Raw genomic sequence first — 57,671 nt, forward strand, 5'->3', positions numbered from 1 at the left:
CGCGCTGCTGGAAGACAACGTCGCCAAGCTCGCCGACTCCAACCGCCACGGCGCCCAGGCGCTGCGCCTGGACGAGGTGGAACTGCTGCTGAGCCAGGGCCAGCAGCGCCTGGACGTGGCCGGCGACACACAGGGCGCCCGCCGTGCCTATGCGCTGGCCAGCGGCGTGCTGGAAGGCGTGGACGATCCGCGCTATCTCAACCTGCGCCAGGTGCTGCTGCAGGAACGCACCGCGCTTGACGCGCTCGGCGAGGGGCCGCAGGCGCGGCTGTCGGCGCAATTGGACGCCTTCGCCGCCAGCCTGGAGGGGTTGCCCACGCAACTGCCCGAGCGCACGCAAGCGCCGCTGTGGCAACGGCTGCTGTCGCCGCTGGTCAAGATCCGCCCCGCCCAGGGCGGCGTGCTGGTCGCGCGTTCGGAGCGGGTCGCCGCGCGCGACGCGTTGCAGTTGGACCTGAGCCTGGCGCGCGCCGCGCTGGAGCGTGGCGATGCGCGCGGCTACCGCGACGCGCTGACCCGCGCCGGCACCTGGCTGCAACGCCTGTGGCCCGATTCGGCGCCGCTGCGCGAACGCCGCGCCGCATTGCAGACCCTGCGCAACGCCGCCCTGCGCCCGGCCGTCCCCGAGCTGGGCACCACCCTGCAGCAGTTGCGCAGCATGCGCGACGCAAGGAGCCAACCATGAAATCCCTCCGTTCCCTGATCGTGTTGCTGGTGGTGATCGCCCTGGGCGTGATCGGCGCGCAGTGGCTGGCGCAGGACAAGCTGGGCGACCTCGGCGAAGTGATCGTGCGCGCCGGCGGCAACGACTACATCTCGCCGCTGCCGCAGGCGGCGCTGCTGCTGGTGATCGCCTTCCTGGTGCTGTTGCTGCTGTGGAACCTGCTCAGCTACCCGTTCCGCGCCTGGGGCCGGCATCGGCGCAAGCAATCGCGCGCGCGCCTGATCGAAGGCCTGAGCGCGCTGCACAACGGTCAGTGGACGCGCGCGGAGAAGCAGCTCGATGCTGCTGCGGAAGATCCCGAAGTCAGCGCCATCGCCCTGGTCGCGGCGGTCCGCGTGGCCGATGCGCGCGCCGACACCGAGGCCGCCAACCGCTACCTGCAACGCCTGGCCGAACGCGACGCCGGCGCGCACGCGCTGCTGCAGGGCGAACGTCACCTGGCCCAGCAACGTCCGGTCGATGCGATCAATGCCTTGGACGTGGCCGCGGCGCAGCCGTTGCCGCCGCGCGGGCTATTGCTGCGTACCGAGGCGCTGACCAGCATCGGCCGTGCCGGCGAGGCCTACGGGCAACTCGGCGCGATCCGCCAGCAGCAGGCCTTGCCGCTGGACGCGATCGCCCCGCTGGAAGCGCGCCTTGCCGCGGCCTCGCTGCACCAGGCGGGCGATGCCAACGCATTGGCCGAACGCTGGGAAAGCCTGCCCAAGTCGCTGCGCAGCGAACCGGCGGTGGTCGAGGCCTATGCGGTGCGCGCCGCCGCGCTGCACTGGGACGACGCGGCGCTGCGCAGCGTGGAACAGGCGCTGGACACGCGCTGGGACGAAAACCTGGCCGCGCTGTACGGGCGCCTGCCGGTGGAAAAATACGATTCGCGCCGCGCCAGCGCGCAGCGCTGGCTGCAGAGCCATCCGCACAGCCCGGGCCTGCTGCTGACCCTGGCGCGCCTGGCGCGTCAGCAGCAGCAATGGCCGCAGTCGGAGGAATTCCTGCACCGCGCGCTGGCGCTGGGCGCCGGCGCCGAGGCCTGGGAGGCGTTCGGCGAGGGCTATGCCGACACCGGCGACATGTTCATGGCACAGCGCTGCTACGCCAACGCGCTGCGCGTGCAACGCGGCGAACTCGCCCAGCCGCTGCCCGCGGCCAGCGCGCCAGTGGTGCCGACCGATCCGGATCCGGGCCTCGCCGAGCGCCGCGACGAACACGGATTGCCGCGCCTGCAGGAATGAGCCCGGCGGCGCCAGGGAGGACGCGCTGGTGACCGCGGCCGGCGTCCCCGTTCAACGATTGCAGCGCCGGCGCTTGGCCGCTCGACCCGACCCGCTCAGCGCCGCAATGCGGCCGGCAGCGCCGGCAGGCGCGCCAGGAATGCAGGCGCCACGCCCTTGTAGCGCGCATAGCGCTCGTCCATGCGCCGCGGCACCAGGATGCGTGCGCCGAGCAGGCCGACCACCAGCATGGCCAGGAACAGCCCCAGGCCCAGCCAGATCCCGGCCTCCTTGCCGACGGCGAACCCCAGCAACGGTCCGACCACGAACGCCGTCGCGGTGAGCAGCACGAAGCGGTTGCGCCGGCGTCGATGCTCCGCGCACATGCCGAGCACGTGGCTGCTGCGTTTGCGCACCCCGAGCGCGACGAGCGCGTAGATCACCACGCTCACCAGGATCAGCGCGTACCAGCCCGGCGCGTGCCAGTAGAACGTGCGCTTCTTCAGTTCGTCCTCGCGCAGCGCCACCCCGCACTTCACGCAGTGCGCCGGGAACGGCGTATCGCGCAGGCACAGCAGTTCGTCGCCGTCGCGCCACAGCGTCTCGCCCGGCAGCGGCGGCGGCATGGTCGTGGTCTGGATGGCGGCGTCGGGCGCCTGGTACGGATTGAAGCTGTCCTGCTGGTTCATGGCATGCGCCCCCCTGCGCGCCGTTCGTCCTGCGTCGTGCAGGCGGATCGGCGCGCAGGGTAGCGCAGCGGCAAACGCTGCTGGCGGACATGGCGGCGATCGCGGCCGCGTCGAGCCACGCTTCCGCCTTTCTGACGGTGCGCCCCGGCACCATCAGCTTGCACGCCTTCGCGGTCCTACGCCGATGGCGCGCGGACCACGCGCCGCGGCTCAGCGCTCGACGATCGCCACCACGCCCATGCCGCCGGCGGTGCAGATCGAGATCAGCGCCCGCCCGCCCCCGCGTTCGACCAGCTGCTTGGCGACCGTGGCGACGATGCGCGCGCCGGTCGCGGCGAACGGATGGCCGGTGGCCAGCGAGGAGCCCAGCGGATTGATCTTGGCCGGATCGATCTGCCCCAGCGGCGCGTCCAGGCCGAGCCGGGTGCGGCAGTAGTCCTCGCTCTCCCAGGCGCGCAGCGTGCACAGCACCTGCGCGGCGAAGGCCTCGTGGATTTCGTAGATATCGAAGTCCTGCAGGCTCAGGTTGTGCCGCTTGAGCATGTCCGGCACGGCGATGGTCGGCGCCATCAGCAGGCCTTCGCCGTGCACGAAGTCCACCGCGGCGACCTGCGCATCGCGCAGGTAGGCCATCGGCACATGGCCGTGCGCCTGCGCCCATTCCTCCGAGGCCAGCAGCACCGCGGCGGCGCCGTCGGTCAGCGGTGTGGAATTGGCCGCGGTCAGGGTGCCGCGGCCGCTGACCTTGTCGAACGCCGGCTTCAGCGTGGCCAGCTTCTCCAGCGAGGTGTCGGCGCGCAGGATGTTGTCGCGCTCCACGCCGCGGAATGGGGCGATCAGGTCGGCGAAGAAGCCGCGCTCGTAGGCCGCGGCCAGCTTGTGGTGCGAGGACACCGCCCAGGCGTCCTGCGAATCGCGCGCGATGTTCCACTGTTTGGCCATGTCCTCGCAGTGGTCGCCCATGCTCTTGCCGGTGCGCGGCTCGGCCACGCCGGGGAACTCGGGCTTGAGTTCGGCGAACTTGAAGCTGCGGGTCAGCGCGCGGATCTTGTCGCCGGTGGTCTTGGCGCGGTTGGCGGCCAGCAGCCGCGCGCGCAGCTTCTTGCCGTACACGATCGGCACTTCCGACGTGGTGTCCGAGCCGCCGCCGATGCCCGACTCGATCTGTCCCAGCGCGATCTTGTTGGCCACGGTGATGATGCTGTCCAGGCTGGTGCCGCAGGCGCGCTGCAGGGTGATGCCCGGCGTCAGCGGCGACAGGCCGGACGACAGCGCGGCCTCGCGGCCCAGGTTCCAGTCGCTGGAGTGCTTGATCACCGCGCCCATCGCCACCTCGCCCAGCTGCTGGCCGTGCAGGCCGTAGCGCTCGACCAGCGCGCCCAGCGTGCGCACCGACATGCCGAGGTTCCCGACATCCGCATACGCCGTGTTCTGGCGGCAAAACGGAATACGGACGCCGCCGAGAATGGCGACGGGGCGGGCTACTGGCATGGGATTACCTCGCGCGAGGGGGTCGGGGGCATGGCCTGCACGTTAGCGCAGGCATAATGAAGCGAGTGTAGCTTTGCGCCCGCGACGGGCCAACCGCCAAGCCATGAGCCAAGCCATTGCCAGCATGAATGCCCGCGGCGTGATCGCCCTGGAACTGTCCGCCGGGCTCGCCCCGGCCCGCGCGGCGCTGCCGCACGCCCTGGCCGCGGAACTGGCCGAGAAGGTCGGCCGCGACCTGGCGCAACTGGTGCCGGCGGTGCGCGAACTGGAATTGAGCCTGGCCGGCGCGCATTTCGACCCCGCCGAGGTGCTGCGCCCCGGCTGGCCGATGCACCGGCGCCTGGACGAGCTGTGCGCGCGCGCCCCCGGCCGTGATGCCGGCCCGCGCCTGCTGGCCTTCGGCGCCGATGCCGACGGCGCCGTGCCGCTGCCGTTCCAGGCCGACACCGCCCTGCTCGGCGGCGCGCTGCGGGTGGTGCCGTTCCTGCTCAGCGGCCCGGCCGAGACGCTGCAACCGGTCGCCGAGGCGCTGGAAGAGGTGTTGCTGGCACAGGGCATGGCGCAGCCGGACACCGCACTGCTGGCGCAGCAGGCGTTCGGCGCGCAGATCGAGCACGCACGCTATCTGACGGTCAACGACCTGGCCGCGATGATGTCGATGCAGTACGACAACCAGGGCCTGGCGCCGCTGTGGCCGCTGATCGAGACCGCGCTGCTGGCGCCGGATGAGGAAGAATGGCTGGCCAGCCCGCCCGAGCCGCTGCTGCGCTACCGCGGCGGCGAAGTGCGCATGGCCCTGTTCGACCCGGCCAGCTGGTGCGCGCACTACGCCCACGACCGCCAGGACTGCGAGCGCCTGCAGCGGGTCTACGAACACTACCTGGCCCGGCAGCGGCAACTGGCCGCGGTGCTGGAAGCGCATGGCATGCCGGTGCTGTACGTGCATTGCGAGGCCGGGCAGGACGCGAGGCAAGCATTGCTGGCGGCGTGAATCGCGCTTGATCGCGGGGGTGGCACGGGTGACGGTGGCTCGCAAGCGAACTTGCGGGGATCCGACCGAGCCGCCCTGCGATCAGCGCGTCGGCGCCGAGGCTGTCCAACGCCGTCTGCGTCCATCGCTTCGTGCGTCGCGACTGAAGTCGCTCCCACAGGTGTTGCGGCTCGGCGCCGAGCGTTCTGTAGATGGGGTTTCAACCCGACCTGCGCCGAAGCCGGCAGCCTCCCGGCAGATCCCGCCTCAAGCCATCGACCCAGATAGGCACCGAAGCCGGCCGACTTCCCGGCTTCGCTCGTCGCGGCTGAAGTCGCTCCCACACAGGAGTTCGTCGCGCTGGCTGGGTGCACTGTGGGAGGGACTTCAGTCCCGACTGCTGCCGAAGCCGGCCAACCTCCCGACTCCGCTCGTCGGGGCTGAAGCCGCTTCCTGCACAAGCGGACGCATTTCCTGCACAGGCAGGCTCTGGCGGCCTGCAGCGGGGCGGTAGAAGCGGTTTCACTCCCGACCGGCGCTCCGAAGTCGGCGGAGTTGCCGACTTCGGAGCCCGTCGCCGCCGGTGGCCCGAAGCCACCGGCGGCGCGCTTGCACAGGCGTACGACGACCTGCCGCTTACTGCGCGGAAGGCGCCGCCGCTGCGCCCGCCGGGGCCGCCGCGCTCGCGTTGCCCTTGATCACGCCGCAGGCCAGGCGGCCGCCGGCGTTGCCGGTGGGCTGGGTCTTGTAGTCGTCCGGGTCGGCATGGACGATCACCGCGTGGTTGAGGATGTCGAAGCCGTCGCCCTTGCCGATGTTGACGTTGTTGGACACCGCCGCGTCGATCGTGGCCTTGCCGTCGGCGTCGGCCTTCAGGTTCGGCATGTCGCCGCCGTGGTGCGGGTCGACGCTGACCTGGCCGTGCGCGGACTTGGCCGGGTTGAAGTGGCCGCCGGCGCTGCTGCCGTCGGGCGCGCTGCAGTCGCCGAACTCGTGGATGTGGAAGCCGTGCTCGCTGTTGGGCTTGAGCCCGGTGATGGTGCCGGTGACGTGCACGACGCCATCGACCGTATCGAACTTGACCTCGCCGGCGACCTGGTTGCCCTGGGTCGGGCTCAGCGCGGCGCCGGCGCCGGCGGCGGCCTGGCCGGGCGTGGCGGCGGGCGCGGGTTCTGCGGCCGCTGCCGGGGTGGCCGCCGGCGTCGCCGCCGCGGGAGCGTCGGCCGCGGCAGGCGCTTCGCGCTTGCAGGCGCCGAGCGCGAGGGTGGTGGCCAGGAACAGGACGGTGGGAAGCGTACGCATGGTGGTTCTCCTTGAGGGGCCGCGGAATGCGGACGTTCGCCGCGGAGCGCGCTCCGGGCGGATGATCGGTTAGCGCAGCACGCGGATCACGCCGCAGGCCACGCGCGCGCCGGCGTTGCCGGCCGGCTGGCTGCGGTAGTCGTCGGCATCGGCATGCGCGACCAGCGCGCGGCCGGCGATGTCGTTGGCCGCGCCGCCGCCCAGCACCACGCCGCGCAGCAGCACATCGACCTGGGCGAGGCCATCGGCATTGGCGCTGAGGTTGTCCATGTCGCCGGCATGGTGCGGACCGCTGCCGGCGCGGCCGTGCGGGCTGCCCAGCGGATTGAAGTGGCCGCCGGCGCTGCTGGCGTCGGCCGCGCTGCAATCGCCGCGTTCGTGCACGTGGAACGCGAACGCGCGGTTCGGCTGCAGGCCGCCAAGGGTGCCGGTGATGCGCACGCCGCCGGGCGCGGCGACCAGCGACAGCTTGCCGCTGACCAGGCTGCCGGAAGCCGGCGCAAGCACCGCCTGCGCCTGCTGCGCGGTGCCGCTGGTGGGCAGCGGCGGCGCTTTCGGCGGCGGCGGCGGCGCTACCGGTGGCGCACTGCTGCAGCCAGCCAGTATCAGCAACGCGCTTCCCACAATGGCATGCAAGCTGTAACGCATCGGCATTGGCTCCTTGTGCAGCGAAAACTAGAGGGAGGGCCGTTCACAGCTCATGAAGGCGGCGCCGGCGCGCAAGTCTAACCGGCGCTGCGCGCCGGTTCGGGATTCGGGATTCGGGATTCGGGATTCGGGATTCGGGATTCGGGATTCGGGAATCGGGAATCGGGAATCGGGAATCGGCAGAGCGTCGCAGCTGTTGGCTTACGGAGTCTGCGGAACGAGCAGAGCAAGCAAGCGTGCTTTTCCGAGTCCCCGGTCCCGAGTCCCGAGTCCCGGCAACTCAGCGCCGGCGCCGGCCCGGACCCAGCTTGCGGGTGACCGTGTTGCGGCCCACGCCCAGGCGCGCGGCGGCTTCGGCACGGCGGCCCTGGGTGAAGCGCAGCGCCACTTCCAGCAGCGCCTTGTCGAAACGGTCGCGCGCTTCCGCGTGCAGGCCCTCGGCGCCGTCGGTCAGGCGCTGCTGCGCCCAGGCCGACAACTGCGCATCCCATTCGCCGCCCTCGCCGCTGCGCTCGCGGCGGCTGCCGCGCAGCAGCGCGCCGTCCACGTCGTGCGCGTCGATGACCTCGGCCGGCGCCAGCGCGGCCAGCCGCCAGCACACGTTCTCCAGTTCGCGCACGTTGCCCGGCCAGGCGTAGCCGCGCAACGCGTCCAGCGCCGCCGGCGACAGCCGTTTGGGCGGGGTGTCGAGCTTGCGCGCGGCCATCGCCAGGAAGTTCTCGGCCAGCTGCGGCACGTCGGCACGGCGCTCGCGCAGCGGCGGCAGCTGCAGCCGCACCACGTCCAGCCGATGCAGCAGGTCGGCGCGGAAGCGGCCCTGTTCGACCAGCGCCTCCAGGTCCTGGTGGGTCGCGGCGATCACCCGCACGTCGACCCGGATCAGTTCGCGGCCGCCGACACGGAAGAATTCGTTCTCGGCCAGCACGCGCAGCAGCCGGGTCTGCAGCGGCAGCGGCATGTCGCCGATCTCGTCCAGGAACAGGGTGCCGCCGTCGGCCTGTTCGAAGCGGCCGATGTGGCGCCGCTGCGCGCCGGTGAAGGCGCCGGCCTCGTGGCCGAACAGTTCGCTTTCCAGCAGTTCGGCCGGGATCGCCGCGGTGTTGAGCGCGACGAACGGCTTGCGCGCGCGCGGCGACTCGGTGTGCAGCGCGTGCGCGACCAGTTCCTTGCCGGTGCCGGTTTCGCCGTTGATCAGCACCGACAGCGGCGCCTGCGCCAGGCGGCCGATGGCGCGGAACAGCGCGCGCATCGCCGGGGTATCGCCGATCAGTTCGGCGCTGCCCTGGCTGGACACCGGCAGCGCGACCTCGGCGACGCCGCCGGCCTCCGGCAGCGCGCGCGCGGCCAGCGCCACCGCGTCGTCCAGGTCGAACGGCTTGGACAGGAATTCGTGCGCGCCGCCGCGGAACGCGCCGGCGGTGCTGGCCACGTCGGTGTAGGCGGACATCACGATCACCGGCAGTTGCGGATGCGCGGCCTTGAGCTTGTCCAGCAGCACCAGGCCGTCGTCGCCGGGCATGCGCACGTCGGTGAACAGCAGGTCCGGCAGCGGACGCTGCGCCAGCGCCTGCAACGCCGAGGCGGCGCTGTCGAAGCCGTCCACGCTGTAGCCGGCGTCGCGCAAGGCGGTGGACAGCACGAAGCGGACCGAGCGGTCGTCGTCGACCACCCAGATGCGTTGCGATCCTTCCAGGGATTCGGTCATCGGAATGCTCCTATTCGGGGTCCGCTGCGGCCTGCGGCAGCAGCAGGGTGAAAACGGTATGCCCGGGGCGGGAGCGGAAAGTCAGCGAACCGGCGTGCTCGCGCGCCACCTGCTGCGCCAGCGCCAGGCCCAGGCCGCTGCCCTCGGCGCGGCCGCTGACCAGCGGCAGGAACAGGTGCTCGGCCAGTTCCTCCGGCACGCCACGGCCGTCGTCGACGATCTCCAGGCGCAGGCCGCGCGCATGCACGCGGTCGCGGATGCGCTGGGCGTGCTCGACGCGGGTGCGCAGGGTCACCTGCGCCGCGCCAGCCTGGATCGCGTTGCGGACCAGGTTCCACACCGCCTGGGTCAGGCGGTCGGCATCGCCGAGGAACTCGGGAATGCTCGGGTCGTAGTCGCGCTGCAGGCGTACCGACCAGCCGCCCTCGTTCTCGGCCAGGCGCAGCACCCGTTCCAGCACCGCGTGGATGTTGAGCATGGCGTGCGGCCGTGCCGGCGCCGGCGACAGCAGCTGGTCGAGCAGGCTGTTGAGGCGCTCGATCTCCGCGCCGATCAGGTCGATCAGCTCGCGCTCGTCCTCGTCGCGATGCTGCGCGCGCCGCGCCAGCAGCTGCGCGGCGCCCTTGAGCCCGGCCAGCGGATTGCGCAGTTCGTGGGCCAGCCCCTTCAGCGCCGCGCCGAGCGCGTTGGGCAGCGCCTGGGCCGGATCCGGGGTGGGGAATTCGTCGACCGGGTGCGCTTCCAGCAGCCAGCCGCCATTGTCCATCCGCGACAGCCAGCCCTCGGCGAAGCGCGGGGTCTCGCCGGGAATGGCCAGCGCCATGCGGTGCAGGCGCAGCACATCGCGCTCGTCGTTGAGCAGGAACCGCGCCAGCGCGTCGCCCTGCACTTCCAGCGAGGCCAGCGGCTGGTCGAGCAGGCGCCGCACGCTGACGCCCAGCCAGCGCGCGAAGGCCGGATTGGCGCCGAGCAGGCGGCCATCGGCATCGGCCCACACCACCGGGGTGCCGAGCGCGTCGAGCGGGGGGGGAGGCGCCGTCATGAGCATTGCACCAATGTAGTGCAAAGGCTGCCGTGCGGCGCTGAACGCCTGGCCAGGCGGGCCATCTGCCGGAACCTGCCGGCACCGCGGGCCGTCGCCGCGGTGCGGCCTGTCGCGGCCATCGCAGCCAGCGGGCACGAGGCGCCGCAGGCGACGAAGAAAGAAATGCGTGGGGGTCGGGCGAGGCTAGCGGCCACGCGGGAATACCTCAGATCGCTAAGAAAACTGCCGTCGTTCCGCCCCATGGAGCGCCGGCGATGGCCACTGACCGCCAGGACCGGTGCATACCGGCCGCAGGCGGGATTGCCGCAGCGGCCCGCGACGCCAGGTCGCGGGCCGGTCTTGCTCAGGACTCGTACGCGGCTTCGCCGTGCGAGGTGATGTCCAGACCCTCGCGCTCGGCTTCTTCCGACACCCGCAGGCCGAACACCAGCTTGGCGACCAGGAAGCCGACCACCGAGACCACGCCGATCCAGACCACGGTCACGCCGACGCCGGTGGCCTGCACCAGCACCTGGTGGCCCATGGTCACGCCTTCGGCATAGCCGGCGCCGCCCAGGGCCTTGTCGGTGAACACGCCGGTCAGGATCGCACCGACGATGCCGCCGACGCCGTGCACGCCGAACACGTCCAGCGTGTCGTCGGCATTGAGCAGCTTCTTCAGCCCGGTCACGCCCCACACGCAGATCACGCCGGCGGCCACGCCGATGGCGATCGCGCCGAACGGGCCGACGGTGCCGGCGGCCGGGGTGATGCCGACCAGGCCGGCGACCATGCCCGAGGCCACGCCCAGCGCCGAGGACTTGCCCTTGACCAGCTTCTCGACCAGCGACCAGGCCAGCACCGCGGCGGCGGTGGCCAGCAGCGTGTTGAGGAAGGCCAGTGCCGCAGTGGCGTTGGCTTCCAGCGCCGAACCGGCGTTGAAGCCGAACCAGCCCACCCACAGCAGCGAGGCGCCGACGAAGGTCAGGGTCACGTTGTGCGGCTTGAGCGCGGTCTGGCCGAAGCCCAGGCGCTTGCCGACGAAGTAGGAACCGACCAGACCGGCGACACCGGCGTTGATGTGCACCACGGTGCCGCCGGCGAAGTCCAGCGCGCCCTTGGTGAACAGGAAGCCCGGGGCCGCCCACACCATGTGCGCCAGCGGCAGGTAGCCGAAGGTGAACCAGATGACGATGAACAGCAGCACCGCGGCGAACTTCACGCGTTCGGCGAAGGCGCCGACGATCAGCGCGCCGGTGATGCCGGCGAAGGTCAGCTGGAAGGCGACGAACACGTATTCCGGCAGCTTGAAGCCCTTGGAGAAGGTATCGGCCAGCGTGGTGGCGTCGACCCCGTGCAGCAACGCCTTGTTGAGCGTGCCGACGAACGGGCCGCCATCGGCGAAGGCCAGGCTGTAGCCGTACAGCACCCACAGGATCGCGATCAGCGAGAACACCACGCCGACCTGGATCAGCACCGACAGCACGTTCTTGGAGCGCACCATGCCGCCGTAGAACAGCGCCAGGCCCGGCACCACCATCAGCAGCACCAGCAATGTGGAGGTCAGCATCCAGGCGACGTCGCCCTTGTCCACCACCGGCGCGGCGACGGCAGGCGCGGCCGCCGCCGGCGGTGCCGGCGGGGTCAGTTGTTCGGTGACCACGTCCGGCGTCGGCGCCGGGGTCACTTCGGCCTGGGCCAAGGCCGTGCCCGGCACGCCCATCGCCATCGCGCTGACCAGCATCAGCATGCATACCGCGTAGAACCGGGCCTTCCACCCGGAGAAAAGACCTGTCTTCATGAGGGGCTCCAGGGTGGGGTTAGAGCGCATCTGCGCCGATCTCGCCGGTGCGGATCCGGATGACCTGTTCGATGGCGGTGACGAAGATCTTGCCGTCGCCGATCTTGCCGGTCCCGGCCGCGGTCTGGATCGCCTCGACCACGGCCTCCAGACGCTCGTCGGTCACCACGGTCTCGATCTTGATCTTGGGCAGGAAATCGACGACGTACTCGGCACCGCGGTACAGCTCGGTGTGTCCCTTCTGCCGGCCGAAGCCCTTGACCTCGGTGACGGTGATGCCGGACACGCCTGCCTGCGACAAGGCCTCGCGGACCTCGTCGAGCTTGAATGGCCGGATGATGGCGGTGATCAGTTTCATGCGCATACCCCGTTGGTGGAAGGAGCCGGCCGCCGAACGCCGGCCGGCGGTTTGCATGTCATCGGCGCCGCGAACGGCGCCATCCTGCTGCGCGGTGCGTCCCGCGGATCACGCCGTGGCGCGGCGCACGGCAGTGCGACGGCAACGGCGACGTGGGAGGGAGCGTGGCCCACGGCACGCAAGCGCTGTCTTTCGTGGTGCATCCCCTGGAAAACCGGCTGGTGCGACTGATTCGGGCGCGGACCACCGGCACGGCTCCCCAGCCGAGTAGGTGGCGGCGATGACGAAGGAGGGAGGGGGAACCTTCGCCATCGCCGCGCGTGGAACTCAGTTGGCGTAGTACAGCTGGTATTCCAGCGGGTGCGTTGCGGCGCGGAACTTGGTCACTTCCTGCATCTTCAGCGCGATGTAGCCGTCGATGAAGTCGTCGCTGAACACGCCGCCGGCCTTGAGGAACTCGCGGTCGGCATCGAGCGCTTCCAGCGCCTGGTCGAGGCTGGAGCACACCTGCGGGATCTTCTTCTCTTCTTCCGGCGGCAGGTCGTACAGATCCTTGTCGCTGGGCGCGCCCGGGTCGATCTGGTTCTTGATGCCGTCCAGGCCGGCCATCATCAGCGCGGCGAAGGTCAGGTAGCCGGACTGCAGCGGATCCGGGAAACGGATCTCGATGCGGCGCGCCTTCGGGTTGGACACCCACGGAATGCGGCACGAGGCCGAGCGGTTGCGCGCCGAGTAGGCCAGCATCACCGGCGCCTCGAAGCCCGGGACCAGGCGCTTGTAGCTGTTGGTGCCGGAGTTGGTGAAGGCGTTGATCGCCTTGGCGTGCTTGAAGATGCCGCCGATGTACCACAGCGCCATCTGCGACAGGCCGCCGTAGCCGTCGCCGGAGAACAGGTTGGTGCCGCCCTTGGCCAGCGACTGGTGCACGTGCATGCCCGAGCCGTTGTCGCCGACGATCGGCTTGGGCATGAAGGTCGCGGTCTTGCCGTTGCGGTAGGCCACGTTCTTGATGATGTACTTCATCATCATCAGCTCGTCGGCCTTCTTCACCAGCGAGTTGAACTTGGTGCCGATCTCGCACTGGCCGGCGGTGGCCACTTCGTGGTGGTGCACCTCGACCTCGATGCCGACCTGCTCCAGGGTCTTGCACATTTCCGCGCGCAGGTCCTGCAGCGAGTCGGTCGGCGGCACCGGGAAGTAGCCGCCCTTGACCGCCGGACGGTAGCCGCTGTTGCCGCCTTCGATCTTGCTGCCGCTGCTCCAGGCCGCTTCTTCCGAATCGATCTTGAAGAAGGTGTGGCCCATCTCGTTGCCGAAACGCACGCCGTCGAAGATGAAGAATTCCGGTTCCGGGCCGAAGAACGCCTGGTCGGCGATGCCGCTGGACTTCAGGTAGGCCTCGGCGCGCTTGGCCACGCCGCGCGGGTCGCGGTCGTAGCTCTGCATGGTGGCCGGATCGAGGATGTCGCAGGTCAGGACCAGGGTCGGATCGGCCATGAACGGATCGATGAACGCGGTGTCGGCGTCGGGCAGCAGGACCATGTCCGACTCGTTGATGCCCTTCCAACCCGAGATCGAGCTGCCGTCGAACATCTTGCCTTCTTCGAACAGCGCCGGCTCGATGATGCTGACGGGGAAGGTCACGTGCTGCTGCACGCCGCGCATATCGACGAACCGCAGGTCGACGAACTCGACCTTGTTGTCCTTGACCAGCTTCTCAATATTTTCCGCAGACATCGATGAAACCTCGGGTTGGTGAATGACTTGCGCAGTAAGAGCAATCGCCGTGCCAACTGTGACCGGTTCACAAGTCCTTGATTTTGGTGAAGGGAGCACGCCAACAGGGCAAAACGGATGCACCAAATTGGTTCTATTGCCATTTCGAGCACCGAAATGGTGCTTCAAGCAATGTTTTATCCTTGCCCGGCTTTCCTCCCCCACGAGCCGAACCCTCCCCATGAGCGACATGTTCTCCGCCCTGCTGCTGGGCATCCTCGAAGGCCTGACCGAATTCCTGCCGGTCTCCAGCACCGGCCACCTGCTGATCGCCGAGCAATGGCTCGGGCGCCGCTCGGACTTCTTCAACATCGTGATCCAGGCCGGCGCGATCCTGGCCACCACCCTGGTGTTCCGGCAGCGGCTGTGGACGCTGGCCACCGGACTCGGCGACCGCGCCAACCGCGACTACGTGCTCAAGCTGGGCACCGCGTTCCTGGTCACCGCGGTGGTCGGCCTGGCGGTGCGCAAGGCCGGCTGGCAACTGCCGGAAACGGTGCAGCCGGTGGCCTGGGCGCTGGTGATCGGCGGCGTGTGGATGCTGGTGGCCGAGCATTTCGCCGCGCGCATGCCCGAGCGCGAGCTGGTGACCTGGAAGGTGGCCATCGCGGTGGGCCTGGCGCAGGTGGTGGCCGGCGTGTTCCCCGGTACCTCGCGCTCGGCCGCGACGATCTTCCTGGCGATGCTGCTGGGCCTGAGCAAGCGCTCGGCCGCAGCCGATTTCGCATTCCTGGTCGGCATCCCGACCATGTTCGCGGCCAGCGGCTATTCGTTCCTGGAGCTGTACAAGAACGGCGCGGTGGGCAGCGAGGACTGGGGCGACGTGGCCATCGCCTTCGCCGCCGCGGTGGTGACCGGCTTCATCGTGGTGAAGTGGCTGCTGGGCTACATCAAGTCGCACCGCTTCACTGCGTTCGCGGTGTACCGCATCGTGCTGGGGGCGGCGCTGTTGCTGTGGCTGCCGGCGGCCTGAGGGCTGGTTGGCTGGCGGCCGTACCCTCACCCCACCCCCTCTCCCGACGGGAGAGGGGCTAGCGGCTGTTCCCTTCTCCCGTCGGGAGAAGGTGCCCCGCAGGGGCGGATGAGGGTACGGGCGCAGCCTCGCGCACCCAACTCCGCGAGTCGCTTTCGCGCCGGACCCTCACCCCAACCCCTCTCCCGGCGGGAGAGGGCTTCAGGCAAGCTTGGGATTCAGGCTGTACGTGCCATGGAGGCTGGCCTCGGCCAGCACATGGCCTTGCATCGCGCGCAGCGCGTCGGCGGCGGTGAAGCGCGCCGGCAGGTCCAGCGTGGCCACGTCCAGCGCGAACAGGCGGAAGAAATAGCGGTGCATGCGCAGGTCGTTGGCCGGCGGGTACGGACCGTCGTAGCCGTAGTAGTCCCCGCCCATCTGCGCATCGCCGGCGAACCAGTCGGTATAGCTGTTCAGGCCCTGCCGCGCGCCAGGCAAACCGGGCGGCTGCCGCTTGCCCCTGGCGACGACGCCGTCGCTGGCGCTGCCTTCGGCGATCTCGCGCACCCCGGCCGGAATCTCAACGGCAGCCCAATGCACGAAATTGGTGCGTGGCTGTTCAACCGGGATCTGCACGTCGTCGCGGCCGACCATCTCGGCCACGGTCGGTACGTCCGGATCGAGGCACAGCAGCGCGAACGCCGCGGTTCCGGCCGGGACGTCGTCCCAGGCCAGGTGCGGATTGCGGTTGGCGGCGAAGCCGTCGGCCTGGCCCATCGCGTAGGTCGCGGCGATCGGCTGGCCGGGCTGGATGCTGTCACTGCGAAGACGCATGCGGGAACTCCAGTGAGGGGAAATCAGCTTTCAGCGTAGCCAAGGCGCACGGCCACCGGCGTGAGCAGCGCGAACGCGGCCGCCAGCGGCGCGGCATAGGCGCGCCAGTGGCCGGACGGCAGCCGCGGCGGACCGATCGTGGGCACGCTCGGGAACGGGATGCCGAAGGCCTGTTGCAGCGCCGCGGCCACGCCGGCCGGATCGGCCTCGATGCCGTCCAGGCGCAGCACGCGGTGCGGATACAGGTCCTGCTCGTGCAGCTCGGCGACCTGGGTCAGCACCGCCGCCAGCCAGTGCGCGCCGGTCTCGGGGGTGGCCAGGCCGAGCGGGGCCGGGGCGCCGTTGGCCAGCCAGTCCAGCAGCATGTCGCGCGGATCGCGCAGCGCGATCAGCAGCCGCCCTTCCGGCAGCTGCGGGCGCAGCGCACGCAGCAGCGCGTTGTCCCACCACAGCAGCCAGTCGACGATGTTGCCGTCGTCGATGCCGCGCGCCGGCAGCTGCGCGCGCCACTCGGCGATCAGCGCCGCGCCGTCGAGTTCGCCGCTGTCGAGCTGGGCGACGCTGCGGTAGCGCTGGAAGCCGTCGGTCGGCGGCTGCGCGCCGAAGCGGTCGCCGCGCAGCACCTGGCTGGCCGCGTCCATCACCGCAACGACCCGCTCCACGCCGCTGCCCGGCGCGCCCCACACGAACAACGGCCGCGCCCGCACCTGCGGATCGATCTCGGCCAGCGCCGGCCATTGCGCCGGGGCCTGGCCCAGCGGCGGCAGCGGCAAGCGGTGCGGCAGCTGTTCCTGCTGGAACGCCAGCCAGGTCGCCAGCGCATCGGCCGGGCGCCCGGCGCTGTCCTGCACCGCCGCCAGCCACGGCCGCAACACGGTCTGCTCGGTCTCGGGCATGCGCTGCATCAGGTCGCGCACGTGGGCGATGGCCGCGTCGTGCTCGCCGCGCTCCAGCAGCGCCTCGACCAGGCGTTCCTCGCCGCTGATGCGGCCCGGTTCCAGCGCCACGATGCGCTGCGCCACGGCCTCGCCCTGGTCGCGCTCGCCGGCCATGTCGTGCACCCGCAGCTGCGCTTCCAGCGCCGGTACGTGGCCCGGCATCGCCGCCTGCCAGCGCGCGATCAGCGCGCGCGCCTCGGCGCCGCCGACCGGCTCCAGCGCCAGCCGCGCCAGCCACAGGTCGTGCGCATCGGTCGTGGTGGCCAGCGCCGCTTCCAGGGTGGCGCGGGCATCGTCGACCGCGCCCAGCCGCTGCCAGGCGATCAGCGCCGCATGCAGGGTGCGGCGATCGGCCGGGGCCACGCCCAGCGCGCGCCGCAGGTGCTCCAGCGCATCGGCCGGGCGCCCGGCCTGCAAGGCGTATTCGCCGGCCAGCCGGCGCATGCCGGCGGTGTCGCTGACCGGATCGGCCAGCACCGCGTCCAGCGCCGCAATCGCATCGTCCAGGCGGCCCTGGCGGTGCGCCAGCTGCGCGACCAGCGCCATCAGCGCGCTGCTGCCGCGGGTCAGCGCGGCGACGCGGCGGAACGCGGTCTCGGCGAACGCCAGGTGCTGCTTGTCCAGGTAGGCGAAGCCCAGCGCGTACAGCAGGCGCGGATCGTCGGGCAGCGCGTTGCTGGCGCGCGACAGCAGCGCCAGCGCGCGATCGGCGTCGCCGCGGCGCAGCGCCAGCATGCCGTCCAGGCCCAGCAGCTGTGGGTGGTCCGGATCCAGCCGCGCGGCGGTGCGGCTGAGCCGCTCCACTTCGTCCAGGTCGCCGCGGCCCAGCGCCAGGTGGGCGCGCATCACGTAGGCCAGGAACTGGTTGGGATCCAGCGCGGCGGTGCGCGCCAGCGCGTCCTCGGCCTGGGCCAGGTCGTTGGCGCTGAGCAGCATGCCGGCGCGCAGCAGGTGCAGGCCGGCGTCTTCCGGCGCCAGCGCGATGGCCTGGTCGATGCCGACCAGTGCGGCGGCGGTGTCGCCGTTCTGCTGCTGCGCCAGCGCCAGCCAGCGGTGCGCCTGCGCGTCGGCGGCGGCGTCGGCCACCCAGGCCTGGGCGATGCGCAGCGCGTCGGCGTTGGCCTGGCGGCGCAGGGCGTCGAGAATTTGCTCTTGCATTGAGGGTCCGGCTCTGGGCAAACCGGCATTGTAGCGGGAGCGTCCCGCCGGCCTGCGCCGGGGCGTGCACCCGTCCCGGAGCAGGCCGCGTTGGCTCTGGCGGACCGTCGGTGGTGCTGCGTGGCGCAGCGCCGGACTGGCGGTCAGGTCAAGCCACGCGGCGCCGACTGGCGCTCTGCCAGGCCCACTGCGCAAGGCCACGCGCGGCGCGGCGCGTTCGGGAATGGGCGATACGCTCCAGGCTCAGGCGGGCACACCGTCGGTCAGGCGCTCGGCCACCCAGCGCTCGGCGAAGCCGTCGCCGCGCGCGTTCTCGATGAAGCCGCAGTGCCCGCCCCAGCGCGCGATCTCCAGCCGCGCCAGGGCCGGCAGGCGCAGGTTGCGGAAGTCGTCCAGCGGGATCACCGGGTCGTCCTCGGCCATCAGGATGTCGGCCGGCACGTGCAGGCCCTGCAGGCGTTCGCCGGCGATCGAATAGCTGTCGAAATAGGCTTCCAGGCTGGCGAAGCCGGCGTGGCGCTGCGCCAGCCAGGCCATCAGCTCGCGCATGTCCAGCGCCAGGGTGGCGTCGTCGTAACCGTGCCGATCGGGGAACAGCTCGCGCTTGCGCAGCAGCGACTCGCGCCACTTGCGGCGGAAATACCAGTCGTAGAACTGCGGGCCGTTCTCGATCCGCTGCATGGTGGTGGCCGGGTCCAGCAGCGGGCACACCGCCGCCACGCGCTGCAGCGGCAGGCCGGCGGCCGGCGCGCGCAGCGCCAGGCGCAATGCGAAGTTGCCGCCCAGCGAATAGCCGGCGGCCAGCAGCGCCGGCGCCGGGAAGCGCCGCCACAGGTCGCTGGCGGCGTTGACCACTTCGTCCAGGCGCTCGGAGTGGAACAGGTCCACGTTGAGGTGGTGGGTGCCGCCGTGGTCGCGGAAGTTGAGCCGGAACACCTGGTAGCCGCGCGCCAGCAGCTGCGCGGCGGTCAGGCGCATGTAGCTGGAGTCGGCGCTGCCTTCCCAGCCGTGCAGCAACAACACCGTGCCGCGCGGCGCGGTGTCGGCCGGCACGCTCAGCCAGCCCTGCAGGCGCACGCCGTCGCCGCCGTCGAGGATGTGCGAGGTGGTGGTCGCGCCGCTGGCGGCGAGCAGCTGTTCGCCGCGGCGCACGCGCAGGGCGCTGGAACCCAGCACCGATTGCAGGTGCGGGTTGCGCAGCCAACGCGGGGGGAGGTAGTCGGCGGCATTCATCATCGGCAGCGAGCTTGCGCCGGGCGATTGGAGCAATAGGTCAAATCGCCCGGGCCGCAGTGTTCCATGGTTCAGCGTTGCGCCATCGCCGCGACGATGCGCGCGCGCGAGATCTCGGCGATGCGCCGGCGCCCTTCCACGTCCTGCAGCCGGATCGGCTCCAGGAAATGCACCTCGGCCACGCGGCCCGGCTCGCCAAGCAGGCGCAGGAAATTGGCGAAGAAGCTCTCGTGCGGGCCGAACGCGATCAGCGTCTGCGCCGAACCGCCGGCGCCATAGCGCACCGCCACCGGCTGCACCGCCACCTCGGCTTCCACCGCGGCCTGGAAGATGCGCGCATGGAACGGGCCGACGTCGTGGCCGCCACGGGTGCGCCCTTCCGGGAACACGCCGACCGAGCGCCCCGAGCGCAACCGCTCCAGCATCGCCTGCAGCACCCCGCCCAGCGATTCGGTGTTGCCGCGCTGGTGGAAGATGGTCTGCCCGCGCGTGGCCAGCCAGCCGACCAGCGGCCAGCCGGCGATCTCGCGCTTGGCGACGAAGCCCATCATGCGCTGGCTGTGCAGCATCACGATGTCGATCCAGCTGACGTGATTGGCCACGAACAGCACCGGATTGCGCAGCGGCGTGCCGACCCGGCGCACGCGCAGGCCGAAGATGCGCAGCAGCCAGGTCGACCACCAGCACACCACGCGGTCGCCGAACGATTCGATGCCGGCGCGGCCGGGCGACAGCGCCATGCAAGCCAGCAGGAACGGCAACGACACGAACACGTGCAACGCCAGCAGCGGAACGCGGTAGCCGTAACGGACCCAGCGCAGCGCCCCACCGTGGTGGTGCGTGGCGGTTGAGGAGAACTCGCTCATTCTGGTCAGGGTACCGCAAGCCGGGAGGGAAGCACCCTATTGTGTCAGCATGAAGACGGTTACGGCTGAGTGCACGCTAATTGCGTGCGATCACCGCCAGGGTCAGCCGCGACACGCACACCGGCTTGCCGGCCGCGTCCTCGATGCGGATCTCCCAGACCTGGGTGGCGCGGCCCACGTGCAGCGGCCGCGCGGTGCCGGTGACCGTGCCGGCGCGGGCCGCGCGCAGGTGGTTGGCGTTGATCTCCAGGCCCACGCAGATCCGGTCCGGCGCCACGCACAGGTTGCCGGCGCTGCTGCCCAGGGTTTCGGCCAGCACCACCGAGGCGCCGCCGTGCAGCAGTCCGTACGGTTGCAGCGTGCGCGCATCGACCGGCATCGTCGCGCGCAGCCAGTCCGGCCCGGCCTCGGTGAAGACGATGCCCAGGTGCGCGATCAGGGTGTCGCGGGCGGCGGCGTTGAGGGCATCGAGATCGACGGGGTCGCGGAAGGTCATTTTGGGTCCGGGATTTGGGATTTGGGATTCGGGATTGGCAAAAGCGCGATTGTCGGCGCGAGGGGCGCCGCTTGGCGAATCCCCAATCCCGAATCCCCAATCCCGGCACTCAAAGAATCGGCACCAGCCCAGAGCCGAACGCCGTCAGCATACGCACCAGCAGCCATTTCGGGCCGACGTTGACCTCGGGGAAGTCGCCGACCGCACTGTAGCAGCGATGGAAGCCGGGATCGCGCCGGGTCAGCGGCGCCGGGCAGTCGGGGCCGGGCTGGAATTCGTAGTTGGTGGCGTAGCGCCATGGCCAGAAATCCAGCACCGGCAACGCCTCGGAGGCCTTGCCCATGCTGTAGTTCAGGCCCGACAGCACCGGCGGCTTGACCCGCGCCGCCACCGTCCACGAATTCTCCGGCTCGATGTCGCGGCCGATGCTGGCCGCCAGCGCCTGCGCGAACACCGGGTCGGCGATGATCACCGCGCCCTCGGTGTTGTAGGTTTCGCTGCGCGGATCGAAGTTGTGGGTGCCGATCACGCCGATCCGCCGGTCCACCACCAGCGACTTGGCGTGCAGGCCCATGCGCGCGCCGTCGCGGGTCACCGGCAGCGGCCGGTTGGCGACGCGGCGGCTGAGGAACGACGGCCGGGTCTCGGTGCGCAGCACGTGGCGATCGACCTGGCTGCCATCCGCGCGACGACTGCCGGAGGGGCCGCCGCTGCCGCTGCCGAGCATCGCGCTGCGGCCGCTGCGCGCATTGCTGCCGGCGGCGCTGCCGCCGATCAGCGGAGTGCGGGCGCGGTCCTGCTCGGCGTCCGGCAGCTGCAGCGGCGACGGCAGCAGGTTGGCGTAGTCCACCGGCGCGTCCAGCGGGAACGGCTTGTACTCGTAGATGTCGAAGCCCATCTCGCGCAGGTTGCGGCGCTTGTACTTGTACGACAAGGCATACACCACCGGGTTGTCGGTACTGGCCAGGCTGTTGGTGGCCACGATCACCTTGGGCGGCTGCGCGCGCTTGCGCAGGTCGCGGAAGATCTCCTGCGCCGGATCCGACAGCACCAGATACGGGGTCTGCAGGATGATTTCCTGCCTGGCATCGGCGATCAGCCTGTCCAGCCTGGGCGCGGTGGAGATCGCCTTGGGGCCATGCTCGCGGCGATGCTTCTGCGGCAGGTCGGCCACGTAGTCCACGTGGCTGACCGGCAGTGCCGGCAGCACGAAGGTGTCCTCGACGAAGGCCGGATCGGCGGCCTCCTCGCTCACCCGCTGCACCCGCTGCGGGCGCAGGAACTGGGCGGGCGGCATCTGCGGCACGCCGTCGCGCAGCAGCAGCTTGCCGACATCGTTGAGCCGCGCCACCGGCACGCTGCGCCGCGCCGCCCAGTAGGCATCGAAGTTGGCGGCCATGCTGCGCGCCACCGGCCCGGCCACCAGCACGTCGCGGTCGCGGAAGTTGTACTCGCTGTCCCAGTCGTAATAGTCGTCCTGGTAGTTGCGCCCGCCGACCACGCCGATCGCGTCGTCCACCACCAGCAGCTTGTTGTGCATGCGCTGGTTGAAGCGGCGGAAACAGCACAGCACGCTGGCGGCGTAGTGCATGTAGTTGGGCTTGGCCAGGCCGAAGGTGGGGTTGTAGATGCGCAGCGAGAAGTTCTGGTGGGCGCCGGCCAGGGCGCCGAGGATCTGCAGGTCGGAGATCGCCGACAGCTGGTCGATCAGCACCCGCACCCGCACGCCGCGCCGCGCCGCGGCCAGCAGCTCGTCCATCACCAGCCGCGCGCTGTCGTCCTTGTCGAAGATGTAGGTCTGCAGGTCGATGCTGCGGCTGGCGCTGCGGATCAGGTTGACCCGCGCCACCAGCGCTTCCTCGCCATGGTCCAGGATGGTGGCGTAGTGCCGCGGGGCGGCGTCGGCGGACGCGGCGAAGGCCTTGCCGGCCAGCGCGCGCAGCGGCGAGGCCAGTGCGCAGTGATCGCTTTGCGTGCAGTCGACGCGGCCGTCGCGCGCTGCCTCGGCGATCGCCACCGCGCGGCCGTGCTGGGCCTGCGACAGGCTCGCGCAACCGCTGCCGAGCAGCAGCGCCGCCAGCACCAGGACCCTCAACCACGCTGTCACCGGGCATCCGCTCCGGTCAGCCGCGCGCGCAGCACGAAGGTGACCCGATCGCTCAAGGCCAGATCCCACTTGTCCATTCCATAACGTCCACGCAAAACCGTACCGCGGCTGATCACGTCGCAATCATAGCCCGGGCGGCTGCATCCCGCCGGCATCATGGTCAGCGTCTCGGTGTGGCCGACCCCGCGAATGCTCAGCGTACCGACCAGCGCGCCGCCGCTGGTCAGCAGCTCCGGCGGGAACGGCTGCGAATCGAAAGAGACGGTCGGAAAGCGTTCGGCGTCGAAGAAATCCTCGCCGCGCATCCAGCCGGTGTAGCGCGGCTTGCCGGGAATCTGCACGTAGGCGGTGAACAGGCGCAGGCGCACCTGGTGGCGGCCGTCGGGCAACATCTCCACGGTGCCCTCGAAGCGCGGGAAGAAGCCCTCGATGCGCTGCCCGAAGCGGGTGCGGATCTCGAAGCCGAAACGCGACTGGGCCGGATCGAAGGCATGCTCCCCCGGCGACAGCGGCGGCGCCTGCGCGCTGCTCCACCCCGGCAACAGGCACAGCGACAGCAGCGCGGTGCACAGCGCCGGGCGCAGGCGCCGGCGCGGTGCGTTCAGGGCCACCAGAACGCAGTCAGTCGGGCGACACCCGGCTCGATCGCCGCGTCCTGCGGCACCGTCAGCACCACCACGCTGGCGGTGGGCATGCCGCGGTAGTCGCCGGTCTGGCCGCTGTGCATCAACGCCGCCAGCTGCTCCAGGCCCGGGTTGTGGCCGACCAGCAGCAGGCGCTCGACGTCGCGATGCTCGTCCATCAGCGCGGCCAGGGTGCCGGAGGTGGCCTCGTAGATCCGCGGCTCCAGGCGCTGCTCGGCATAGCCGGTCAGTTCCAGCACCGCTTCCAGGGTCTCGCGCGCGCGCCGCGCCGGCGAGCACAGCACGCGGTCGGGCACCAGCCGCTGCTCCAGCAGCCAGCGCCCGGCGGCCTCGGCCTCGGCCAGGCCGTGCGGCGACAGCGGCCGGTCGAAATCGGCCTGGCCGGTGTCGGCCGGTTCGGCATGGGCATGGCGCAGCAGGATCACTTCACGCAGGACGATGGTCATCGGTCAGGCCTTCTTGAGCCACTTGAGCAAGGGTTCCCAGTCCTGCTGGTGATCGCGCACCTGAGCGGAACGGTAGTCGAACAGGCTGCGGCCGAGGCCGACCAGCACCACGTAGGCCTGGCTGTCGCGCAGCTGCGCCAGCACCGGATACGGCCAGCCGCCGAGCATCTCCAACGCCTGTTGCGCGGCGTGGGTCCACGGCTTGCTGCGGTTGATCACCAGCCCCACCGGCAGCTTGCGCTGGTGCACCCGCGGCACCTTGGCCAGGGTGTTGAGGAAGCCGACGGTGGCCTCGATGTCCAGCGCCGACGGCATCACCGGCACCACCACCGCGTCGGCCTCGTCCAGGAACTGGGCCAGGTCCTCGGCCATGGCGCCGGCGGCGCCGTCGATGATCACCCGCTGGGTGTCGTCCGGCAGCGCCGCGCGCCAGGCGCGTTTGCGGCTGGCGTCGATCGGCAGCACCGCGCTGTCCAGGCCGGCGCGGCGCTCGGCCCAGCGGGTCGAGGAGCCCTGCGGATCGGCATCGGCCAGCACCGTCCGCTTGCCGGCCAGCGCGTAGTACGCGGCCAGGTGCGTGGCAATCGTGGTCTTGCCCACGCCGCCCTTGGAGCCGGCCACCAGGATCGTCTTCATGCGCGCCTCGCTTCCGGAAGAAGAGGCCGCAGCGTACACCGGCCCCATGTTGGCCGGTAGTCAACGCGTGGCGGGCGGGGCGGCGCGTTGCTATCGTGGCGGCCCCACGGCAACGGATCGCCCATGAGCGAGCTGCAGGACCTGACCGCGCTGATCCGCGCCAACACCCCCCTGATCGTCATCGAGACCCAGGAGGAGGCGCGCATCGTGGCGCTGTTCCGGCAGGCGCTGATGCAGGTCTGGCGCGCGCTGCACCGCTGGTCGATCACCGAGGGCCTGCGCCGCATCGACCTGGACCGCGAGGACGAGCCGAGCGGCCCGCCCGACGCCAGCGCGGTGCTGCAGGCGATCAAGCGGGCCGACCAGCGCGGCATCTACCTGTTGCTGGACGTGGTGCCGTACCTGGGCTACGCCAGCCACCAGCGCCTGCTGCGCGACATCGTCGAGCGCCGCCATTGCCAGCCGCACGTGCTGGTGCTGATCGGCGCCAGGATCGAGCTGCCGGCCGAACTGGAAGCGCTGGCCACGCGCTTCAACCCGCGCCTGCCCGACGCCAACGCGCTGTTGAAGATGGTGCAGGAAGAGGCCGCCGGCTACGCGCGCGAGTTCGGCGGGCGCCGGGTCGAGGTGGACGGCGAGGCGATCAAGCAGATCCTGCGCAACCTGCAGGGGCTGAGCCTGATCGACGCGCGCCGCATCGCCCGCCAGCTGATCTACGCCGACGGCGCGCTCAACGCCGCCGACCTGCCGCAGCTGGCCCGGCTCAAGTTCGAGCTGCTCAACCGCAGCGGCCACCTGCACTACGAATACGACGCCACCCGCTTCGCCGACGTGGCCGGCGCGCGCCGGCTCAAGCGCTGGATCGAGCAGCGCCGCGCGGTGTTCGCCGGCCCCGCCCCGCCCGGGCTGGACCCGCCCAAGGGCGTGCTGCTGCTGGGCGTGCAGGGCTGCGGCAAGTCGATGCTGGCCAAGGCCACCGCCGCCGGCTTCGGCGTGCCGCTGCTGCGCCTGGACGTCGGCTCGCTGTACGACAAGTACCACGGCGAGACCGAGAAGAACCTGCGCGGCGCGCTGGCCGCGGCCGAACAGCTGGCGCCGTGCGTGCTGTGGATCGACGAGATCGAGAAGGGCCTGGCCAGCGGCGGCGAGGACGGCGGCGTGTCGCGGCGCGTGCTCGGCTACCTGCTGACCTGGATGGCCGAGCGCGGCGGCGCAGCCGGTGCCGGCGGCGTGTTCATCGTCGCCACCGCCAACCAGGTGCACGAACTGCCGGCGGAACTGCTGCGCAAGGGCCGCTTCGACGAGATCTTCTTCATCGACCTGCCCGACGCCGACACGCGGGTGGACTTGCTGCGCCTGCACCTGGCGCGGCGCAAGCTGCGCGAGGACGACTTCGCGCTGCCGGCGCTGGCCGCCGCGGCGAACGGCTTTTCCGGCGCCGAGATCGAGCAGGCCATCGTCTCCGGCCTGTATGCGGCGCATGCCGAGAGCCGGCCGCTGGACACCGAGCTGCTGATGCAGGAACTCCGCGGCACGCGGCCGCTGTCGGTGGTGATGGCCGAGCAGGTGCAGGCGCTGCGCGAGTGGGCGCGCGAGCGCACGGTGCCGGCGGATTGAGCGGCCGACGCCGGTTTCGCCCCCCGACGGGGAATGACCGGTAACGCCCTGCCCGGGGTTGAAACCCCTGCCTTTCGACGTCGTTGGCCGGAGCCAATAAAAATCAATTGGCGACAGCTGCGATGCGCGAGCGCAATGCGCTACGCCCTGTTGCGCCCTCCAACACGATCGGCAGGACATCAGCCGCTTACAAAAGCGGGCATCGAAGACGTTGGAAGGCATGGGGTTGAAACCCCTCTACCTACACGCATGCCCCCAGCAGCCATGCCCACGCCGGCAGCGTGGCCAGCGACAGCAGGATGCCGTAACCGACCAACGCCGCCGCCAACCGCGGCGCCAGCCGGTGCGAGATCGCCAGCGCCGCGGCGGTGATCATCGTCGGCATCGCCGATTCGAGCACGTTGGCCTGCAGCGCCTGCCCGCGCAGGCCCAGCGCCCACGACAGCGGCCAGGCCAGCGCCGGCAACAGCAGCAGCTTCAGCAGCAGGCCGGCGGCGAGCGGCTTGAGTTCCTCGCGCGGCAGCCGCAACTGGATCGAGAAGCCCACCGCCAGCATCACCAGCGGCAGCATCGCATCGGCCAGGTGCTGCAGGCCCGAGCCGATCCACGCCGGCGGCTGCGCCGGCATCAGCGTCAGCGCGAACGCCAGCGCCCACAGCGGCGGGAAGCGGGCCATGCGCAGCAGCGTCTGCCGCGGCGACGGCGGGGTCTCGCCGCCGTAGCGGGCCAGCACGTACAGGCCGAAGCTGGACAGCAGCACGAAGGTGCCGAACTGGTCGTAGACCACCGCATACGGCAGCGCCGCCTCGCCGAGCAGCGCGCGCACCATCGGATAGCCGATGAAGCTGGAATTGCTCAGGCCCACGCACAACAGCAGCGCCGCGTGCTCCTCGCGGCGCAGGCGCAGCGGCCGGCGCAGCGCCAGCACCGCCAGCACGGTGACGACGGCCAACAGCCACGGGGTGACCATCAGCCCGAGCAGGGACAGGTTCAACTGCAGGCGCGGCACGTAGATCAGCACCGAGGCCGGCAGGCACAGGTACAGCACCACGCCGTTGAGCACTTCGGTGGTGTTGGCCGGCAACACGCGCAGGCGCGCGAACAGCTTGCCGAGCGCCAACATGGCCAGGATCAGGGCGAACGCGTCGAAAGCCATCGGTACAACGGGAATCTGGTGGGTACGCCGGCATCATCGCATGCACCTGACGGCAGGCCGGTCGATCACATGCACCGTGGCGCGCGGCGTGGCTGCGCTGTTGCACGCAACGTTCCTGCGTCGGGGCTGAACAGTGCACCCGGCCGGCTCGCCGCGTCCCCCCTGTGGGAGCGACTTCAGTCGCGACGAACGGAGCGATGCACCTTCGGTTTCGGACAGGCCCGTGCGGTGGAACGCGGCGCGGCGGCGCTGACCCATGCAGCGTCCCCGCGCCGGGGCCGAAGACCCACCTGCAGCAGCCCAGCCGCGCCATCGCTAGCCGCTGCTGCGGCGACTCAGGCTACAACTCGAGGACAAGCGCAACTCAGGGCCAGGCGGGCGGCTTGGCCTGCCAGGCGGCCTGCACGTCGGCCAGGGTGGCGCGTTCGTCGTCGCGCCAGGCCGGCAGCAGCTTGGCGAAGTCGGCACCGGGTCCCCACTGGTCCGGCCAGGTGCGCACGGCGGCGGCGTACCACTTCACCGCCTCGTCCTTGCGGTCCAGCCGCCACAGCACCAGCGCCAGCGTCGGCGGCACCCAGTCCGGCGCCGCCGGGCGGCCGCGGACCAGGCCGCTCCATTGCGCCAGCGCGCGCGCCGGGTCGCCGGCACGCAACAGATCCCAGCCGTAGTTCCACTCGATCTGGCGGCGCTGCGCGCCGGGCGTCAGCGTGCGCAGCGCCGCCTGGTACAGCTCTTCGCCCAGCTCGCGGCGCCCGCCGGCCATGGCGATCGCCGCCAGCTGCGCGCGCGCCTCGACCGCGTTCGGATCGCGCTGCACGGTGCTGGCGAGGCGATCGACCAGCGCCTCGCCGGTGCCGCCGATCGCCGCCACCGGGCGCGTGGTGCCGCGGTCCTGATCGAAGTAGAACTCCTTCGGCGCCGGCAGGGTCTGCGCCTGCGCATCGACCGCGGCCGCGCTCACCCAGGCCAGCATCGCGGCCAGTGCGTATTTATGTGCATTCACTGCTGACAACCCCTTGGAGGTGGTCCCCTCCCCCGTCCGCATCCTAACCGCGTCGGCCGCCGGGGGCGAGGGGCGGGCGCACAAAATGCCGCTGATACAATCGGCCGATCGTGTGCGGCCTGCGCCGCGCGCGCGCCAGCCGTCCATTTCCAGGCAAGCCATGAACCGCATCGCCGATCCGCGTCCGCCGTCTTCCCTCGCCGTGCCGGCAACCGCCGTCATCGACGCCGGCTACACCCTGGAGCACAAGTACACCCGCACCGACGGCCGCATCTATCTGTCGGGCGTGCAGGCGCTGGTGCGCCTGCCGCTGATGCAGCAGTTGCGCGACCGTGCCGCCGGGCTGAACACCGGCGGCTTCGTCAGCGGCTACCGCGGCAGCCCGTTGGGCGGCTTCGATCTGGAACTGTGGCGCGCGCGCAAACACCTGGACGCGGCCAACGTGAAGTTCCAGCCCGGCCTCAACGAGGACCTGGGCGCGACCATGGTGTGGGGCACCCAGCAGACCAACCTGTTCCCCGGCGCGCGCGTGGATGGCGTGTACGCGATGTGGTACGGCAAGGGCCCGGGCGTGGACCGCTGCGGCGACGTGTTCAAGCACGGCAATGCCGCCGGCACCTCGCGCCACGGCGGCGTGCTGGCGCTGGCCGCCGACGACCACGCCTGCCGCAGTTCGACCCTGCCGCACGGCTCGGAAGAGGAATTCGTCAGCGCGATGATGCCGGTGCTCAATCCGGCCGGAGTGCAGGACATCCTCGACCTGGGCCTGGTCGGCTGGGCGATGAGCCGCTACACCGGGCGCTGGATCGGCTTCAAGACCATTGCCGAGACGGTGGAGTCGTCGGCCTCGGTGGAAGTGGACCCGTTCGCGCGGCAGATCGTGCTGCCGGAGGATTTCGAACTGCCGCCGGGCGGGCTCAACATCCGCTGGCCGGATCCGCCGCTGGACCAGGAGATGCGCCTGCACCGTTACGCAGTGCGCGCCGCGCAGGCCTTCGCCCGCGCCAACGGCGTGGACCGCACGGTGCTGGATTCGCCGCAGGCGCGGCTGGGCATCGTCACCACCGGCAAGAGCTACCTGGACGTGCTGCAGGCGCTGGAATACCTGGGCCTGGACGAGCGCGCCTGCCGCGACATCGGCATCCGCGTGTACAAGGTGGGCATGACCTGGCCGCTGGAGCCGGTCGGCATCGCCGCGTTCGCGCAGGGCCTGGACGACATCGTGGTGGTGGAGGAGAAGAAGGCCTTCATCGAGCGGCAGATGAAGGAACAGTTCTACAACTGGCCGGCCAGCGCCGGTCCGCGCCCGAGCATCGTCGGCAAGTACGACGAGGCCGGCGAATGGATCCTGCCGTCCACCGGCGAACTGACCCCGGCGACCATCGCCGCGGTGATCGGCAAGCGCATCCAGCGCCTGCTTCAATCGAGCGCGATCAACACCGAGTCGATCGAGCAGCGGCTGCGCTGGATGGAGGCCAAGGAAGCGGAAATGGCCCTGCCGCGCGCCAATTTCCCGCGCGTGCCGCACTACTGCTCCGGCTGCCCGCACAACACCTCCACCGTGGTGCCGGAGGGCTCGCGCGCGCTGGGCGGGATCGGTTGCCACTACATGGTAACGTGGATGGACCGGTCCACCGACACCTTCACCCACATGGGCGGCGAAGGCGTCACCTGGGCCGGGCAGGCGCCGTTCACCGACACCCCGCACGTGTTCCAGAACCTCGGCGACGGCACCTACTTCCACAGCGGCTCGCTGGCGATCCGCCAGTCGATCGCCGCCGGCGTCAACATCACCTACAAGATCCTCTACAACGACGCGGTGGCGATGACCGGCGGGCAGCCGGTGGACGGCACGTTGAGCGTGCCCGACATCGCCCGGCAGATGCGTGCCGAAGGCGTGCACAGCATCGCCCTGGTCAGCGACGACATCGGCAAGTGGACGCGGCGCCGCGAGCAATTCCCCAGCGACGTGGAGTTCCACGACCGCAGCGAGCTGGACGCGGTGCAAAAGCGCCTGCGCGAGGTCAAGGGCACCAGCATCCTGATCTACGACCAGACCTGCGCCACCGAGAAGCGGCGCCGGCGCAAGCGCGGCAAGCTGCCCGATCCGGCCAAGCGCGTGCTGGTCAATTCGCTGGTCTGCGAGGGCTGCGGCGACTGCGGCGAAAAGAGCTTCTGCGTGTCGGTGCTGCCGAAGGAGACCGAGTTCGGGCGCAAGCGCCAGATCGACCAGTCCGGCTGCAACAAGGACTATTCCTGCGTCTCCGGCTTCTGCCCCAGCTTCGTCACCGTGCACGGCGGGCAGCTGCGCAAGGGCGGCAAGGCCGATGCGGCCACGCTGCTGCAGGACCTGCCGGCGCCGGTGTTCCGCAGCGACCTGGCGCAGCCCTGGAACATCCTCATCACCGGCGTCGGCGGCACCGGCGTGGTCACCATCGGCGCGTTGCTGGGCATGGCCGGACACCTGGAAGGCAAGGGCGCCAGCGTGCTCGACCAGACCGGCCTGGCGCAGAAGGGCGGCGCGGTCACCACCCATATCCGCCTGGCGCGCCAGCCCGAGGACCTGCACGCGGTGCGCATCGCCGCCGGCGAGGCCGACCTGGTGCTGGGCTGCGACATGGTCGTGGTCAACGACTACTGGGCACTGTCCAAGGTGCGCGGCGACCGCTCGCAGGTGGTGCTCAACACCTACGAAGCGATGCCCGGCACCTTCACCACGCATCCGGACATGCAGTTCCCCGCCGCCGACATCGTCGCCGGGGTGCGCCTGGCCTTGGGCGGGCGCGACCCCTTGCTGCTCGACGCCACGCAACTGGCCACCGCGCTGCTCGGCGACGCCATCGCCAGCAACCTGTTCATGCTCGGCTACGCCTGGCAGCAGGGGCTGGTGCCGCTGTCGCACGACGCGCTGATGCGTGCGATCGAACTCAACGGCGCGGCCGTGGCGATGAACCAGCAGGCCTTCGCCTGGGGCCGCCTGGCGGCGCTGGACCTGGCCACGGTGCAGCAGGCCGCGGGCATGCCCGGCAGCGTTGCGAGCGAGGCCGAACCCGCTGCGCAGCGGCTGCAACAACTGCCACCGGGCGAGTGGGAAGGCCACGAGGGCGGCGCCAGCGCCGCGCCGCGCAATCCGCACAACGCGCGCCAGGCGCGCGACCTGCCCGCCGCCGCCGATGCCGCCGACAGCGGCCATGCGCCGCTGGACGACACGCGCCTGTCGCGCTCGCTGCACGAACTGGTCGCGCGCCGCCGCGCGTTCCTGGTCGATTACCAGGACAGCGCCTACGCCGCGCGCTACGCCACGCTGGTGGAGCGCGTGCGCGAGGCCGAACAGCGCGTCGCCGCCGGTGCCACCGCTTTGACCGAGGCGGTGGCACGCTACGCGTTCAAGCTGATGGCCTACAAGGACGAATACGAAGTGGCGCGGCTGTACACCAGCGGCGATTTCCAGCGCCAGCTGCAGCAGCAGTTCGACGGCGCCTATTCGCTGCGCTTCCACCTGGCGCCGCCGCTGCTGGCCAGGAAGGACGCGCAGGGCCGCGCGCTGAAGCGCGAGTTCGGGCCGTGGATGCTCACCGCGTTCAAGTGGCTGGCCAAGCTGCGCGTGCTGCGCGGCGGCAAGTTCGACCTCTTCGGCTACAGCGCCGAACGCCGCGGCGAGCGGCAGCTGATCGTCGACTACGAACGCACCGTGGGCGAACTGCTGGAACGCCTGGCGGCGGACAACCTGGCGCTGGCGGTGGAGATCGCCAGCGTGCCGGAACACATCCGCGGCTACGGCCACGTCAAGGAAGCGCACCTGCACGAGGCCAGGCAGCGCGAGGCACGGCTGCTGGCGACCTGGCGCAATCCGAAGGCCTTGCATATCGTGCAGGCGGCTTGAACTGCTGGATCGGTCGCGCGACGCGGCAAAAGTGGTCGGGGCCGAAGTCCCTCCTGCAGGGCATCCGAGCAGTCGCCGCACGCTGCTGCAGGCACGGTTGCAACCGCGCCCATCGGTGTGTTGACCGGCCGACAACGTCATCGACGGCAGATGCGGTCGCGGCGGAAGGCGCTCCTGCAGTGCAGCGGCCGATCATCCGGTTCGCCATAAAAAAACGCTGCCGACATGCAGCCGGCAGCGTTCCATGGGACACAGGGGAGCGTGGATCGCGGGCGTGATTCAGCCGGCGCCCGCGCGATCCGAATGCCCACCTCGCTGCGCTATCAACCCCGCGGATCGGTCGGCGTGCCGCGGCCCGAACCGTAGCGATCCGAATGGAAGGCCTCGCGCACGGCCGCCTTGGCCTGCGCCCAGGTCAGCCGCGAACGGTCCTTGGCGCGTTCCCAGCCGCTTTCCAGATCCGTTTCCAGGCGCTCGTCCCAGTCGCGGTCCTGATAGCGGCTGCGCGCCTGGATGCCATAACGGTAGGCCGGACGGTAGTCGTCGTAGCCGGCGTCGCCATCGCGATAATCCACGCTGTCGAAACGCTCGGCATAGTAATGGTCGCTGTCCTCGTAGGTGCGGTAAGTGCTGTCGGCGCGCTGCCAGGAATCGCGCGCGGCCAGCCGTGCGTCCTCCCACTCCAGGCGCGATTCGCCGCGACGGGTACCCCAGTCGCGCGACAGCTCTGCTTCGGTCTCTTCCCAACTGCGGGTCGGATACTGCTCGCGCGCCTGCAGGCCGAAACCGTAGGCGGCCGCGTAGTCGCGTTCGTAGTCGTAGTCGGACTTCACGTAGTCGCGGTTGCGATATTCTTCGCGCCAGTACTCGGTTTCGCCGGTCGGGTCGATGCGTTCGGCGACGCCCTTGCCCGCGGCGGCACCGACGACGACGCCGACCGCAGCACCGATCAGCGTGCCGAGCGGCCCGAACACGGTACCGGCCAGCGCCCCGGCAGCGACGCCGCCCGCGGTGCCGCCGACGCCGACGCCGACCGGATGCGAGCCCGGCGTGCCGGAGAGGGGATCGCGATTGAGATCGCGCGCTTCGTTGTTGCTCATTGGGAACGCTCCGCAGTGATTGGGATCACCGGCCATCCGCATCGGCCCGTGGTGATGCACAGTGGCGAACGTGCGGTTAATCCCCCGTGCCATCGGGGTGAGCGCGCGATGAGGCCCCATCGCGGGTACCGTCACGCTTTCGCAACGACCGCGGCTGCACGCGCGGCGCGTGCCTCAGCCGCGCCGCCAGACCAGGCAGCGGTTGTTCGTCGGCAGTGCCACGTCCTCCTGCAGCAGCAGTCCTTGCGCCTGCGCCAGCGCGTCGAGCGCTTCGAAGTCGCGGATACCGCTCGCCGCATCGCGCGCCTTCAGCCAGGCATCGAACTCCCGGTTGCTGTCGCTGCTGAACGTGCCGCCATAATTGAACGGGCCGTACACAGCCAGCGTGGCGCTGTCGCTACCGGCCAGCAGCGTGCCGACACCGGCGAAGAACGCCTGCACCGCGGGCCAGCCCATGATGTGCAGCGTATTGGCGGTGAACACCGCATCGTAGCCGGCGACCGGCCATGGCCCGGCCTGCACGTCCAGCGCCAGGGCCGGCGGCGTGTTCGGCAATGCCGCCGCGTCCAGCCATTGCGCGATGCCGGGCAGGTGCTCGGCACGCTCGCTGCACTGCCAGGTCAATTGCGGCAGGGCGGCGGCGAAATGCACCGCATGCTGGCCGGTGCCGCTGCCGATCTCCAGCACATGGCGGCGCTCGGCGAAATGCCGCTGCAGCACCTGCAGGATCGGATCGCGATTGCGGTCGCAGGACGGTGCGTAGGGTCTATCGTTCATCGCTCATCGCTTGGTGGCGACCGCAGCAGGCGCCGCGGCCTGGCGGAGGCGTATCGCGGTCAACTGCGCGAACGCACGAAGATGCGCTTGCTGCCGCCTTCGTTGCCGCGTTCCTCGAGTTCGAACTGCGCCGACAGCCGGCGCAGCAGGTCGCTGAGCTTCTTGTGCCCGTACAGGCGCGGATCGAAATCCGGGCGCACCTTGTTGAGGTAGCTGCCGACGCTGCCGAGTCCGGCCCAGCCCTGGTCGTCGGAGGCTTCCTCGATCGCCTGGCGCAGCAGTTTCAGCGGTGCGGACAGCTTCGCATCGGCGGGCGCAGCGGGCGCCGCCGCGGGCGCGGCCACGGCAGCCACTGTCTCGGGCCTGGCGGTCTGCGCCGCCTGCGCAACCTGTGGCGTCTTGCGCCCCTTGCCCGCCGGCTTGGCGGCCGCGGCCGCCGGCTTGGACGGTTCGGCGCTGGCCGCCTCGCTGCGCAGCACTTCGGTGTAGATGAACTTGTCGCAGGCCTGCACGAACGCGTCCGGCGTCTTGCGCTCGCCGAAGCCGTACACGGTCGGTCCTTCCTCGCGCAGGCGCTGCGCCAGGCGGGTGAAATCGCTGTCGCTGGAGACCAGGCAGAAGCCATCGAAGCGGCCGGTGTACAGCAGGTCCATCGCGTCGATGATCAGCGAGCTGTCGGTGGCGTTCTTGCCGCTGGTGTAGGCGAACTGCTGCACCGGGCTGATCGAGTGCTTCAGCAGCGCCTGCTTCCACTGGGTCATGCGCGTGCTGGTGAAGTCGCCGTAGATGCGCTTGACGCTGGCCACGCCGTACTTGGCCACTTCGGCCAGCAGGCCTTCGATCACCGACGGCTGCGCGTTGTCGGCATCGATCAGCACCGCCAGGCGCGGCTGGTCGTCGTCGGTCTCGGATCTGGAACGGGTTTTCATGGCGGGGACCTGCGTGGAAACGGAAGCGTCGGCGGGAGCGCAGCGCGGTGCCGCTGGCGCGCTCGGCGCCGTGTGCCACTGTGCCACTCCGGCGCAGCGGCGGCCAGTCTTGCCGAATGACGGCGGTCGCTTCGCCGGCGAGCGCAGGCGATCCAGGTCGCCGCGTCACGCGCCGCATCGGACCACGCTGCAGCCGCACTCGCTCGGCGCCGCCGCGCCCGCTGCCGCACGCGCACCGCCTCAGGGCGTTGCGGCAGGCGCCTGCGGCAACGCCAGGTGCTTGCGGAAGAAGCGCGCGATCACCCGCAGGGCCTGCCGGCTTTCGGGCCGCGTGTCGTTCAGAGGGCTGCAGGCGTTCATCGAAGTGATGCGCGAACTGGGGTAGCGCGTATCAGCGCGACGCCGGCAGCGCCTCGTAGGCCTGCCGCACCGCCGCATCGCCATAGCGCCGTTCCAGCCGGCGCACGATGAAGTGGCCGCGCGCCATCGCCTGGAAGTGGGCCATGAACACCGTGTTGAGCAGCGCGCCGCTGGCCGCGCCGACCAGCGGCACCGCCTGCGCGGCCAGCTTCTCGCTGACCGTGATCGAGAACTTCGCCGCGATCCGCGACATCAGCGACACCAGCGCCGGCGCGCCCTTGCTGCCGATGCCGTGCGCGGCGATGTACTGCGCGGCGGCGCTGAGCTGCTGCGCCATCGCCGTGCGCACCGCGAAGTAGCCCGATTCGCTGCCGTCGTCGCGCGCACTGCGGCCGCCGTGCGCCAGCACTTCCAGGCAGGCCAGGGTGGTGGCCGGATCGTCCAGCCGTTCGCCCTCGGCGCGGGCGATGTCGGCGATCGAACGCAGCATCAGCGTGGTAGTCAGCGGCAGTTCCACCAGCAACCCGGGCAGGCCGAAGAAACCGCCGGCGGCGCCGGTCGCGGCCACCGCCACCCCATGCAGGCGCGGCCGCGCCGCGCCCGGTGCCTGGGTGCGCAGGGTCAGCAGCGCCGAGCGCAAGGCGATGCGCAGCGCGCGATGGCTGATCGTGTCGATGCGCGAGGACAGCGCCTTCGGCAGCCGCTTGCTGAGCAGATCCTCGATCGGCGCGCCGACCGTATTGGCGATCTTCGCCGCCAGGCCGGGATGTTCGAGCAGCGCGTGCGCCTGGGCCAGATCGCGGTGGTCGGCGGCATCCATGGCGGGAACGGGGAGATTGGAGGTCATGGCCGAGAGTCTTGGCGTGGGAATGCACAGCATGCACCGGCCGGTGGCGCGATGCTGTCGAGGGCAGATGACGAAACCGGGTATGCGACGGGTCGCAGGCACCTTAGCCCGCGATCTGTTCCAGCGTGCGGTTGCGGGTACGCGGCCCGAAGATGCCGATGATCCCGGCCACCGCCAGCAGGCTGGCGACGATGAAGGCCAGCACGCCGCGGTTGCCGGCGCGCTCCAGCAGCAGTCCGATCAGCAGGCTGCTGCCGGCGGTGGACAGGCGGCTGAAGGAATAGCAGAAGCCGACCGCGCGGGCACGCAGCGCGGTCGGGAACAGTTCGGCCTGGTAGCCGTGGTAGGCGAAGCTCATCCAGGCATTGCAGAACGTGATCGCCGCGCCGCAGGCGATGATCGCCAGCGGCTGGGTCTGCCAGGCGAACAGCGTGCCGAACAGCATCGCGCCGAGCGCCGACCACACCACCTGCCACTTGTTCTCCCAGCGCTGGGCGACGCGCAGCAACAGCAGCGGCGCCAGCGGATAGGCCAGCGAGATCGCGAACGCATAGCCCAGCCCATGCACGCTGTCCGCGCCTTGCGCCGACAACAGCGCCGGCAACCAGTTGCCGAAGCCGAAGAAGCCGATCGCCTGGAACACATGGAACGCCACCAGCATCGCCACGCGGCGCCGGTAGGGCGCCTTCCACAGCGCGCCGAAACGCCCCCGCGTCGCGGCGCAGGCGAGTTGCGGTTCGATCCTCGGCGCATCCAGCGCGCGCCCCAGGTCCGCCGTACACCGCGCTTCCAGATCGCGCAGCACCGCATCGGCCTCGGCGTGCCGACCCTGCGCCGCCAGCCAGCGCGCCGATTCCGGCAAGCGCCGGCGCAGCCACCAGACCGCCACCGCGAACGTGCCGCTGAGCAGCACCACCCAACGCCAGCCGCTGACCCCGAGCGGCGCCTGCGGCACCAAGGCCCAGGCGCTCACCGCCACCGCCGGCACCGCCAGGAACTGCACGAAGAACGCGAACGCGAAAGCCGCTCCGCGCATGTGCCTGGGCATCAGTTCGGACAGATAGGTATCGATGGTGACCAGCTCGATGCCCAGGCCGATACCGACCACGAAGCGCAGGACGATCACGCCCAGCGCCGTGCCCTGCAGCCCCATCGCCACGGTCGCGGCGGTGTACCAGAGCAGCGCGAAGGCGAACACCGGCCGGCGCCCGAAGCGATCGGCGAATGGACTGAGCAGGCTCGCGCCGAGGAACAGGCCCAGGAACGTGGCCGAGGCGAACGCGGCCTGGTCGGCGATGCCGAAGACGCCCGCCGTTCCGGTGGCGAAGATGCCGTCGTGCAACAGGCCCGGGCTGATGTAGGCGGTCTGGAACAGGTCGTAGAGTTCGAAGAAACCGCCCAGCGCCAGCAACGCGACCAGCCGCCACAGCGTGGCCGTCGCCGGCAGGCGATCGATGCGCGCGGCCACCAGCGCGACGGAATCGGAAGCAGCAGCGGCGGGATCGAGCATGGGCATGCACCGGCGACAGGGGTCGCCGACAGCCTCGGCCGTCGGCGCTGCGGCATGCTGCCCGATTGCCCTGCGTCTCCGCTACCGCCAGTGGCAAAGATTGCGGGCGCAGTCCGCCCCGCGTTCAGCGGGACGTCGGCTTGCAGCGCGTGCGTGACGCCAGCGGGCTAACGCAGGAACAGCACGTTCAGATCCTGCTTCGGCACGAAATCCTTGCGCCCGAATTCGAAGGTCAGCGGACCGGTCCGCTTCAACGCGCCATCGAAGCACGGACTGACCAGGTCGGCCGGCCCGCGCTTTTTCAAGGTCAGGTGGAAATCCTGGATCGGCCCCTTCCAGTTGTTGCCGGTCAGCTGGATGTAGCGCAGGTGCTCCATTGCAGGCCTACTCGCCCTCGCGGCGGCGCGCGCTGACCGCGGGCCGGCGTGCCGTCTGCGCATCCCTGCACAAGCGACGTTCGCGCCGATCACATCGGGACGCTGCGCGCCTGATTCCGTGCCGGCTCCTGGGCCTGCAAACGCCGCAAGCGGCCAGCAGCGCGGTGGCCAGCACGAGTACCAGGAGCCTGGAAGTCGCAGCACGCGGGGACGCGCCCGGTGAGCGCGCGCGAACCGATCCATGGTCCTGAGCAGACCGATGTCGCAAGACGAAGAAGCGATCGGAGTATCGCCACGCCATGCGGTGCGATCCTTGCTCCCAGATTTCCGAGGCCGAGCCATGTCAGGCTTCCGGGCTTGGCAAGGCGGACCGGCATCGCCAGGATCGCTGCGCGCCCCGTATTCTTGGCAAAACATTAACCGCAGGCTTGTAAATCTGTCTCGCACATGGAAACGATGCAAGGGGAAGGACGCATGGGAACCAGGGAAAACAAGCGCCGCTGGCTGTTGTGGGTCGTGTTGCTGGCCGCTGCGGCCATCTGCGCCGATGCGAGCGCACAGGAGCAACAGCAGGAGCAGCTGATGCAACAGCAACAGCAGATGCAGCAACAACAGCAACTGCTTCAGCTGCAGCGCCAGCAGCTTCAGCAATTGCAGGAGCAACAGCAGCCGGAAAACGCCGGCGCCTCAAAAGGCTTGTCTGCCGCCTATCGGGACTGCCGCAAGCAGGCCAGCGGCGTCTACGATCAACAGCGCTGCATCGAACGCGAACGCAGGCTGCAGGAACAGCGCATGACCAAGGCTTACGACACCCTGCGCTATCGGCTCGGTGGCCGTGACCGGGCCGCGCTGATGGATGCGCAGTACACCTGGCTGCAATCCGACGCGCAGGCGAGGGATCTGGACAAGGCACTCGGTGGCCACGGCCAGGCGGCAGCGTTGCAGAGCGCGGAGGCCGCGCTGGAGCGGCTCAGCTCACGCGCCGACGAGTTGGAGAAGTACACGCGCACATCCCCCTGAGGCAGAGAACGCGCGTGCAGCCATGCGCCCGGTGCAGAACGTGCCGGAGTCCGGCCCGTGCTCCGTCGGGTTCGAGGAAGAATTCGGCGGCTACGACTTGGGCGGCGGCAATGCGCAGCCGGACGTCAAGAACATGCCGTTCGACTGGGCTTGCGGCTGACGTCGACCAGGCGGGACGGCGCCACCTGCGGTGCGTTCCGCCCGGGAAATAGCCGGCGCCGTCCAGATCCCGCAGCAGACCAGGCCCGCTCGGCCGCCAACCCAACTGTTCGCGTGTCCATGCGCTGGAGGTGGGCATGCCCCGGCCGGCGAAGCGGGCCATCCAGCCGAACTGCGCCGGCGCCGCCTCGGCCGGCACCGACTGCACCGGCAGCTGCAGCTGCCGCCCGATGAGCGCGGCGATCTCGCCGAATGCGATGCCTTCCTCGGCATGGCCGTGATGGCACGTCCCCGCTTCGCCCTGCTCCAGCGCCAGCCGCAACAGCCGCGCCGCATCCGCGCGGTGCACCGCCGGCCAGCGGTTGCTGCCGTCGCCTGCATAGGCCGCCATGCCCGTGTCGCGGGCGATGCCGATCAGCGCGGGCACGAAGCCGTGGCCGCCCGCGCCATGCACCGACGGCGGCAGTCGCAGCACCAACGCCCGCACCCGCTGCGGCAAAGGCCAGCGCCGCGGTCTCGGAGATCGCCCGCGGTGGCGCGCTCGCCGGATCGGCGCGATCGGCCTCGGTACCAAGACGGACCTGCGGCAGCACCGCCGTGCCCGAGGTCGCCAGCAGCGGACGCCCGCTGCCGGCCGACCTGACCGCACAGCCCGCTTTCCCACCTTGCGCGCGAGGGCGCAGCGCGGCCGACCGACCCGTCCAACCTCGCCGAAGAAGGCCTGCTTGCCTGGAGTGGGCCTGTCCGCCTGGTTGCAACGCGCATCCTCCAAGGTGAACCGCTGCAGGCGCCTGTGTTGACAAGCGCAAACGGCCGCCAAATAATAGAACCGTACAGTTTGGTTTTTATACGGCAACTGACGAATCGGAGCTCCACGCGAGCGTCGCGGCCGCCAGCGGCAACGCCCTCCGGCGGCGCTGCGGCATGGAACCTTGCTGCACCTTCTCGTTGTTGCGTCGTTCGTCCCCCAGTGCTTTTGCCACCTTCCATCAGGCATCCCCATGAAGCCGCAGCGTCCACTTCCTTCCGCATCCTCGTCCCCGTTGCGTCCGGGCCAGCAGGCGCTGTTCGACCTTCCGGAGATACCGTCGCCGCGCGTCCGCCCGGTACCCGGCTGGATGAGCCGGCGCCTGCAGACGGTCGTGGCGGTGCTGGCGCGCAGTCGCCCAAGCCGCTGCGACCGGCGCGATTGAACGCGCCGGTGCCGGTGGCGTGGCAGCATTCCTCCGCTGCCTTTTGCACCGTGGACCAAGCCGATCCACCCGTCGCGCGGCGCCAACCATTGCGCGGACACATCACGGCATCACCGCACCGGTGCGAGTAGGTTCATCGGCGGATCGCCATGTGTGGCCCGCCCATGGAGAAATCGAATGAATAAGCTATTCGGAGTTGTCGTCGCTTGTGCCCTGGCCGCCGGCGTTCCTGCCGTTGCAGGCGCCGAGCAGGTCCCGCCCCGGGACCGGCACGACAATGACCCTCGCCACGACGACCCGCGACCGGGCCAACCCAACGACGATCGCCGCGAGCAGGCCAGGCACGACGACCGCCGCAACGATCACGATCGGCCGGACGACAAGCGCTATGGCCGCTGGGATCCCAAATGGGGCCCGCGTCCGGGCAATCCGCCTGCGCACCGGTCGCGGCACGACGATTGGTACCGCCACGTCCGCGCCTGCCAGCAGCGCTACCGCAGCTACGACGCGCGCACCGATACCTTCGTCACGCGCGGCCGCCGTCTGCGCTGCTCGCTGTAAGCCTCTGCTCGCCCTCTGCGCTAAGCGCGCGGAGGGCGATGCTGATTTGACGCTCGGATGAGCGCAGCGCGCACGGCGGCGCAGCCAATCACGCACACGACAGGGTCGGCCGGGCGACTCACTGCCGCGCGGCGCAATCCGGATGCTGCGCGGCGCAGAGTTCCGCGGCGCGACGCAGTTGCGCGTCGTCCAACGGCGGCGGGCGGGCGATGGCCGGCTGGACTTGGTCCGGCGCGCCAGTGAGCGTATGCAACCCCCTGGCCGCCTTGCCGGCCACGTAGTAGATGCCGAGCGCGAGGTAGCCGCCACCCTGGCTGACCTGCTCCACCGAGGGCGGTGGCCGCCAATCCTTGTCGAAGCGGTTGGGTTGGGCGCTGACCGGATTCTTGAAACGGTACAGGTCCAACGGCTGCTCCACGTCCGGCGGCAGCGCGCGCACTTCGTCGAGAGTCTGGATGTTCCGATCGCTCGCGGCGGGCGCGGGGTCGGCCTGCTGGGCATGCACCTGCACGACCGCGCCAAGCAGCGCGGCGGCAACCACGAAACGCGCGGCATTGCACATCGAGATCCATCCTTTCCCATGCATGGCCATGGCAGGTGCCGAGCTTACGGTCGGCGGCTGAACGTCACCATCGCGGCGGCGGCACGGCCGCGCGCGCGCCGCTGGCAGCGCGCGCTTCTGCACGGCGCTCAGGCCGTCTGCATCGGCTGCAGGCACAACCAGATGGCGCACCAGTGCGACAGCGCGCCGCCCAGCACGTGCGCGTGCCAGATGGCGCGGTTGTAGACCATCGACTTGCGCACGTAGAAGCCCACGCCTACCGTGTAGAACATGCCGCCGGCGGCGATGCACCACAGCACGGCGCTGTCCAGGCTGGCCATCAGCGGCTTGATCGCGACGATGCCGGCCCAGCCCAACAGCAGGTAGATCGCCACCCAGAAGCCCTTGCTGATGCCGGGCAGGAACAGTTTGGCGAACACGCCGAACAGCGCCACGCCCCACACCGCCAGGGTCATCGACCAGACCCAGGCGCCGGACAGCGCCAGCACGAACAGCGGCGTGTAGGAGCCGGCGATCATCACGAAGATGCCGGCGTGGTCGAGCTTGCGCAGGATCGGCTGGCGCTGCGGCGGGGCGAAGTTGTAGGCCGCCGAGCAGGCGAACATCACCAGCATCCCCAGCGCGTAGACGCAGGTGGCCAGGAGCAGCTCGTGGTTGGCGTGCGGGCGCCAGATCAGCATGGCGCCGCCGACGATGGACAGCAGCAGGCCGGCGGCGTGCACGACCAGGTCGGCGCGGCGGGCGCCGGCGGTTTTGTAATGTGCGGCAGGAGCGAGAGCGGGCACGGACAAGGCGAGTCTTCGACGCGTCGGGGGACGGCGCCGCTGCGCGAGGGGGGAGCACAGGATACGCGCTGGCCGCGACGATCAGGTCAGCGTTGCCGGCCCGCGCGCGCCGGCGCCGTCCGCCATCGCGACGGCGGACACGCTCCTGCGTGGGCTACGCCGCGATGCGCTCGATCTTGCGCGCCTGCGCGCCCAGCGCGCGCCGCGCCTGTTCCAGGTCGTAGTCGGCCTGCAGGCCGAGCCAGAAGCGCTCGCTGGTGCCGAGCGCGGCGGCCAGCCGGATCGCGCTGTCGGCGCTCACGCTGCGCTTGCCGAGCACGATTTCGTTGATGCGGCGCGGCGGCACGCCGGCGGCGCGCGCCAGTGCGTTCTGGCTGATGCCCAGCGGGGTCAGGAATTCCTCCAGCAGGACTTCGCCGGGGTGGATGTTGGGCAGGGTCTTCATGGCGGCTCGATGGGTCAGTGGTAGTCGACGATTTCCACGTCCAGCGCATCGCCGTCCTTCCATTGGAAGCACACACGCGATTGATCGTTGATCCGGATGCTGTATTGGCCCTTGCGATTGCCCTTCAACGCTTCCAGATGGTCGGCCGGTGGAACACGCAAGTCGTCCAGTATGGCCGCGCTGTTGAGCATGCGTAGCTTGCGCCGAGCCACAGCCTGGATATCGGCCGGCAATCGCCGTGAAGGCGTGCCCTGCCAGATCTTTTCGGCTTCCTTGTCGACGAAGTTCCGGATCACGCAGCAACCATAACGCCATCCGTCATATGCCGCAACCCGTCATGGCGATCACGGATATGTTTCGTCTCGCTGGCTGAATCCGCTCAGCCAGCTGCCCTCGCCCGGTTGGCCGCTGTCTCATACCCTGAGACGCCGTTCCGCTTCCCTGTCCCGCTTTGAGAGCCGTCCCGATGCCCGCCCACGCCCTAGCTCGCCGCACCGAGGACGCCGAGCGCGCCCTGTCCACCACCGGCGGCGCGCCCTCGCGCGACGGCGCGCTGCTGACCGAGCGACTGGAGCGGCGCTACCACGACCGCATCACCGGCAGCTTCATGCTCCCCGGCCGCGCGGGCCGCTACGCGCCGATCCCGGACGACGTGCCGGCGGCGCTGGTCGCGGCGCTGAAGGCGCGCGGCATCGAGCAGTTGTACAGCCACCAGGCCGAGGCCTGGGACGCGGCGCAGCGCGGCGAGCACGTGGCCATCGTCACGCCCACCGCCTCGGGCAAGTCGCTGTGCTACACGCTGCCGGTGGTGGCCGCGGCGATGACCGCGCAGGCCAAGGCCTTGTACCTGTTCCCGACCAAGGCGCTGGCGCAGGACCAGGTGGCCGAGCTGCTGGAACTCAACCGCGCCGGCGAGCTGGGGGTGAAGGCCTTCACCTTCGACGGCGACACCCCGGGCGATGCGCGGCAGGCGATCCGCCTGCACGGCGACATCGTGGTCAGCAACCCGGACATGCTACACCAGGCGATCCTGCCGCACCACACCAAGTGGGCGCAGTTCTTCGAGAACCTGCGCTACGTGGTGATCGACGAGATCCACACCTACCGCGGCGTGTTCGGCAGCCACGTCACCAACGTGCTGCGCCGGCTCAAGCGCATCTGCGCGTTCTATGGGGTGAATCCGCAATTCATCCTGTGCTCGGCCACCATCGGCAACCCGCGCGCGCACGCCGAGGCGCTGATCGAGCAGCGCGTGCATGCGATCACCGAATCGGGCGCGCCGTCCGGCGACAAACACGTGCTGCTGTGGAATCCGCCGGTGGTCAACGCCGACCTGGGCCTGCGCGCGTCGGCGCGCTCGCAGAGCAACCGCATCGCGCGCATCGCGATCAAGTCCGGGCTGAAGACGCTGGTATTCGCGCAGACCCGGCTGATGGTGGAGGTGCTGACCAAGTACCTGAAGGACATCTTCGACCACGACCCGCGCAAGCCGCCGCGCATCCGCGCCTACCGCGGCGGCTACCTGCCTACCGAACGCCGCGAGGCCGAGCGCGCGATGCGTGCCGGCAGCATCGACGGCATCGTCTCCACCTCGGCGCTGGAGCTGGGCGTGGACATCGGCTCGCTGGACGTGGTGGTGCTCAACGGCTACCCCGGCAGCGTGGCCGCGACCTGGCAGCGCTTCGGCCGCGCCGGGCGCCGCCAGCAGCCCTCGCTGGGCGTACTGGTGGCCAGTTCGCAGCCACTGGACCAGTACGTGGTGCGGCACCCGGACTTCTTCGCCGACGCCTCGCCCGAACACGCGCGCATCGCCCCGGACCAGCCGCTGATCCTGTTCGACCACATCCGCTGCGCCGCGTTCGAGTTGACCTTCGTCGCCGGCGAGCCATTCGGCCCGGTGGATCCGGCGGTGTTCCTGGAAGCGCTGGCCGAGAGCGAGGTGGTGCACCAGGAAGGCGACCGCTGGGAATGGATCGCCGACAGCTATCCGGCCAACGCGGTGAGCCTGCGCTCGGTGGCCGACGGCAATTTCGTGGTCGTGGACAAGACCGACGGCAAGCAGCAGATCATTGCCGAGGTGGATTATTCCGCCGCCGCGCTGACCTTGTACGAAGGCGCGATCCACATGGTGCAGAGCACCCCGTACCAGGTGGAGAAGCTGGACTGGGAAGGGCGCAAGGCCTACGTCACCCGCACCCACGTGGACTACTACACCGACAGCATCGACTTCACCAAGCTCAAGGTGCTGGACCGTTTCGACGGCGGCGCGGCCGGGCGCGGCGACAGCCATCACGGCGAGGTGCACGTGGTGCGGCGCGTGGCCGGCTACAAGAAGATCCGCTACTACACCCACGAGAACATCGGCTACGGCCCGGTCACCCTGCCCGACCAGGAGCTGCACACCACCGCGGTGTGGTGGCAGCTGCCGCAGGCCACGCTGCTGAAGGCGTTCGCGGCCAAGCAGGACGCGCTGGACGGCTTCCTCGGCGCGGCCTACGCACTGCACGTGGTGGCGACGGTGGCGGTGATGGCCGACGCGCGCGACCTGCAGAAGGCGGTGGGCGACGGCGACGGCGCCTGGTTCGCGATGGCCGACGCCAAGGGCCGCGGCCAGCTGCGCGGCGGCGACAACGGCGAGCCGGTCGGCGTGGAGCTGCAGCAGTTCGTGCCGACCGTGTACCTGTACGACAACTTCCCCGGCGGCGTGGGCCTGAGCGAACCGCTGTGGCAGCGCCAGGCCGAGCTGGTGCAGCGCGCGCGCGAACTGGTGCAGCGCTGCGACTGCGTGGCCGGCTGCCCGGCCTGCGTCGGCCCGGTGCTGGCCGCGCAGGAGGACAGCGCGACCACGCCGAAGGCGCTGGCGCTGCACGTGCTGCGCCTGTTGCTGGACGGCGCGGCACTGGATGAGGAAACGGCCGCGATCGACAACGAACTGGATGCGCTGCCGGAGTGGAGCGCATGAGGATCGATCACGCGTGCCCGCACGGGCCATGCGCGCTTCTGGAGCGCGCGATGCTGGACGACCGATCGACCGCGCTCGACGCACAGTCCGACGCGCTGCCGGAGTGGAGCGCATGAGCACCGGCTTCGAGCATCTGTACGCACTGCGCTTGCTGCGGGAAGGCGCGGTACCGGATGCCGGATCGACCACCCTCCGCGCCGGTCCCGGCACGTTGCCGGAGCGCAGCGCATGAGCATCAGCCTCGAACGCCTGCGCGCGCTGCGCAGGCAGGCCGGCGATCCGGGCGTGGAGACGCCGCGTGCGCCGGCACCGGGCCTGCGGCCGGCGGGCAATGCGGTCGCTGCAGGCCCTGCCGCGTCGGCGACCGCGCCGGCGCGGGCCGCCACGCCCGCAGGCGGGGCCGCGCTGCTGCGCAAGCCACCGCGCGACACCGCTGCGGCGCCCGTCGCGCCGGCGCCCAGCGCGCCGATGCCCGCACGCGGTGGCGCCACCGCCGTCGCCGTGGCGCCGCCGATCGCGATCGAACCGTTCGGCCAGCGCGGCGCCGACGTCGCCTCGCTGCGGCGCCTGCTCGGCATGCGCGAGCGCGCAGCGGCGCCGGCCACCTCGGCGCGCAAGCCGCAGGCGGCCGACCGCCACCTGCCCGGCGTGGAGATCGCGCCCGGCCTGCATCTGATCGAAGCGTTCCTGCCGCAGCCGATCCCCGCCGCCGCGCTGTCGCTGGCCTTCGCCCGCCGCGAGGACGCGGTGCAGCCCTCGGACCTGCTGTTCTTCGACACCGAGACCACCGGCCTGGCCGGCGGCACCGGCACGCGCGCCTTCATGATCGGCGCGGCCGACTGGTACCTGCATCCCGTCGAGGGCGCCGGCCTGCGGATCCGCCAGCTGCTGATGGCGACGATGGGCGCGGAAAAGGCGATGCTCGAAGCGTTCCGCGCGTGGCTGGCGCCGACCACGGTGCTGTCCAGCTACAACGGCCGCTGCTACGACGCGCCGCTGCTGAAGACCCGCTACCGGCTGGCGCGCTGCGCCGACCCGCTGTCGGCGCTGGAGCATGTGGACCTGCTGCATCCCACCCGGCGCCGTTATCGGGGTACCTGGGAGAACTGCAAGCTGGCCACGATCGAACGCCAGTTGCTGCGCATCGTGCGCGAGGACGACCTGCCCGGCTCCGAAGCGCCGGCCGCATGGCTGAACTACCTGCGCGGCGGCAGCGCGCGCAACCTGCGCCGCGTCGCCGCGCACAACCACCAGGACGTCGTCACGCTGGCGCTGCTGCTGCAACGCCTGGTCGACGCCGAAGCCGAGGACCGCGAAGTGGTGCCGTTCGTGGAAGCGCCGTAACGCAGCGCTTTAGCCCCTCTCCCCTCGGGAGAGGGGTTGGGGTGAGGGTACGGCGCGAAGCGTCTCGCGGAGTTGGGCGCACGAGGCTGCGCGCGGACCCTCATCCGCCCCTTCGGGGCACCTTCTCCCGATGGGAGAAGGGAGCGCAAGCAGCCTTGCTGCAGGGGGATTCCGACCTGAATGTCCCGCACCGCAGTCTCGATCCGCCAGGCCGCAGACTCGCCTTCGAACTCGGCAAGACTCAACAGGCCCATGCACGCATGCGCACCGAGCGGCGACGTCACGCCGCTGGCCAGCTTGCGCACCAGCAGGATCGCGGCCAGGCAGGGAATCTCAGGGCCGTGCAGGGTCGGCGCGGTCAGTTCCCAGCACAGCGCGCGGCCATCGCGGAGCCCGCGCAGCTGCACCGACGTGCCGCCCAGGTCGCTGCCGAAGCGATCGAACCGGCGCCCGGCGCGCGCGAACACCGCCGCCAGCGAGCGCATCGGCAGCGGTACGCCGAGTCGCGCAGGCGTGCGGGCGCGGCCAGGCAGCGCTGCAGGAACGGCAGCGCCGAAATGGCCGTCCACCACCTTGCAAACGGCCATCGTCGCTTGCGCCTCCTGTCGGCGTCCGCGGCGATTATCCGCGGGCGCCGTCTGCGGGGAAGCGCTCAGCCGTCGATCGGCGAGGCCAGCCCTTGCGCGATGGCCTCGCGGATCAGGTGCTCGGCCCGCTGCCGCGCACGCTCGCTGGCATCGGCCTGCTGCTTGCCCAGTTTGGCCTGTTGCAAGCCGAGTTGCGCCTGTTGCCTGGCCAGCTCCTGGATCTTCTTGCCCAGGTCCTGCCGGCGCAGTTGTTCGGTCGCGCGCAGCGCCGCCATGCGATCGATCTGCGCCTGGCTGGCGGCGCCACGGCTGGCGGCGACCGCCGCCTCGGCCTGGCGGGCGGCGCTCTCGGCCATCTGCGAGCTCAGTTCCGCCATGCGTTCGCCCAGGTCGCCCTGGCGCTCGCCGAGATCGCCGAGCTGGTCGCCCAGTTCGGCCTGCGCATCGGCCAGGTCCAGGGTCTGCGCGTGCAGCGCCTCGAAGTGCGCCAGCGCGTCCGGGTCGCGGACCACATAGCGGTGGCCGTCATGGCGGATCCACAGCAGGTCGCCGTTGCCGGCCAGGCGACGCGCTTCGCGCAGGTCGTCCAGCGAGGCGTCCATCAGGTTGTGTCCGTCCTGCACCAGCACGTAGGCATCGCGGTCGTCGTGCTGCCCGAGCGAGAGGCGGCCCTGGGTGACCAGCGCGTCGACCTGATTTGGCGCGGTGGGAGCCGTGGGCGCGACCGGCGGCTGCGGCGCCGTCGGGGGCGTGGGAGCGGGCCGGGCCAGCACGCTCGCCACGATCGAGGACGCGGCCGCCGGGGCCGCGGGTGCCGCAGGCGTGGCCGGTGCAGCCGGCGCGACGGGCGAGATGGGCGATGCAGCAACCGGCGTCGCATCGGCCGGCGCCGGCTTGGCGACCAGGCGCAGCGGCATCACCCCGGCCAGCGCGATCGCGGCAGTGATCAGCCCCGCGCCCAAGCGCGAAAACGATGCGGTGCTCTGCAGCATCAGCAGCCGCCGCTTCAGGCTGACGAAGCTGGGCGAGGCGCTGGCGACGCCGGCGGCCGGCCGCGGCGCCACGCCCAGTTGCACCAGCAGGCGCGCATAGTTGTGCCGGCAGTGCCGGTGCCCGGCGACCACCGCCGCGTCGCAGGCCGCTTCGCGGGCCAATGCGTATTCGCGCACCGCCAGGTGCACCAGCGGATGGAAGAAGAACAGGTGCTGCGCCAGCGCCGGCAGCAGGCCCCACCACAGGTCGCGGCGCTGCAGGTGCACCAGCTCGTGGGTCAATGCCATGTCCAGGTCGTCGGCATGCATCGCCGCCAGGCGCCGCGCCGGCAGCAGCAGCACCGGCCGCCACGGGCCGATCAGCTGCGGCGAATCGATCTGCGCGGACAGCCGCAGCTGCGGCGGCCGGCGCAGGCCGTGCGCTTCGGCGGCCAGGCGCAGGGCGCCGAGCAATGCGGCGTCAGTGCACGGTGTGCTGGTGCGCACCAGGCGCCGGCTGGCGCGGTAGGCATGGCCGCTGCGCAGCGCGCCGAGCAGCACGCCCGCCATCCACAGCGCGACCAGCGCCTGCGCCCAGGACAACGCTGCGGCGGCAGAGGTCGCCCGCTGCATGGCGGCATGCGGCGATGCTGCCGTCGTCGCTGTCGCAGCGCCGGCGGCCTGCAGCGACACGGCCGGCAATGCGGTCGCGGCAACCGCGGGCTGTGCCGGCGCGGCCGGCAACACCGGCAGCTGCAGCGCACCGGCCCAGAGCAGGCCGAGCACGGTCTGCGCGCCGACCAGCCACCACAGCCGGCAGCGCGTGGCCGCCGGCAGTGCCGGCAGCCAGCGGCACAGCGCCCAGATCGCCGCGACCAGCACCGCGGCCTGCACGCTGGTCGCCAGCAGCCGCGACAGCAGGGTCTCGAACAACGTCGTGCCGAAGATCATGTCCATGCCTCAGTCCTCCCGCCGCTGCGATTGCAGTTTGGCCACCAATGCCTCGAGTTCGGCCAGTTCGTCGTCGCTGACCTCGGCGCGCTGCGACATCCACGCCACGAACGGCGACACCGAGCCTTGCAAGGTCTTCTCGACGAAGCTGCCGACGGCGCTGCGCACCACGTCGTCCTGCCCGGCGGTGGCGGCGTAGCGGTACACGCCCTGCACCTGGCGCCGGCGCAGATAGGCCTTGGCGCGCAGCCGCTCCATCATCGTCAGCACGGTGGAGCGGGCCAGCCCGCGGGTCTCGCCGAAGCCGGCAGCGACCTCGCCGACGCTGGCCTCGCCCTGTTCGCCGATGTATTGCAGCAGGGCCAGTTCCTGGTCCCCGATCGATTTGCGTCGCATCCGCCCGCCCCAATGACTACACGTGTCGCCAAACGTACCCATGGCGACACGTGTAGTCAATAGGCCGTCGGTCATTGCCGGCGATGCCGGCGTGGATGCCGCAGCAACGGACAACGCAGACCGGGCGCATCCAGCCCGCCGGCCGTCAGCCCGTCCCAGGCGGCTGACGGAGGCGAGGTACGCGGGCTAGGTCCGATCGGGCCAGGTCCCCGCCGTCGATCGGTTGTCCGCGCTGTCAGCCGGCCTGGCGGCCGATGCGCTTGCCGCTGCGATCGAGCACCGGCTCGCCATCCTCTTTCGCGAAAGCGCTGCTGGCTGCGGGCAGGATGTCCAGCACCACCTCCGATGGCCGGCACAGGCGCACGCCCAGATCCGTGGCGACGAAGGGACGGTTGATCAGGATCGGCTGGGCGAGCATGGCGTCGAGCAGCGCGTCGTCGCTCAACGACGGATCGTCCAGGCCCAGGGCGGCATAGGGCGTGCCCTTCTGGCGCATGGCCTGGCGCACGGACAGGCCGGCGCTGTCGATCAGTTCGATCAGGCGTTCGCGCGCAGGCGGGTGCGCGAGGTAGTCCACGATCTCCGGCTCGATGCCGACATGGCGAATGAGCGCAAGCACGTTGCGCGAGGTCCCGCAGGCCGGGTTGTGGTAGATGACGGCTTTCATGCAATCGCGCTCCGCGTGCGAGGCGCGCGTCGATGGCGGCGCCAGGGGGATGGAGTATTTCTCTGCGCCTGGCGCTGCCGGCTCGACGGCGCCGGCCTGCTGCGCCAGCAGCGCCGCGGCGTTGGTGTCCTTGCGTTCGCTGTAGCGATCGACCAGGTAGTCGCTGCGGTCGCGGGTGAGCAGGGTGAACTTGATCAGCTCCTCGAGCACGTCGACCACCCGGTCGTAATAGGCGGAGGGCTTCATGCGCCCGTTCTCGTCGAACTCCTGCCACGCCTTGGCCACCGAGGACTGGTTGGGGATGGTGAACATGCGCATCCAGCGCCCCAGCACGCGCAGCGCGTTCACCGCATTGAACGACTGCGAACCGCCGCTGACCTGCATCACCGCCAAGGTTCGCCCTTGCGTGGGGCGCACGCTGCCTTGCTGCAGCGGCAGCCAGTCGATCTGGTTCTTGAAGACGGCGGACAGCGTGCCGTGCCGTTCCGGACTGATCCAGACCTGGCCCTCGGACCAGACCGACGCCGCACGCAACGCCTGCACCCTGGGATGCTCGGGCGCGACCGCATCGGCCAGCGGCAGATCGCTGGGGTCGAACACCTGCACCTCGGCGCCGAAGTGCTGCAGCAGACGCTGGCATTCGAAGGCGAGCTTGCGGCTGTACGACTCGGGCCGCAGCGATCCGTAAAGAACGAGAATGCGCGGCTTGTGCCTGCTGCCCTGGAGCGCGAGCCTGTCCAGGGTCGGCACATCGGCCAGATCCAGGTCGAGATGGGGGAGCGAGATGTTCGATTGATCTGCGGTATTCATTCGATTATTCTAGAATCATGGAACATAAGAAGGCAACCAAGGCCCTGTCCGCGCTGGGCCAGGACACCCGGCTGCGCGTGTTCCGCCTGCTGGTGCAAGCCGGCCGTGGCGGCAAGCTGGCCGGCGACATCGTCCAGGAACTGGGCTTGCCCGCTGCCACGCTGTCCTTTCACCTGAAAGAGCTCGGCAACGCCGGGTTGGTCACCGCCGAGCAGCGCGGCCGGACCATCTGCTACCGCGCCGACTTCGCCGCGATGACCGGCCTGCTGGCCTATCTCACCGAGAACTGCTGCGCCGGCGATGCACGTTGCGACGGCGCAGGAGCCTGCTGAGCGCCCGCTTCCTTGTCCAGCTGGTGGCGTGCTCAGCTTGTTGTGGTGCTGGCGCACACGCCCGTCCAGCCTGACGCGCCTCGGCAGCCCGGGACCGCGCTCTTCATGCCGCGCAAACATCCGCCGCGACACGCTCGCGCTATCCGCACGAAGGAACCCGCCCATGATCCGCCATCCGCTCGCCCTCGCCGTTCCTCTTGCCGCCAGCCTGCTGCTCGGCGCCTGCAGCACCACCCAGATCGCCCAGGTACAGCCGATCGACGGCGTCATCTCCGGCCAGTGCCACGTCGACAAGGTGCGCGGCGCCGCCGGCCTGGCCGCCGCGCAGACCACCGTCGAACGCGCCCGCGTCGACAGCGACAGCCTGAAGGTGCAGGTGGTGAACAGCAGCGTCGGCCACAGCGGCGCCACCTCCAGCGGCGTGGACAGCGCGTCGCGCGGCGCCGGCGAGAGCGGCGGCGATCGCCTGACCATCGAGGTCGGGCCGTACAACAACATCACCACGCTGTATTGCGGTTGAGGCCGATGGCACGCTGCGCCGGCTGAGCGGCGCGGACGCAGCCGTTCCGCAGCGTCCGCGTTGCGCGTGATGCAGCGGCACGCGCGCGAGCGGCCGCACCTGCGCTTCGCTCAACCGGCTTTGCGTGGACGCGTCGCTTTTGCGGCTGCCGCGCTGCGGCCGGCCTGGCGCGATGCGGCTGGCGCGGCCGATCTTGAGCCTGCCGCCTTTGCACCCGATTTCCTCGCGCCCGCGGCCTTGGCCGCCTTGCGCGTCGCCGCGCGCGCCTGCGCCAGGTACTTCAGCGTCGCCAGGTCCCACTGCCGCTCGCCGCGCACGCGCTCGCACAGACCGTGCAGTTCGCCGCCGCGCCAGCCGGCGAACACGCAAGGGTCGATGTAGGCCTTGCGGCACACCGCCGGGGTATTGCCCAGCGCGTCGGCCACCTCGCGGATCACCGCGTTCTGCGCCAGCTTCAGCGCGCGCTCGCTGCTGGGTTCGGGCAGGGGCAGCTGCGCCAGCCGCTGCAACGCCGCGCGGGTGCCGCCCCAGGTGCGGAAGTCCTTGGCGGTGAAGCTCTCGCCCATCGCCTCGCGCAGGTAGTCGTTGACCTCGCCCGAGTCCACCGGCTGCAGCTGGCCGTCGTCGTCGCGGTACTGGAACAGCGCCTGCCCGGGCAGTTGCTGGCAACCGCGGATCAGCTTGACCAGGCGCGCGTCGTCGACCTCGATGTCGTGGTCCTGCCCGCCCTTGCCGCGGAACTTCAGCCGCGCGCGGCCGCCCTTGACGAATTCCAGGTGGCGGTTGCGCAGCGTGGTCAGGCCATAGGAGCGGTTGCTGCGCGCGTATTCGGCGTTGCCGACGCGGACCAGGGTCTCGGCCATCAGCGCCACCACCATCGCCAGCACCTTGTCGCGCGGGTAGCCGGGCAGCGCCAGGTCGCGGCGCAGACGCCGGCGCAACCGCGGCAACGCCTGGCCGAAGGCGATGATCCGTTCGAACTTGCCGTCGCCGCGCACCTGCGCCCAGTCGGCGTGGTAGCGGTACTGCTTGCGCCGCCGCGCGTCGCGGCCGGTGGCCTGCACATGGCCGTTGGGCTTGGTGCAGATCCATACCTCGGTGTAGGCCGGCGGGATCGCCAGCTGGCGGATGCGCTGCAGGGTCGGCGCATCGCGCACCGCACGGCCGTCGGGCAGGCGGTAGCCGAAGCCGCTGCCGGCGCGGCGGCGGGCGATGCCGGGTTCGGTGTCGCTGACGTAGACCAGGCCGGCGCTGCTGGCGGCCTGCCTGGCCTGCAGCGCGCGGGCCGCCTCGGTGGCGGCGGTGGTGCGGGACGCATTGGACATCGGGACGCCAGCGGGTGAGGAGCCGGGATTGTCGGCAGCGCGCTGCCTAGGCCGCGTCAATATCGACCGGTTAACGTGTGGCGAACGCGACTTGTCCGATTCTTGTGCGCTTATGCTGGACCGGTCTTCCCTCCACCCACCAGGAGCCCCGATGAGCACTTTCCTTTCTTCTCGTGCGTCCGCGCGTGCCGGCCTGTTCGGCACGGCCTGCCTGGCGCTGGCATTGGGCGCGTGCACCGCGCCGCCGCCGGACGAGCAGGAACAGGTGGCGGCCAAGGCCCAGGCCGCCGCGCAGCAGGCCGCCGCGCCGGATCCGGCCAGCGCCCCGGAGCCGCCGCCGGTGGGCAGCTGCGACGCCTCGCAGGCGCAGGGCCTGGTCGGCCAGGCCGCCGAACAGGCGCTGCTGGACCAGGCGCGCAGCGACACCAACGCCAAGCGCGTGCGCGTGCTCAAGCCGAACCAGGCGGTGACCATGGAGTTCGACGGCGAACGGCTCAATATCGAGGTCGATGCCAAGAACCAGATCACCGGCGTACGCTGCGGCTGAGGCCGCTCCGGCGCCGCCTGCGGGCGGCGCACACGGCGGCGGCGGCAAGGCCGGCGACGCGACGACGGTTGCACCTGCAACGGTGTATTGCGGCACCGCACCAACATGTGCTTTAGTCGATGTTCCGGTGACCTCAAGTTGCGCTCCAGGATAGAGCGGGGGCGAGTGTCGCCGCGTTCCTTCGGATCGCTTTTCAGAGGCAGACATGGCCCCCCGCAACCGCCACGGGCTCTACGCCCCCCAAGACGAGCGCGATGCCTGTGGTTTCGGCATGGTCGCGCAACTCGATGACCAACCCTCGCGGGCCTTGGTGGATACCGCCATTGCCGCGCTGTCGCGGATGACCCACCGTGGCGGCGTCGCCGCCGACGGCCTGACCGGCGACGGCTGCGGCCTGCTGATCCGCAAACCCGATGCGTTCCTGCGCGCGCTGGCGCGCGACGCCGGCATCGCGGTGGGCGCGCGCTTCGCCGCCGGCCAGGTGTTCATGCCGCGCGACGACGCCGATGGCGCCGCGCGCTGCCGCCAGGTGCTGGAAGAGGAACTGGTCCGCGCCGGCGCGCAGCCGCGCGGCTGGCGGGTCACCCCCACCGACGATTCGGTGTGCGGGCAGCTGGCCAAGGACACCTTGCCGCACATCGAGCAGGTGTTCGTCGATGCCGGCGCCGAGCAGGGCGACGATGCGTTCGCCCTGGCCCTGTTCCTGGCGCGCCGCCGCGCCGAGCAGCGCCTGCGCGACATCGCCGACTTCTACGTCACCACGCTCTCGCCCAACGGCATCAGCTACAAGGGCATGGTGCTGCCGGACAAGCTCAGCACCTTCTACCCGGACCTGCAGCGCAGCGACCTGGCCTCCAGCGCGATCGTGTTCCACCAGCGCTTCTCGACCAACACGCTGCCGCGCTGGCCGCTGGCGCACCCGTTCCGACTGCTCGCGCACAACGGCGAGATCAACACCATCGAGGGCAACCGGCACTGGGCGCAGGCGCGCAGCAAGGTGTGGCAGACCCCGCGCTTCGACATCGCCGAATTCGACCCGGTGATCTCGATGCACGGCTCCGATTCGCAGAGCCTGGACAACATGCTCGAGCTGCTGGTCGCCGGCGGCATGGACCTGCTGCAGGCGCTGCGCATCCTGGTGCCGCCGGCGACCCAGTCGTTGGAGTTCAAGGATGCCGACCTGGCCGCGTTCTACGAGTTCTACGGGCTCAACACCGAGCCGTGGGACGGCCCGGCCGGCATCGTCGCCTGCGACGGCCGCTACGCGGCGTGCATGCTCGACCGCAACGGCCTGCGCCCGGCGCGCTGGATGCTGACCTCCGACCGCCATTTCCTGGTCGCCTCCGAAGCCGGCGTGTGGGAGCTGCCGGCCGAGCGCGTGACCCGCAAGGGCAAGCTCGGCCCGGGCGAGATGATGGCCATCGATCTCAAGCGTGGCGACCTGCTCGACTCGGACGCGATCGACCGCATCAACCGCGGCCGCGCCCCGTACAAGCAGTGGCTGCAGCAGGGCGTGACCTACCTGCAGACCGAGCTGATCGACCCGTCGCTGGTCGAGGAGCCGTTCGACGAGCGCACCCTGCGCAGCTACCACAAGCTGTTCCAGCTCAGCACCGAGGAAGTGGAGCAGGTGCTGCGGCCGCTGGCCGAGACCGAGCAGGAAGCCACCGGCTCGATGGGCGACGACACCCCGATGGCGGTGCTCAGCCGTCACACCCGGCCGCTGTACGACTACTTCCGCCAGGCGTTCGCGCAGGTCACCAACCCGCCGATCGATCCGCTGCGGGAAGACTGCGTGATGTCGCTGACCACCCAGCTCGGCAAGGAGACCAACATCTTCCATGCCGGCCCGGAGACGGTGAACCACGTCATCCTCAATTCGCCGGTGCTCAGCCAGCGCAAGCTGCGCCAGCTGCTGAAGATGGAGCAGTACCAGACCCGCAACGCGCAGATCGACCTGTCCTACAGCGTCGAGGAAGGCCTCAAGGCCGGCCTGGAGCGGATCTGCGCGCAGGCCGAGCAGGCGGTGCGCGACGGCAAGGTCATGCTGCTGCTGACCGACCGCTACCCGGTGCCGGAACGGCCGATGGCGCATGCGCTGCTGGCCACCGGCGCGGTGCACCACCATCTGTCGCGCGCCGGCCTGCGCTGCGACGCCAACCTGATCATCGAGACCGGCACCGCGCGCGATCCGCACCACATGGCCTGCCTGCTCGGGTTCGGCGCCACCGCGGTGTATCCGTACCTGGCCTACCAGACCCTGTTCGACCTGGGCCGGCGCGGCATCCTGCTGCTGAAGAAGGGCGGCGAACAGGCGCAGATCGGCCGCAAGTACCGCAAGGGCATCTACAAGGGCCTGTCCAAGATCATCTCCAAGATGGGCATCTGCACCATCGCCAGCTACCGCGGCGCGCAGCTGTTCGAGATCGTCGGGCTGGACCCGGACGTGGTGGAGCTGTGCTTCCCCGACACCGCCTCGCGCATCGGCGGGGTCAACCTGGCGCGGCTGGACACCGAGGCGCGGCAGCTGACCGCGCGCGCCTGGAACGACCTGCTCAAGCCGGAAGTGGGCGGCCTGCTGAAGTACGTGCACGGCGGCGAGTACCACATGTACAACCCGGACGTGGTCATGACCCTGCAGCGCGCCACGCGCAGCGGCGAGCAGGCCGACTGGGCCGCGTACGCCGAGGCGGTGCATGCGCGTCCGCCGTCGGCGCTGCGCGACCTGCTGCAGCTCAAGCGCGCCGAGGTGCCGACCCCGCTCGACGAGGTCGCCCCGGCCGCCGACCTGCTGCGCCGCTTCGATACCGCCGCGATCAGCCTGGGCGCGCTGTCGCCCGAGGCGCACGAGGCGCTGGCGATCGCGATGAACCGCCTCGGCGGGCGCAGCAACTCCGGCGAAGGCGGCGAAGACCCGGCGCGCTACGGCACCGAGAAGCGCTCCAAGATCAAGCAGGTGGCCTCCGGCCGCTTCGGCGTCACCCCCGAGTACCTGGTCAATGCCGAGGTGCTGCAGATCAAGGTCGCGCAGGGCGCCAAGCCCGGCGAAGGCGGCCAGCTGCCCGGGCACAAGGTCAACGAGCTGATCGCGCGGCTGCGCTACGCCAAGCCCGGCATCGGCCTGATCTCGCCGCCGCCTCACCACGACATCTATTCGATCGAGGACCTGGCGCAGCTGATCTACGACCTCAAGCAGGTCAATCCGACCGCGTTGGTGTCGGTGAAGCTGGTCAGCCATGCCGGCGTGGGCACCATCGCCGCCGGCGTGGTCAAGGCCGGCGCCGACCTGATCACCGTGTCCGGCCACGACGGCGGCACCGGCGCCAGCCCGGTCAGCTCGATCCGCTATGCCGGCGTGCCGTGGGAACTGGGCCTGGCCGAGTCGCACCAGGCGCTGGTCGCCAACAATCTGCGCGACCGCACCATCCTGCAGACCGACGGCGGCCTGAAGACCGGCCTGGACGTGATCAAGGCCGCGATCCTGGGCGCCGACAGCTTCGGCTTCGGCACCGGCCCGATGATCGTGCTCGGCTGCAAGTACCTGCGCATCTGCCACCTCAACAACTGCGCCACCGGCGTGGCCACGCAGGACGAGCGCCTGCGCGCCAACCACTTCACCGGCCTGCCCGAGCGGGTGGAGAATTTCTTCAAGCTGCTGTCCGAAGAAGTGCGGCAATGGCTGTCGTACCTGGGCGCACGCTCGCTGGACGAGATCATCGGCCGTACCGAACTGCTGCAGCAACTGAACGTGTCGCCGCGCGAAGGCGTGCGCGTGGACCTGTCGCGGCTGCTCAAGGACGTGCGCTACGACGGCGGCCATTGCGCCGCGCAGCGCCTGTACGAATCGCCGGACAGCCTGGCCACGCAGATGGACGGCCTGCTCGCCGACGCGATCGCCAACAAGACCGGCGGCGACCATCGCTTCCTGATCCACAACACCGACCGCTCGATCGGCGCGCGCCTGTCCGGCGC

Annotated in this window: 49 protein-coding genes and 2 pseudogenes (2 of these 51 running past the window's edge); 14 read left to right on the forward strand and 37 right to left on the reverse strand. The window is 70.6% G+C overall.

Translation table 11 applies throughout. The features are described from left to right. Positions 1-685, forward strand: the 3' portion of a protein-coding gene (locus tag NRY95_21940; GenBank protein UYC16302.1) for a uroporphyrinogen-III C-methyltransferase. It extends 293 nt beyond the left edge of the window; 685 of the gene's 978 nt are visible here — the last part of the coding sequence; the start codon falls outside the window, past its left edge; it ends in the stop codon at positions 683-685. Next, on the forward strand, positions 682-1,950 hold the full coding sequence (locus tag NRY95_21945) for a heme biosynthesis protein HemY (protein UYC16303.1): 1,269 nt from the start codon (positions 682-684) through the stop codon (positions 1,948-1,950). The genes NRY95_21940 and NRY95_21945 overlap by 4 nt, the downstream gene beginning before the upstream one ends. Before the next feature lie 95 nt (positions 1,951-2,045). On the opposite strand, the gene NRY95_21950 is transcribed toward NRY95_21945, so the two are convergent. Together NRY95_21950 and NRY95_21955 are read right to left on the reverse strand one after the other, a co-directional pair. Further along, positions 2,046-2,618 carry a hypothetical protein gene (locus tag NRY95_21950; protein UYC16304.1) on the reverse strand — a complete coding sequence of 191 codons (573 nt, stop codon included), beginning with the start codon at positions 2,616-2,618 and terminating at the stop codon, positions 2,046-2,048. Between the two features lie 210 nt (positions 2,619-2,828). Then, positions 2,829-4,109, reverse strand: coding sequence for an acetyl-CoA C-acetyltransferase (locus NRY95_21955; protein ID UYC16305.1), 1,281 nt, complete (start codon positions 4,107-4,109; stop codon positions 2,829-2,831). Positions 4,110-4,212: 103 nt separating this feature from the next. Here NRY95_21955 and NRY95_21960 point away from each other — a divergent pair, with 103 nt between their 5' ends. After that, positions 4,213-5,100, forward strand: a complete 888-nt coding sequence (locus NRY95_21960) for a hypothetical protein (protein UYC16306.1) — start codon at positions 4,213-4,215, stop codon at positions 5,098-5,100. Positions 5,101-5,715: 615 nt separating this feature from the next. On the opposite strand, the gene NRY95_21965 is transcribed toward NRY95_21960, so the two are convergent. From NRY95_21965 to glnA, 7 genes are all read right to left on the reverse strand, one after another. Beyond that, the gene (locus NRY95_21965; protein ID UYC16307.1) at positions 5,716-6,381 is read right to left on the reverse strand and encodes a superoxide dismutase family protein; all 666 of its coding nucleotides are present in this window, start codon (positions 6,379-6,381) and stop codon (positions 5,716-5,718) included. A gap of 69 nt (positions 6,382-6,450) precedes the next feature. Further along, entirely contained in the window at positions 6,451-7,029 is a 579-nt protein-coding gene (locus NRY95_21970; GenBank protein ID UYC16308.1) for a superoxide dismutase family protein, read from the reverse strand. Between the two features lie 280 nt (positions 7,030-7,309). Continuing rightward, positions 7,310-8,734, reverse strand: coding sequence for a nitrogen regulation protein NR(I) (gene ntrC / locus NRY95_21975; protein UYC16309.1), 1,425 nt, complete (start codon positions 8,732-8,734; stop codon positions 7,310-7,312). 10 nt (positions 8,735-8,744) lie between these two features. Continuing rightward, entirely contained in the window at positions 8,745-9,782 is a 1,038-nt protein-coding gene (locus NRY95_21980; protein UYC16310.1) for an ATP-binding protein, read from the reverse strand. Between the two features lie 340 nt (positions 9,783-10,122). Beyond that, positions 10,123-11,559: an ammonium transporter gene (gene amt / locus NRY95_21985; GenBank protein ID UYC16311.1), complete on the reverse strand. Its 1,437-nt coding sequence runs from the start codon at positions 11,557-11,559 to the stop codon at positions 10,123-10,125. A 19-nt stretch (positions 11,560-11,578) separates the two neighbouring features. Continuing rightward, a complete protein-coding gene (locus NRY95_21990; protein UYC16312.1) occupies positions 11,579-11,917 on the reverse strand; it encodes a P-II family nitrogen regulator in 339 nt (112 codons plus the stop codon). Between the two features lie 327 nt (positions 11,918-12,244). Next, a complete protein-coding gene (glnA, locus tag NRY95_21995) occupies positions 12,245-13,654 on the reverse strand; it encodes a type I glutamate--ammonia ligase (protein UYC16313.1) in 1,410 nt (469 codons plus the stop codon). Between the two features lie 220 nt (positions 13,655-13,874). Between glnA and NRY95_22000 the strand changes: the two genes are divergently transcribed. After that, on the forward strand, positions 13,875-14,666 hold the full coding sequence (locus NRY95_22000; protein UYC16314.1) for an undecaprenyl-diphosphate phosphatase: 792 nt from the start codon (positions 13,875-13,877) through the stop codon (positions 14,664-14,666). Between the two features lie 201 nt (positions 14,667-14,867). On the opposite strand, the gene NRY95_22005 is transcribed toward NRY95_22000, so the two are convergent. From NRY95_22005 to NRY95_22045, 9 genes are all read right to left on the reverse strand, one after another. Further along, entirely contained in the window at positions 14,868-15,479 is a 612-nt protein-coding gene (locus tag NRY95_22005) for a YbhB/YbcL family Raf kinase inhibitor-like protein (protein ID UYC16315.1), read from the reverse strand. A gap of 23 nt (positions 15,480-15,502) precedes the next feature. Beyond that, positions 15,503-17,575, reverse strand: a complete 2,073-nt coding sequence (locus NRY95_22010; protein UYC16316.1) for a tetratricopeptide repeat protein — start codon at positions 17,573-17,575, stop codon at positions 15,503-15,505. 243 nt (positions 17,576-17,818) lie between these two features. Continuing rightward, a complete protein-coding gene (locus NRY95_22015) occupies positions 17,819-18,808 on the reverse strand; it encodes an alpha/beta fold hydrolase (GenBank protein ID UYC16317.1) in 990 nt (329 codons plus the stop codon). Between the two features lie 71 nt (positions 18,809-18,879). Next, entirely contained in the window at positions 18,880-19,674 is a 795-nt protein-coding gene (locus NRY95_22020) for a 1-acyl-sn-glycerol-3-phosphate acyltransferase (GenBank protein ID UYC16318.1), read from the reverse strand. Positions 19,675-19,750: 76 nt separating this feature from the next. Beyond that, a complete protein-coding gene (locus NRY95_22025; GenBank protein UYC16319.1) occupies positions 19,751-20,170 on the reverse strand; it encodes a hotdog fold thioesterase in 420 nt (139 codons plus the stop codon). A 109-nt stretch (positions 20,171-20,279) separates the two neighbouring features. Continuing rightward, the gene (locus tag NRY95_22030) at positions 20,280-22,277 is read right to left on the reverse strand and encodes a phospholipase D family protein (protein UYC16320.1); all 1,998 of its coding nucleotides are present in this window, start codon (positions 22,275-22,277) and stop codon (positions 20,280-20,282) included. Further along, positions 22,274-22,828: a YceI family protein gene (locus NRY95_22035; GenBank protein ID UYC18663.1), complete on the reverse strand. Its 555-nt coding sequence runs from the start codon at positions 22,826-22,828 to the stop codon at positions 22,274-22,276. The genes NRY95_22030 and NRY95_22035 overlap by 4 nt, the downstream gene beginning before the upstream one ends. A gap of 50 nt (positions 22,829-22,878) precedes the next feature. Next, positions 22,879-23,355, reverse strand: a complete 477-nt coding sequence (locus NRY95_22040; GenBank protein UYC18664.1) for a histidine phosphatase family protein — start codon at positions 23,353-23,355, stop codon at positions 22,879-22,881. A 15-nt stretch (positions 23,356-23,370) separates the two neighbouring features. Further along, a complete protein-coding gene (locus tag NRY95_22045; protein ID UYC16321.1) occupies positions 23,371-24,003 on the reverse strand; it encodes a ParA family protein in 633 nt (210 codons plus the stop codon). A gap of 123 nt (positions 24,004-24,126) precedes the next feature. Between NRY95_22045 and NRY95_22050 the strand changes: the two genes are divergently transcribed. Then, positions 24,127-25,620 carry an AAA family ATPase gene (locus NRY95_22050; protein ID UYC16322.1) on the forward strand — a complete coding sequence of 498 codons (1,494 nt, stop codon included), beginning with the start codon at positions 24,127-24,129 and terminating at the stop codon, positions 25,618-25,620. 241 nt (positions 25,621-25,861) lie between these two features. Here the strand turns inward: NRY95_22050 and NRY95_22055 are convergent, their stop codons facing one another. Together NRY95_22055 and NRY95_22060 are read right to left on the reverse strand one after the other, a co-directional pair. Beyond that, positions 25,862-26,776 (reverse strand): AEC family transporter, encoded by a 915-nt coding sequence (locus NRY95_22055; protein ID UYC16323.1) that lies wholly within the window; start codon positions 26,774-26,776, stop codon positions 25,862-25,864. Between the two features lie 364 nt (positions 26,777-27,140). After that, entirely contained in the window at positions 27,141-27,749 is a 609-nt protein-coding gene (locus NRY95_22060; GenBank protein ID UYC18665.1) for a tetratricopeptide repeat protein, read from the reverse strand. A gap of 190 nt (positions 27,750-27,939) precedes the next feature. On the opposite strand from NRY95_22060, the gene NRY95_22065 reads away from it, so the two are divergent. After that, positions 27,940-31,662: an indolepyruvate ferredoxin oxidoreductase family protein gene (locus NRY95_22065; protein ID UYC16324.1), complete on the forward strand. Its 3,723-nt coding sequence runs from the start codon at positions 27,940-27,942 to the stop codon at positions 31,660-31,662. 323 nt (positions 31,663-31,985) lie between these two features. Here the strand turns inward: NRY95_22065 and NRY95_22070 are convergent, their stop codons facing one another. The 6 genes from NRY95_22070 to NRY95_22095 form a co-directional block, all read right to left on the reverse strand. After that, positions 31,986-32,762, reverse strand: coding sequence for a hypothetical protein (locus NRY95_22070; GenBank protein UYC16325.1), 777 nt, complete (start codon positions 32,760-32,762; stop codon positions 31,986-31,988). Between the two features lie 174 nt (positions 32,763-32,936). Next, entirely contained in the window at positions 32,937-33,539 is a 603-nt protein-coding gene (locus NRY95_22075; GenBank protein UYC16326.1) for a class I SAM-dependent methyltransferase, read from the reverse strand. Positions 33,540-33,598: 59 nt separating this feature from the next. Next, positions 33,599-34,468 (reverse strand): NYN domain-containing protein, encoded by an 870-nt coding sequence (locus tag NRY95_22080; protein ID UYC16327.1) that lies wholly within the window; start codon positions 34,466-34,468, stop codon positions 33,599-33,601. Positions 34,469-34,859: 391 nt separating this feature from the next. Further along, positions 34,860-35,675, reverse strand: coding sequence for an EcsC family protein (locus NRY95_22085; protein UYC16328.1), 816 nt, complete (start codon positions 35,673-35,675; stop codon positions 34,860-34,862). A gap of 103 nt (positions 35,676-35,778) precedes the next feature. Then, entirely contained in the window at positions 35,779-37,185 is a 1,407-nt protein-coding gene (locus tag NRY95_22090; protein UYC16329.1) for an MFS transporter, read from the reverse strand. A 167-nt stretch (positions 37,186-37,352) separates the two neighbouring features. Next, positions 37,353-37,562 carry a DUF4424 domain-containing protein gene (locus NRY95_22095; protein ID UYC16330.1) on the reverse strand — a complete coding sequence of 70 codons (210 nt, stop codon included), beginning with the start codon at positions 37,560-37,562 and terminating at the stop codon, positions 37,353-37,355. Between the two features lie 447 nt (positions 37,563-38,009). Between NRY95_22095 and NRY95_22100 the strand changes: the two genes are divergently transcribed. Beyond that, positions 38,010-38,582, forward strand: a complete 573-nt coding sequence (locus NRY95_22100; protein ID UYC16331.1) for a lysozyme inhibitor LprI family protein — start codon at positions 38,010-38,012, stop codon at positions 38,580-38,582. On the opposite strand, the gene NRY95_22105 is transcribed toward NRY95_22100, so the two are convergent. Further along, a complete protein-coding gene (locus NRY95_22105; GenBank protein UYC16332.1) occupies positions 38,533-39,219 on the reverse strand; it encodes a hypothetical protein in 687 nt (228 codons plus the stop codon). The genes NRY95_22100 and NRY95_22105 overlap by 50 nt on opposite strands. An 892-nt stretch (positions 39,220-40,111) precedes the next feature. On the opposite strand from NRY95_22105, the gene NRY95_22110 reads away from it, so the two are divergent. Next, positions 40,112-40,495: a BA14K family protein gene (locus NRY95_22110; protein ID UYC16333.1), complete on the forward strand. Its 384-nt coding sequence runs from the start codon at positions 40,112-40,114 to the stop codon at positions 40,493-40,495. A gap of 118 nt (positions 40,496-40,613) precedes the next feature. Here the strand turns inward: NRY95_22110 and NRY95_22115 are convergent, their stop codons facing one another. The 4 genes from NRY95_22115 to NRY95_22130 all read right to left on the reverse strand — a co-directional run bounded on the left by NRY95_22115 (position 40,614) and on the right by NRY95_22130 (position 42,583). Beyond that, positions 40,614-41,057, reverse strand: a complete 444-nt coding sequence (locus tag NRY95_22115) for a hypothetical protein (protein ID UYC18666.1) — start codon at positions 41,055-41,057, stop codon at positions 40,614-40,616. Positions 41,058-41,185: 128 nt separating this feature from the next. Then, the gene (locus NRY95_22120) at positions 41,186-41,848 is read right to left on the reverse strand and encodes a hemolysin III family protein (protein UYC16334.1); all 663 of its coding nucleotides are present in this window, start codon (positions 41,846-41,848) and stop codon (positions 41,186-41,188) included. Positions 41,849-41,996: 148 nt separating this feature from the next. Continuing rightward, entirely contained in the window at positions 41,997-42,287 is a 291-nt protein-coding gene (locus NRY95_22125; GenBank protein UYC16335.1) for a HigA family addiction module antitoxin, read from the reverse strand. A 14-nt stretch (positions 42,288-42,301) separates the two neighbouring features. Further along, a complete protein-coding gene (locus NRY95_22130; protein ID UYC16336.1) occupies positions 42,302-42,583 on the reverse strand; it encodes a type II toxin-antitoxin system RelE/ParE family toxin in 282 nt (93 codons plus the stop codon). Between the two features lie 170 nt (positions 42,584-42,753). On the opposite strand from NRY95_22130, the gene NRY95_22135 reads away from it, so the two are divergent. Together NRY95_22135 and NRY95_22140 are read left to right on the forward strand one after the other, a co-directional pair. Further along, a complete protein-coding gene (locus NRY95_22135; protein ID UYC16337.1) occupies positions 42,754-45,249 on the forward strand; it encodes a DEAD/DEAH box helicase in 2,496 nt (831 codons plus the stop codon). A 228-nt stretch (positions 45,250-45,477) separates the two neighbouring features. After that, positions 45,478-46,593: a ribonuclease H-like domain-containing protein gene (locus NRY95_22140; protein ID UYC16338.1), complete on the forward strand. Its 1,116-nt coding sequence runs from the start codon at positions 45,478-45,480 to the stop codon at positions 46,591-46,593. A 188-nt stretch (positions 46,594-46,781) separates the two neighbouring features. Here the strand turns inward: NRY95_22140 and NRY95_22145 are convergent. The 5 genes and pseudogenes from NRY95_22145 to arsH all read right to left on the reverse strand — a co-directional run bounded on the left by NRY95_22145 (position 46,782) and on the right by arsH (position 50,975). Beyond that, positions 46,782-47,143 (reverse strand): annotated as a pseudogene (locus tag NRY95_22145) (saccharopine dehydrogenase). 102 nt (positions 47,144-47,245) lie between these two features. Then, positions 47,246-49,108, reverse strand: coding sequence for a M56 family metallopeptidase (locus NRY95_22150; GenBank protein UYC16339.1), 1,863 nt, complete (start codon positions 49,106-49,108; stop codon positions 47,246-47,248). A 3-nt stretch (positions 49,109-49,111) separates the two neighbouring features. Further along, positions 49,112-49,498, reverse strand: a complete 387-nt coding sequence (locus tag NRY95_22155) for a BlaI/MecI/CopY family transcriptional regulator (protein UYC16340.1) — start codon at positions 49,496-49,498, stop codon at positions 49,112-49,114. Between the two features lie 235 nt (positions 49,499-49,733). Continuing rightward, entirely contained in the window at positions 49,734-50,165 is a 432-nt protein-coding gene (arsC, locus tag NRY95_22160) for an arsenate reductase (glutaredoxin) (GenBank protein ID UYC18667.1), read from the reverse strand. Positions 50,166-50,285: 120 nt separating this feature from the next. Further along, positions 50,286-50,975 (reverse strand): annotated as a pseudogene (gene arsH / locus NRY95_22165) (arsenical resistance protein ArsH). 17 nt (positions 50,976-50,992) lie between these two features. On the opposite strand from arsH, the gene NRY95_22170 reads away from it, so the two are divergent. Next, entirely contained in the window at positions 50,993-51,307 is a 315-nt protein-coding gene (locus NRY95_22170) for a metalloregulator ArsR/SmtB family transcription factor (protein ID UYC16341.1), read from the forward strand. A 163-nt stretch (positions 51,308-51,470) separates the two neighbouring features. Further along, positions 51,471-51,827 carry a hypothetical protein gene (locus NRY95_22175; GenBank protein ID UYC16342.1) on the forward strand — a complete coding sequence of 119 codons (357 nt, stop codon included), beginning with the start codon at positions 51,471-51,473 and terminating at the stop codon, positions 51,825-51,827. 110 nt (positions 51,828-51,937) lie between these two features. On the opposite strand, the gene NRY95_22180 is transcribed toward NRY95_22175, so the two are convergent. Then, entirely contained in the window at positions 51,938-53,152 is a 1,215-nt protein-coding gene (locus NRY95_22180; GenBank protein UYC16343.1) for a DNA topoisomerase IB, read from the reverse strand. A 151-nt stretch (positions 53,153-53,303) separates the two neighbouring features. Here NRY95_22180 and NRY95_22185 point away from each other — a divergent pair, with 151 nt between their 5' ends. Together NRY95_22185 and gltB are read left to right on the forward strand one after the other, a co-directional pair. Continuing rightward, complete coding sequence (locus NRY95_22185; protein UYC16344.1) at positions 53,304-53,699, forward strand: I78 family peptidase inhibitor; 396 nt, start codon at positions 53,304-53,306, stop codon at positions 53,697-53,699. Positions 53,700-53,904: 205 nt separating this feature from the next. Further along, positions 53,905-57,671 carry the 5' portion of a glutamate synthase large subunit gene (gene gltB, locus NRY95_22190; protein ID UYC16345.1) on the forward strand. Its footprint extends 691 nt past the window's final position, so the window shows 3,767 of its 4,458 coding nt (coding positions 1-3,767); its start codon is at positions 53,905-53,907; its stop codon lies off the right edge, out of view.

The organism is Xanthomonas campestris pv. phormiicola (assembly GCA_025666215.1).
Taxonomy (GTDB): Bacteria; Pseudomonadota; Gammaproteobacteria; order Xanthomonadales; family Xanthomonadaceae; genus Xanthomonas_A; species Xanthomonas_A campestris_A.

Coding starts and splice junctions, on each gene's coding strand:
- NRY95_21965 (UYC16307.1), bottom strand. CDS start 6,381: ATGCGTACGCTTCCCACCGTCCTGTTCCTGGCCACCACCCTCGCGCTC.
- NRY95_22055 (UYC16323.1), bottom strand. CDS start 26,776: ATGGCTTTCGACGCGTTCGCCCTGATCCTGGCCATGTTGGCGCTCGGC.
- NRY95_22010 (UYC16316.1), bottom strand. CDS start 17,575: ATGCAAGAGCAAATTCTCGACGCCCTGCGCCGCCAGGCCAACGCCGAC.
- NRY95_22170 (UYC16341.1), top strand. CDS start 50,993: ATGGAACATAAGAAGGCAACCAAGGCCCTGTCCGCGCTGGGCCAGGAC.
- NRY95_22125 (UYC16335.1), bottom strand. CDS start 42,287: ATGAAGACCCTGCCCAACATCCACCCCGGCGAAGTCCTGCTGGAGGAA.
- NRY95_22070 (UYC16325.1), bottom strand. CDS start 32,762: ATGAGCAACAACGAAGCGCGCGATCTCAATCGCGATCCCCTCTCCGGC.
- NRY95_22065 (UYC16324.1), top strand. CDS start 27,940: ATGAACCGCATCGCCGATCCGCGTCCGCCGTCTTCCCTCGCCGTGCCG.
- NRY95_22045 (UYC16321.1), bottom strand. CDS start 24,003: ATGAAGACGATCCTGGTGGCCGGCTCCAAGGGCGGCGTGGGCAAGACC.
- NRY95_22115 (UYC18666.1), bottom strand. CDS start 41,057: ATGTGCAATGCCGCGCGTTTCGTGGTTGCCGCCGCGCTGCTTGGCGCG.
- NRY95_22140 (UYC16338.1), top strand. CDS start 45,478: ATGAGCATCAGCCTCGAACGCCTGCGCGCGCTGCGCAGGCAGGCCGGC.
- arsC (UYC18667.1), bottom strand. CDS start 50,165: ATGAAAGCCGTCATCTACCACAACCCGGCCTGCGGGACCTCGCGCAAC.
- NRY95_22150 (UYC16339.1), bottom strand. CDS start 49,108: ATGGACATGATCTTCGGCACGACGTTGTTCGAGACCCTGCTGTCGCGG.
- NRY95_21970 (UYC16308.1), bottom strand. CDS start 7,029: ATGCGTTACAGCTTGCATGCCATTGTGGGAAGCGCGTTGCTGATACTG.
- NRY95_22175 (UYC16342.1), top strand. CDS start 51,471: ATGATCCGCCATCCGCTCGCCCTCGCCGTTCCTCTTGCCGCCAGCCTG.
- NRY95_22110 (UYC16333.1), top strand. CDS start 40,112: ATGAATAAGCTATTCGGAGTTGTCGTCGCTTGTGCCCTGGCCGCCGGC.
- NRY95_22090 (UYC16329.1), bottom strand. CDS start 37,185: ATGCTCGATCCCGCCGCTGCTGCTTCCGATTCCGTCGCGCTGGTGGCC.
- ntrC (UYC16309.1), bottom strand. CDS start 8,734: ATGACCGAATCCCTGGAAGGATCGCAACGCATCTGGGTGGTCGACGAC.
- NRY95_21980 (UYC16310.1), bottom strand. CDS start 9,782: ATGCTCATGACGGCGCCTCCCCCCCCGCTCGACGCGCTCGGCACCCCG.
- NRY95_22015 (UYC16317.1), bottom strand. CDS start 18,808: ATGAATGCCGCCGACTACCTCCCCCCGCGTTGGCTGCGCAACCCGCAC.
- NRY95_21955 (UYC16305.1), bottom strand. CDS start 4,109: ATGCCAGTAGCCCGCCCCGTCGCCATTCTCGGCGGCGTCCGTATTCCG.
- NRY95_22185 (UYC16344.1), top strand. CDS start 53,304: ATGAGCACTTTCCTTTCTTCTCGTGCGTCCGCGCGTGCCGGCCTGTTC.
- glnA (UYC16313.1), bottom strand. CDS start 13,654: ATGTCTGCGGAAAATATTGAGAAGCTGGTCAAGGACAACAAGGTCGAG.
- NRY95_22020 (UYC16318.1), bottom strand. CDS start 19,674: ATGAGCGAGTTCTCCTCAACCGCCACGCACCACCACGGTGGGGCGCTG.
- NRY95_22155 (UYC16340.1), bottom strand. CDS start 49,498: ATGCGACGCAAATCGATCGGGGACCAGGAACTGGCCCTGCTGCAATAC.
- amt (UYC16311.1), bottom strand. CDS start 11,559: ATGAAGACAGGTCTTTTCTCCGGGTGGAAGGCCCGGTTCTACGCGGTA.
- NRY95_22005 (UYC16315.1), bottom strand. CDS start 15,479: ATGCGTCTTCGCAGTGACAGCATCCAGCCCGGCCAGCCGATCGCCGCG.
- NRY95_22050 (UYC16322.1), top strand. CDS start 24,127: ATGAGCGAGCTGCAGGACCTGACCGCGCTGATCCGCGCCAACACCCCC.
- NRY95_22100 (UYC16331.1), top strand. CDS start 38,010: ATGGAAACGATGCAAGGGGAAGGACGCATGGGAACCAGGGAAAACAAG.
- NRY95_22000 (UYC16314.1), top strand. CDS start 13,875: ATGAGCGACATGTTCTCCGCCCTGCTGCTGGGCATCCTCGAAGGCCTG.
- NRY95_22135 (UYC16337.1), top strand. CDS start 42,754: ATGCCCGCCCACGCCCTAGCTCGCCGCACCGAGGACGCCGAGCGCGCC.
- NRY95_22095 (UYC16330.1), bottom strand. CDS start 37,562: ATGGAGCACCTGCGCTACATCCAGCTGACCGGCAACAACTGGAAGGGG.
- NRY95_22025 (UYC16319.1), bottom strand. CDS start 20,170: ATGACCTTCCGCGACCCCGTCGATCTCGATGCCCTCAACGCCGCCGCC.
- NRY95_21950 (UYC16304.1), bottom strand. CDS start 2,618: ATGAACCAGCAGGACAGCTTCAATCCGTACCAGGCGCCCGACGCCGCC.
- NRY95_22075 (UYC16326.1), bottom strand. CDS start 33,539: ATGAACGATAGACCCTACGCACCGTCCTGCGACCGCAATCGCGATCCG.
- NRY95_21945 (UYC16303.1), top strand. CDS start 682: ATGAAATCCCTCCGTTCCCTGATCGTGTTGCTGGTGGTGATCGCCCTG.
- NRY95_21990 (UYC16312.1), bottom strand. CDS start 11,917: ATGAAACTGATCACCGCCATCATCCGGCCATTCAAGCTCGACGAGGTC.
- NRY95_22180 (UYC16343.1), bottom strand. CDS start 53,152: ATGTCCAATGCGTCCCGCACCACCGCCGCCACCGAGGCGGCCCGCGCG.
- NRY95_22060 (UYC18665.1), bottom strand. CDS start 27,749: ATGCTGGCCTGGGTGAGCGCGGCCGCGGTCGATGCGCAGGCGCAGACC.
- NRY95_22080 (UYC16327.1), bottom strand. CDS start 34,468: ATGAAAACCCGTTCCAGATCCGAGACCGACGACGACCAGCCGCGCCTG.
- NRY95_21960 (UYC16306.1), top strand. CDS start 4,213: ATGAGCCAAGCCATTGCCAGCATGAATGCCCGCGGCGTGATCGCCCTG.
- NRY95_22085 (UYC16328.1), bottom strand. CDS start 35,675: ATGACCTCCAATCTCCCCGTTCCCGCCATGGATGCCGCCGACCACCGC.